At 37.6% G+C, this 57,671-nt stretch carries 57 protein-coding genes (2 of these 57 cut by a window edge); 1 reads left to right on the forward strand and 56 read right to left on the reverse strand.

The features are described 5' to 3' along the window. The 51 genes from pnp to ILS93_RS07040 all read right to left on the reverse strand — a co-directional run. A protein-coding gene (gene pnp, locus ILS93_RS06790) for a polyribonucleotide nucleotidyltransferase (RefSeq protein ID WP_046957398.1) crosses the window boundary here: on the reverse strand, positions 1-1,746 show its 5' portion. It extends 393 nt beyond the left edge of the window; 1,746 of the gene's 2,139 nt are visible here — the first part of the coding sequence; the start codon lies at positions 1,744-1,746; its stop codon lies off the left edge, out of view. Between the two features lie 160 nt (positions 1,747-1,906). After that, complete coding sequence (gene rpsO, locus ILS93_RS06795; protein WP_001229392.1) at positions 1,907-2,176, reverse strand: 30S ribosomal protein S15; 270 nt, start codon at positions 2,174-2,176, stop codon at positions 1,907-1,909. 100 nt (positions 2,177-2,276) lie between these two features. Continuing rightward, positions 2,277-3,248, reverse strand: a complete 972-nt coding sequence (gene ribF, locus ILS93_RS06800) for a bifunctional riboflavin kinase/FAD synthetase (protein ID WP_064475019.1) — start codon at positions 3,246-3,248, stop codon at positions 2,277-2,279. A 43-nt stretch (positions 3,249-3,291) separates the two neighbouring features. Further along, complete coding sequence (gene truB / locus ILS93_RS06805) at positions 3,292-4,215, reverse strand: tRNA pseudouridine(55) synthase TruB (RefSeq protein ID WP_048545987.1); 924 nt, start codon at positions 4,213-4,215, stop codon at positions 3,292-3,294. 86 nt (positions 4,216-4,301) lie between these two features. Continuing rightward, positions 4,302-4,658, reverse strand: coding sequence for a 30S ribosome-binding factor RbfA (rbfA, locus tag ILS93_RS06810; protein ID WP_000776445.1), 357 nt, complete (start codon positions 4,656-4,658; stop codon positions 4,302-4,304). Between the two features lie 15 nt (positions 4,659-4,673). Beyond that, the gene (locus ILS93_RS06815; protein WP_000582364.1) at positions 4,674-4,955 is read right to left on the reverse strand and encodes a DUF503 domain-containing protein; all 282 of its coding nucleotides are present in this window, start codon (positions 4,953-4,955) and stop codon (positions 4,674-4,676) included. After that, the gene (gene infB / locus ILS93_RS06820) at positions 4,952-7,012 is read right to left on the reverse strand and encodes a translation initiation factor IF-2 (RefSeq protein ID WP_064475018.1); all 2,061 of its coding nucleotides are present in this window, start codon (positions 7,010-7,012) and stop codon (positions 4,952-4,954) included. The genes ILS93_RS06815 and infB overlap by 4 nt, the downstream gene beginning before the upstream one ends. Before the next feature lie 4 nt (positions 7,013-7,016). Next, the gene (locus ILS93_RS06825) at positions 7,017-7,328 is read right to left on the reverse strand and encodes a YlxQ family RNA-binding protein (RefSeq protein WP_001286521.1); all 312 of its coding nucleotides are present in this window, start codon (positions 7,326-7,328) and stop codon (positions 7,017-7,019) included. Next, positions 7,329-7,601, reverse strand: a complete 273-nt coding sequence (gene rnpM / locus ILS93_RS06830) for an RNase P modulator RnpM (RefSeq protein ID WP_000071127.1) — start codon at positions 7,599-7,601, stop codon at positions 7,329-7,331. 11 nt (positions 7,602-7,612) lie between these two features. Next, a complete protein-coding gene (nusA, locus tag ILS93_RS06835) occupies positions 7,613-8,719 on the reverse strand; it encodes a transcription termination factor NusA (RefSeq protein ID WP_000102596.1) in 1,107 nt (368 codons plus the stop codon). 17 nt (positions 8,720-8,736) lie between these two features. After that, positions 8,737-9,207: a ribosome maturation factor RimP gene (gene rimP, locus ILS93_RS06840; protein WP_000359098.1), complete on the reverse strand. Its 471-nt coding sequence runs from the start codon at positions 9,205-9,207 to the stop codon at positions 8,737-8,739. A 333-nt stretch (positions 9,208-9,540) separates the two neighbouring features. Beyond that, entirely contained in the window at positions 9,541-13,842 is a 4,302-nt protein-coding gene (locus ILS93_RS06845) for a PolC-type DNA polymerase III (RefSeq protein ID WP_064475017.1), read from the reverse strand. A gap of 124 nt (positions 13,843-13,966) precedes the next feature. Continuing rightward, on the reverse strand, positions 13,967-15,667 hold the full coding sequence (locus ILS93_RS06850; RefSeq protein WP_088047269.1) for a proline--tRNA ligase: 1,701 nt from the start codon (positions 15,665-15,667) through the stop codon (positions 13,967-13,969). Positions 15,668-15,776: 109 nt separating this feature from the next. After that, positions 15,777-17,033 carry an RIP metalloprotease RseP gene (gene rseP, locus ILS93_RS06855; RefSeq protein ID WP_142315321.1) on the reverse strand — a complete coding sequence of 419 codons (1,257 nt, stop codon included), beginning with the start codon at positions 17,031-17,033 and terminating at the stop codon, positions 15,777-15,779. A gap of 17 nt (positions 17,034-17,050) precedes the next feature. Then, positions 17,051-18,193, reverse strand: coding sequence for a 1-deoxy-D-xylulose-5-phosphate reductoisomerase (dxr, locus tag ILS93_RS06860; RefSeq protein ID WP_064475014.1), 1,143 nt, complete (start codon positions 18,191-18,193; stop codon positions 17,051-17,053). Between the two features lie 23 nt (positions 18,194-18,216). Continuing rightward, positions 18,217-19,008 (reverse strand): phosphatidate cytidylyltransferase, encoded by a 792-nt coding sequence (gene cdsA / locus ILS93_RS06865; protein ID WP_064475013.1) that lies wholly within the window; start codon positions 19,006-19,008, stop codon positions 18,217-18,219. Between the two features lie 17 nt (positions 19,009-19,025). Continuing rightward, complete coding sequence (gene uppS, locus ILS93_RS06870) at positions 19,026-19,802, reverse strand: undecaprenyl pyrophosphate synthase (protein ID WP_064475012.1); 777 nt, start codon at positions 19,800-19,802, stop codon at positions 19,026-19,028. An 85-nt stretch (positions 19,803-19,887) separates the two neighbouring features. Next, positions 19,888-20,445, reverse strand: coding sequence for a ribosome recycling factor (frr, locus tag ILS93_RS06875; RefSeq protein ID WP_000531506.1), 558 nt, complete (start codon positions 20,443-20,445; stop codon positions 19,888-19,890). 2 nt (positions 20,446-20,447) lie between these two features. Beyond that, on the reverse strand, positions 20,448-21,170 hold the full coding sequence (gene pyrH, locus ILS93_RS06880; RefSeq protein ID WP_000042666.1) for a UMP kinase: 723 nt from the start codon (positions 21,168-21,170) through the stop codon (positions 20,448-20,450). Positions 21,171-21,236: 66 nt separating this feature from the next. After that, positions 21,237-22,124 (reverse strand): translation elongation factor Ts, encoded by an 888-nt coding sequence (gene tsf, locus ILS93_RS06885; protein WP_064475011.1) that lies wholly within the window; start codon positions 22,122-22,124, stop codon positions 21,237-21,239. 103 nt (positions 22,125-22,227) lie between these two features. Next, entirely contained in the window at positions 22,228-22,929 is a 702-nt protein-coding gene (rpsB, locus tag ILS93_RS06890; protein WP_000111485.1) for a 30S ribosomal protein S2, read from the reverse strand. A gap of 350 nt (positions 22,930-23,279) precedes the next feature. Then, entirely contained in the window at positions 23,280-24,059 is a 780-nt protein-coding gene (codY, locus tag ILS93_RS06895) for a GTP-sensing pleiotropic transcriptional regulator CodY (protein WP_000421290.1), read from the reverse strand. Positions 24,060-24,136: 77 nt separating this feature from the next. Next, positions 24,137-25,528, reverse strand: coding sequence for an ATP-dependent protease ATPase subunit HslU (gene hslU / locus ILS93_RS06900; RefSeq protein ID WP_000550070.1), 1,392 nt, complete (start codon positions 25,526-25,528; stop codon positions 24,137-24,139). A 22-nt stretch (positions 25,529-25,550) separates the two neighbouring features. Further along, positions 25,551-26,093, reverse strand: a complete 543-nt coding sequence (gene hslV, locus ILS93_RS06905) for an ATP-dependent protease proteolytic subunit HslV (RefSeq protein WP_064475010.1) — start codon at positions 26,091-26,093, stop codon at positions 25,551-25,553. A 42-nt stretch (positions 26,094-26,135) separates the two neighbouring features. Beyond that, a complete protein-coding gene (gene xerC / locus ILS93_RS06910) occupies positions 26,136-27,035 on the reverse strand; it encodes a tyrosine recombinase XerC (protein ID WP_001101235.1) in 900 nt (299 codons plus the stop codon). A gap of 65 nt (positions 27,036-27,100) precedes the next feature. Next, the gene (gene trmFO, locus ILS93_RS06915; protein ID WP_064475009.1) at positions 27,101-28,405 is read right to left on the reverse strand and encodes an FADH(2)-oxidizing methylenetetrahydrofolate--tRNA-(uracil(54)-C(5))-methyltransferase TrmFO; all 1,305 of its coding nucleotides are present in this window, start codon (positions 28,403-28,405) and stop codon (positions 27,101-27,103) included. A 48-nt stretch (positions 28,406-28,453) separates the two neighbouring features. Beyond that, positions 28,454-30,532: a type I DNA topoisomerase gene (gene topA / locus ILS93_RS06920; protein WP_001286953.1), complete on the reverse strand. Its 2,079-nt coding sequence runs from the start codon at positions 30,530-30,532 to the stop codon at positions 28,454-28,456. 144 nt (positions 30,533-30,676) lie between these two features. Further along, entirely contained in the window at positions 30,677-31,546 is an 870-nt protein-coding gene (dprA, locus tag ILS93_RS06925; protein WP_222660250.1) for a DNA-processing protein DprA, read from the reverse strand. 87 nt (positions 31,547-31,633) lie between these two features. Further along, entirely contained in the window at positions 31,634-32,536 is a 903-nt protein-coding gene (gene sucD / locus ILS93_RS06930) for a succinate--CoA ligase subunit alpha (protein WP_000115178.1), read from the reverse strand. Between the two features lie 19 nt (positions 32,537-32,555). Then, positions 32,556-33,716, reverse strand: a complete 1,161-nt coding sequence (gene sucC, locus ILS93_RS06935) for an ADP-forming succinate--CoA ligase subunit beta (protein ID WP_001020778.1) — start codon at positions 33,714-33,716, stop codon at positions 32,556-32,558. A 194-nt stretch (positions 33,717-33,910) separates the two neighbouring features. Further along, positions 33,911-34,684 carry a ribonuclease HII gene (locus tag ILS93_RS06940; RefSeq protein WP_064475007.1) on the reverse strand — a complete coding sequence of 258 codons (774 nt, stop codon included), beginning with the start codon at positions 34,682-34,684 and terminating at the stop codon, positions 33,911-33,913. 52 nt (positions 34,685-34,736) lie between these two features. Next, positions 34,737-35,627: a ribosome biogenesis GTPase YlqF gene (gene ylqF, locus ILS93_RS06945; RefSeq protein WP_048546006.1), complete on the reverse strand. Its 891-nt coding sequence runs from the start codon at positions 35,625-35,627 to the stop codon at positions 34,737-34,739. A gap of 20 nt (positions 35,628-35,647) precedes the next feature. After that, positions 35,648-36,199: a signal peptidase I gene (lepB, locus tag ILS93_RS06950; protein WP_000711857.1), complete on the reverse strand. Its 552-nt coding sequence runs from the start codon at positions 36,197-36,199 to the stop codon at positions 35,648-35,650. A gap of 101 nt (positions 36,200-36,300) precedes the next feature. Then, positions 36,301-36,645, reverse strand: a complete 345-nt coding sequence (rplS, locus tag ILS93_RS06955; protein WP_001186518.1) for a 50S ribosomal protein L19 — start codon at positions 36,643-36,645, stop codon at positions 36,301-36,303. Positions 36,646-36,791: 146 nt separating this feature from the next. Beyond that, positions 36,792-37,526 (reverse strand): tRNA (guanosine(37)-N1)-methyltransferase TrmD, encoded by a 735-nt coding sequence (gene trmD / locus ILS93_RS06960; RefSeq protein ID WP_064475006.1) that lies wholly within the window; start codon positions 37,524-37,526, stop codon positions 36,792-36,794. Then, the gene (gene rimM, locus ILS93_RS06965; RefSeq protein WP_000170282.1) at positions 37,526-38,041 is read right to left on the reverse strand and encodes a ribosome maturation factor RimM; all 516 of its coding nucleotides are present in this window, start codon (positions 38,039-38,041) and stop codon (positions 37,526-37,528) included. The genes trmD and rimM overlap by 1 nt, the downstream gene beginning before the upstream one ends. Before the next feature lie 121 nt (positions 38,042-38,162). Then, complete coding sequence (locus tag ILS93_RS06970) at positions 38,163-38,390, reverse strand: KH domain-containing protein (protein WP_000737397.1); 228 nt, start codon at positions 38,388-38,390, stop codon at positions 38,163-38,165. A gap of 14 nt (positions 38,391-38,404) precedes the next feature. After that, positions 38,405-38,677, reverse strand: coding sequence for a 30S ribosomal protein S16 (rpsP, locus tag ILS93_RS06975; protein WP_000268750.1), 273 nt, complete (start codon positions 38,675-38,677; stop codon positions 38,405-38,407). Between the two features lie 100 nt (positions 38,678-38,777). Beyond that, the gene (gene ffh, locus ILS93_RS06980; protein WP_064475005.1) at positions 38,778-40,127 is read right to left on the reverse strand and encodes a signal recognition particle protein; all 1,350 of its coding nucleotides are present in this window, start codon (positions 40,125-40,127) and stop codon (positions 38,778-38,780) included. A gap of 12 nt (positions 40,128-40,139) precedes the next feature. After that, entirely contained in the window at positions 40,140-40,472 is a 333-nt protein-coding gene (locus tag ILS93_RS06985) for a putative DNA-binding protein (RefSeq protein WP_000891061.1), read from the reverse strand. A gap of 133 nt (positions 40,473-40,605) precedes the next feature. Beyond that, positions 40,606-41,595 (reverse strand): signal recognition particle-docking protein FtsY, encoded by a 990-nt coding sequence (gene ftsY / locus ILS93_RS06990; RefSeq protein ID WP_000007644.1) that lies wholly within the window; start codon positions 41,593-41,595, stop codon positions 40,606-40,608. A 15-nt stretch (positions 41,596-41,610) separates the two neighbouring features. After that, on the reverse strand, positions 41,611-45,180 hold the full coding sequence (gene smc / locus ILS93_RS06995) for a chromosome segregation protein SMC (protein ID WP_222660252.1): 3,570 nt from the start codon (positions 45,178-45,180) through the stop codon (positions 41,611-41,613). Positions 45,181-45,327: 147 nt separating this feature from the next. Beyond that, on the reverse strand, positions 45,328-46,065 hold the full coding sequence (gene rncS / locus ILS93_RS07000) for a ribonuclease III (RefSeq protein WP_001146867.1): 738 nt from the start codon (positions 46,063-46,065) through the stop codon (positions 45,328-45,330). A gap of 58 nt (positions 46,066-46,123) precedes the next feature. Beyond that, on the reverse strand, positions 46,124-46,357 hold the full coding sequence (acpP, locus tag ILS93_RS07005) for an acyl carrier protein (protein ID WP_000786062.1): 234 nt from the start codon (positions 46,355-46,357) through the stop codon (positions 46,124-46,126). 69 nt (positions 46,358-46,426) lie between these two features. Next, positions 46,427-47,167, reverse strand: coding sequence for a 3-oxoacyl-[acyl-carrier-protein] reductase (gene fabG / locus ILS93_RS07010; protein WP_064475003.1), 741 nt, complete (start codon positions 47,165-47,167; stop codon positions 46,427-46,429). Next, positions 47,167-48,111 (reverse strand): ACP S-malonyltransferase, encoded by a 945-nt coding sequence (gene fabD, locus ILS93_RS07015; protein WP_064475002.1) that lies wholly within the window; start codon positions 48,109-48,111, stop codon positions 47,167-47,169. The genes fabG and fabD overlap by 1 nt, the downstream gene beginning before the upstream one ends. 14 nt (positions 48,112-48,125) lie before the next feature. Further along, on the reverse strand, positions 48,126-49,118 hold the full coding sequence (plsX, locus tag ILS93_RS07020) for a phosphate acyltransferase PlsX (RefSeq protein WP_046956482.1): 993 nt from the start codon (positions 49,116-49,118) through the stop codon (positions 48,126-48,128). Beyond that, positions 49,115-49,708, reverse strand: a complete 594-nt coding sequence (gene fapR / locus ILS93_RS07025; RefSeq protein ID WP_000747354.1) for a transcription factor FapR — start codon at positions 49,706-49,708, stop codon at positions 49,115-49,117. Before fapR ends, plsX begins: the two co-directional genes overlap by 4 nt. 88 nt (positions 49,709-49,796) lie before the next feature. Next, positions 49,797-51,845: an ATP-dependent DNA helicase RecG gene (gene recG / locus ILS93_RS07030; RefSeq protein ID WP_222660254.1), complete on the reverse strand. Its 2,049-nt coding sequence runs from the start codon at positions 51,843-51,845 to the stop codon at positions 49,797-49,799. A gap of 283 nt (positions 51,846-52,128) precedes the next feature. Then, positions 52,129-53,805 (reverse strand): DAK2 domain-containing protein, encoded by a 1,677-nt coding sequence (locus tag ILS93_RS07035; RefSeq protein WP_088047265.1) that lies wholly within the window; start codon positions 53,803-53,805, stop codon positions 52,129-52,131. Positions 53,806-53,827: 22 nt separating this feature from the next. Further along, on the reverse strand, positions 53,828-54,190 hold the full coding sequence (locus ILS93_RS07040; protein ID WP_000021109.1) for an Asp23/Gls24 family envelope stress response protein: 363 nt from the start codon (positions 54,188-54,190) through the stop codon (positions 53,828-53,830). Between the two features lie 375 nt (positions 54,191-54,565). On the opposite strand from ILS93_RS07040, the gene rpmB reads away from it, so the two are divergent. Continuing rightward, entirely contained in the window at positions 54,566-54,754 is a 189-nt protein-coding gene (gene rpmB, locus ILS93_RS07045; protein WP_000124776.1) for a 50S ribosomal protein L28, read from the forward strand. A 73-nt stretch (positions 54,755-54,827) separates the two neighbouring features. On the opposite strand, the gene spoVM is transcribed toward rpmB, so the two are convergent. The 5 genes from spoVM to prkC all read right to left on the reverse strand — a co-directional run. Continuing rightward, complete coding sequence (gene spoVM, locus ILS93_RS07050) at positions 54,828-54,908, reverse strand: stage V sporulation protein SpoVM (protein ID WP_001213599.1); 81 nt, start codon at positions 54,906-54,908, stop codon at positions 54,828-54,830. Between the two features lie 66 nt (positions 54,909-54,974). Beyond that, positions 54,975-55,655, reverse strand: a complete 681-nt coding sequence (locus ILS93_RS07055) for a thiamine diphosphokinase (RefSeq protein WP_064474998.1) — start codon at positions 55,653-55,655, stop codon at positions 54,975-54,977. A 99-nt stretch (positions 55,656-55,754) separates the two neighbouring features. Continuing rightward, positions 55,755-56,399, reverse strand: coding sequence for a ribulose-phosphate 3-epimerase (gene rpe, locus ILS93_RS07060; protein WP_061678216.1), 645 nt, complete (start codon positions 56,397-56,399; stop codon positions 55,755-55,757). Positions 56,400-56,401: 2 nt separating this feature from the next. Continuing rightward, a complete protein-coding gene (rsgA, locus tag ILS93_RS07065; RefSeq protein ID WP_064474997.1) occupies positions 56,402-57,283 on the reverse strand; it encodes a ribosome small subunit-dependent GTPase A in 882 nt (293 codons plus the stop codon). A 268-nt stretch (positions 57,284-57,551) separates the two neighbouring features. Further along, positions 57,552-57,671, reverse strand: partial view of a serine/threonine protein kinase PrkC gene (gene prkC, locus ILS93_RS07070; RefSeq protein WP_064474996.1) — the end only. The gene runs 1,854 nt beyond the window's last position; 120 of the gene's 1,974 nt are visible here — the last part of the coding sequence; its start codon lies off the right edge, out of view — the gene reads right to left on this strand; it ends in the stop codon at positions 57,552-57,554.

A 57,671-nucleotide genomic window follows, 5' to 3' on the forward strand; every position in this document is an offset into this window, starting at 1 on the left:
TTCAATAATTTTATTGATTTGTTTACCGCTCGGCCCAATAACGTCACGGATTTTATCTGGGTTAATTGTCATTGTAATAATCTTTGGAGCGTAAGCTGATAATTCAGTACGTGGCTCTGCAATAACAGATAACATATGATTTAGAATGTGCACACGACCGACTTTCGCTTGTTGTAATGCCTCTTCTAAAATTTCACGAGATAGACCATCGATTTTAATGTCCATTTGAAGTGCAGTTACACCTTTTGCTGTACCTGCTACTTTAAAGTCCATATCACCTAAATGATCTTCCATACCTTGAATATCAGATAAAATTGTGTAATGCTCACCAGTTTTAACTAGGCCCATTGCAATACCTGCAACTGGAGCTTTAAGTGGAACACCAGCATCCATCATTGCTAAAGTACTACCACAAATACTTGCTTGTGAAGTAGAACCATTTGATTCTAAAACTTCAGATACAAGACGTACTGTATATGGGAAATCTTTTTCAGATGGAATTACAGGCTCAAGAGCACGTTCTCCTAGTGCACCGTGACCAATTTCACGACGACCTGGTCCACGCATCGGTCTTGTTTCACCAACACTAAATGATGGGAAATTGTAATGGTGCATAAAGCGTTTTGATTCCTCTACACCAAGACCATCTAAAATTTGCACATCGCCTAATGCACCTAATGTACAAATACTTAATGCTTGTGTTTGTCCACGTGTGAACAGACCAGAACCGTGTGTACGAGATAAAATGCCAACCTCTGATGCTAATGGACGGATTTCGTCACCTTTACGGCCATCTGGGCGGATTTTTTCAACTGTAATAAGACGACGTACTTCTTCTTTTACAATTTTATATAAAATCTCACTTACTTGTCCTAATGTATCAGCGTCAGCTTCCTGCGCTTCGTAATGCTCAATTACACGCTTTTTCACTTCGTTAATTGCATCTTCACGTGCATGTTTCTCATGTACTTGAATTGCAGAATGCATATCCTTCTCAGACATTTCACGTACAGCTTGATTAAGATCAGCGTCAACTTCATACAGTTTCACTTCTGATTTCTCTTTACCTACAGCTTGTACAATCTCTTCTTGGAATGCAATTAGACGTTTAATTTCGTCATGTCCAAACATAATTGCTTCTAACATTGTTTCTTCAGGCACTTGATCTGCTCCTGCTTCAACCATGTTAATTGCATCTTTCGTACCAGCCACAACAAGGTGAATATCACTTTGTTCTTGCTGTTCTACTGTTGGATTAATAACGAATTCGCCGTTAATACGACCAACTGTTGCACCCGCGATTGGGCCTTCAAATGGAATATCTGAAATCGATAACGCTAATGAAGAACCAAGCATAGCTGCCATTTCAGAAGAACAATCTTGATCAACACTCATTACTATGCTGACAACTTGTACTTCGTTACGGAAACCATCTGCGAAAAGTGGACGAATTGGGCGGTCGATTAAACGACTTGCCAAAATTGCTTTTTCACTCGGACGACCTTCACGTTTAATGAAACCGCCAGGAATTTTCCCGACTGCATATAAACGCTCTTCATAGTTTACTGTAAGTGGGAAGAAATCTACATTTTTTGGTTCTTTTGATGCAGTTGCTGTAGATAGAACCGCTGTATCGCCATATCTTACTAATACTGCTCCGTTCGCTTGCTTCGCAAGCTGACTTGTTTCAACTGTTAGCTGGCGACCAGCTAAATCTATCGAGAAGACTTGCTTTTCTTGACTCATTTAAGTACCCCTCTCAATTTAAAGTATTCAATTCTTCTATGTAAATGGATAGTATATCACAATATTCTACCTCTAGTATTACCGAAAATGAAGTAAGCTATAAAGGGTAGAAGATATATTTTTACCTAACAAAAAAGCGGGAATATTCCCGCTTCTTTGACTATCGACGTAAGCCAAGCTTTGTGATTAATTCACGGTAACGTGTGATATCGCTATTACGAAGGTAAGTTAGTAAGTTACGACGTTTACCAACCATCTTTAATAGACCACGACGTGAATGATGATCTTTCTTGTGAGTACGTAAGTGCTCGTTTAGAGTGTTAATTTGCTCCGTTAGGACAGCAATTTGAACCTCTGGAGAACCAGTATCAGTCTCATGAGTTCTAAATTGTGCAATGATTTCATTTTTACGCTCTTGTGTTAAAGCCATCCTATTTCACCTCCTATTAATTAAACCCCCAATTACCTAGCAAGCGTCGGTGAGTCGCAATGCCAAGCAATGGTTGTCATAAAGTACATAACATAGAATACTACTTTTCATTTGAAAAAGCAAGTATATTCTTTTCGTTCGCAAAATATTCTTGTGCTGTTTTCTTATCTTTTGCAATTTGTTCAACTAACTCATCGATGCCATTGAATTTCTTTTCTTCTCTTATACGCATATGCCACTCTACTGTAACATTTTGTTCATATATGTCTTTGTTAAATTCAAATAAGTGCACTTCAATAGATAATTGACGCTCATCTTCTTTAAAAGTTGGTTTATATCCAATATTACATACACCATCGTACCATTCATCGTGAACTTTTAATCTCACTGCATAAACACCTACAGGTGGTAATAGATACTCATCACTTAAACCTATATTAGCTGTAGGAAAACCAATTTGACGTCCACGCTTATCACCGTGTACAACCGTTCCCCCTACTGTATATGCTCTACCTAAAATAGATGGAATTTGTTCCATTTCGCCATTTCGAATTAACTTTCGTAATGCTGTAGAACTTACTTTCTCTTCTTGAAATTCAACTTTTTCAATCACAGTCTGTGTAAACTCCCCTCTTGCATGAAATGGTAAAGTCTCCATCTTTCCTTTTCCTAAACGTCCATATGAATAATCAAACCCTGCTACTACATGCTTTACATTCAAACCAATAATATAATCATCTACAAATTGTTGTGGCAATAAGCCTGCAAACGATTCATCAAATTTAATAACATATAATATATCGATCCCTAAGTTTTCGACTATTTTTTCTTTATCACACATTGGTGTAATATACTCCGCATGCGCTTCCTTTTTTCCTAAAACAACAGATGGGTGCGGATAAAATGTCATAACTGCACTTTTATATCCTCGTTCATCAGCTATTTGTTTCGCAGTTCGAATCACACATTGATGTCCTAAATGAATGCCATCAAAAAATCCTAATGCCATTACAGTAGGTGGTAATTCTAATTTATTTTGTTCATGTGGATGAGTTAAATGAATAAGTTTCACGCTTGAATTCACCTTTTTCTGTAATAATCCTTCCAATAATTCATTATAGCTTTAGTTCTTGATTATTCACAAGTACTTTCATCGGCTTTAGCATACCAGGGTGTTTTGGATGGTGCTCATAAATTGCAAGGCAGCGATTATTTGTATCAAACACTGTTATAAATGGCGCCGTTATTTGCAATTCATTTTTTAAGAACATACCATTCTTTATTTTCTCTGCTTGCTTTTCATCTACAACCATTTTTGGAAACTTACTTAATGCTTCATCAATTGAAATGAAGATAGACTCTACTGTTCCATTTTGCACGTTTTCTTCAATTTCTTCAAATGATATGCAATCTTCTAATAAAAATTCACCCGAAGCTGTTCTTACAAGGTGAGACATATGTGATGGGAAACCAAGTTTTTCACCAATCATTACTGCTAATGTTCTTACATATGTCCCTTTACTACACGTTACACGGAAACGAAATGAAATATTTTCCCCCTCAAACACTTCACGATCATCTAGTAATACAAATTCATGAATTGTAATTGTACGAACTGGACGTTCAACTTCTTGTCCTGCTCTTGCATATTCATATAGTTTTTTTCCGTTAACTTTTACAGCTGAAAACATCGGAGGCATTTGTTCAATCGTACCTGTTAATGCAGCAAGAGCCCCTTCTACTTCCTTACGAGTAATAACACGATCTACATTTTTCGTTTCAACAACTTCACCAGAAGCATCTTCAGTTGTCGTTGAAAATCCAAGTGTTACTTCACCTTCATATGTTTTCGTCTCACTCGTTAAAAATTGTGCAATCTTCGTTGCTCGTCCTACACAAATAGGTAATACTCCTGTTACATCTGGATCTAATGTTCCTGTATGACCAATTCGTTTCTCACGCAATATCTTTCTTAATTTAAATACACAATCATGTGATGTCATGCCTTTTGGCTTATGTAATAATACTACACCTTCCATATATGTTCACCTCATCATAATTCTTTCATAGTAATTATCCAAAATTAATTTTGCATTGAAAAAATGGATAGACAAATGTCTATCCATTATTCTTCACGTTTACCGTCTTTATTAATTTGATGTAAAAGTGTATCAATTCGATGACCATATCCGATAGACTCATCAAACTCAAAGGAAATTTCCGGTGTTTTACGAAGACGAATACGCTGGCCAATTTCTGAACGAATGAAACCTTTTGCCTTCGCTAAACCTTTTAATGTACTTTCTTTCTGTTCCTCATCACCTAAAACAGAAATATATACTGTAGCAATTTGTAAATCTCCACTCACTTGTACATCTGTTACTGTAACAAATCCAACACGTGGATCTTTAATTTTACGACTGATGATGTCGCCTAATTCTTTTTTCATTTGCTCGCCTACACGGTTTGCACGTAATTTCATAACTCTTCACCTCATTCAATACCATTCCAATTGTGTTATTGTACGTTCAATTTCAGGAAATGAATCGATGTACTCGAGTACACGATTCATTTCTTTTTCACAAATAACACGATTAGAGGATACAGAAACAATTGCAATTTCTGTACGTTGCCATACATCTTGATGCCCTACTTCTGAAACAGCTACATTATAACGCTGCTTCACACGAGTTAGCACCCGTTGCAAAATTGCTCGTTTCTCTTTTAAAGAATGCACATCGTAAATCATACACTCGAATGAGAGTGAAGCGATAATCATCGCTTCACTTCTTCCATAATGTACGCTTCAATGATGTCCCCTTCTTTAAGATCATTATATCTCTCAATTGTAATACCACACTCATAGTTTTGTGCAACTTCTTTTACGTCATCTTTGAAACGTTTTAACGTATCAAGTTGTCCTTCGAAAATTACTACGCCATCACGGATAATACGCACGCCACTATCACGTGTAATTTTACCGTCAATTACGTAACAACCTGCGATTGTTCCAACTTTTGTTACTTTGAATGTTTGGCGTACTTCCGCTTGACCGATTACTTTTTCTTCGAATTCTGGATCCAGCATACCTTGCATTGCTGATTCGATTTCTTCGATTACTTTATAGATAATACGGTGTAAACGAACATCAACATTCTCTAATTCAGCTGTACGCTTCGCATTCACATCAGGGCGTACGTTAAATCCAATTACAATTGCATTAGATGCAGAAGCTAAAATAACATCAGATTCTGTAATCGCACCTACGCCTGTATGGATAATTTTAACTTTAACACCTTCAACATCAATTTTACGAAGTGACGCTGCCATTGCTTCTACAGAACCTTGTACGTCTGCTTTCACAATTAAGTTAATTTCTTTTACATCGCCTTCTTGGATTTGTTGGAATAAATCTTCAAGGCTTAATTTAGATTTTTCACCACGTTGAGCAAGTAACGCTTCTTGTGCACGTGATTCACCGATTTGACGAGCTTTCTTCTCATCAGCGAATGCCATGAAACGATCTCCCGCTTGTGGTACTTCATTTAAACCTGTAATTTCAACAGGAGTTGATGGACCAGCAACTTTTACACGACGACCAATATCACTTACCATTGCACGAACACGTCCGAATGAAGTACCAACAACGATTGGATCTCCAACTCGAAGTGTACCGTTTTGAACAAGTAATGTCGCGATAGTTCCTTTACCTTTATCAAGCTGTGCTTCGATTACAGTACCAGTTGCATAACGGTTTGGATTTGCTTTATATTCTTCTACTTCACTTACAAGAAGAATCATTTCTAGTAAGTTGTCAATTCCTTCACCTTGAATTGCAGAAATTGGTACGAAAATTGTATCTCCGCCCCAAGCTTCTGGAACTAATTCATATTCTGTTAATTCTTGCATTACACGATCAGGATTTGCCGCTGGTTTATCCATTTTATTCACAGCTACAATAATTGGTACTCCAGCTGCTTTCGCATGGCTAATCGCTTCAACTGTTTGTGGCATAACACCGTCATCAGCTGCAACAACAAGAATTGTAATATCCGTTACTTGCGCACCACGAGCACGCATCGTTGTAAATGCCGCGTGACCAGGCGTATCTAAGAATGTAATCTTCTTGTCATTTACTTCAACTTGGTATGCACCAATATGCTGAGTAATTCCACCTGCTTCGCCTGCAGTTACTTTTGAATTACGGATAGAGTCAAGTAAAGTTGTTTTACCATGGTCAACGTGCCCCATAATTGTAACTACAGCTGGACGCTCTTTTAAGTTCTCTTCATCATCTTGCTCATCGATGAATGTTTCAAATTCAGTTTCACTTACAACTACTTCTTCTTCTACTTCAATACCATAATCAGTAGCAATTAACTCAATTGTATCTTTATCTAAGTCTTGGTTAATTGTTGCCATAATTCCAAGCATAAAGAGCTTCTTAATAATTTCAGACGGCTCTTTGCTTAATTTTTTAGCAAGCTCACCTACTGTAAGACTTCCAGAGAAAGTAAGTTTATCTGGTGTTTCTACAATTTGTGTTTGTTGTCTTCCAGCAAAGTTATCTTGACGTTTGTCTTCATTTCCTTTGCCTTTTTTCTTTTTCTTATTGCTGTTCTTTTTACTACGAACAACTTTTTCTTCTACTTCAAACTCATCTGCAACAGAAGGTTTTTCAGTTTGGTACGCATTATCTAATTTGTTTACTACTTCATCGTCTAACATTGTCATATGATTCGAAACCTCGATATTCATTTCTTTTAGTTTTGTCATAAGATCTTTACTTGAGATATTATGTTGTTTTGCATATTCATGCACTCGAATTTTACTCATACCTTCACCCCCGGTAATTTGTATCGAGCATGCTACGCAGCTTTTTCGCAAAGCCCTCATCTAACACAGCTACAACGACTCGCTCGTCTCTCCCAATCGCATGCCCTAATTGTTGTCGATTTTCGACCTTTCTCATTGGTACGTTGTAATACGTCGCTTTATCCGTGATGCGTTTTGTAGTATTTGCTGACGCATCTTCAGATAGCAATACAAGTTTTGCTTTGCCACTTCGTACTTCTTTTAAAACAAGTTCTTCACCCGAAATAATTTTCCGAGCCCGGTTTGCTAGTCCTAAAAACGATTTCCAATCGGACACTTATTTCGACTCCTTCTCAACAAGCTCAAGAAGCTCTTCGTATAGAGAACCGTCGATTTTCGCTTTTAGATGATGTTCCAAAACATTTTTCTTTTGGGCTTGAAGAATACTTTCTTTATCTTTTGATAAATAAGCACCTCGTCCTGATTTCTTTCCAGTTAAATCAATGGACACTTCTCCCTCTTTGGAACGAACAATGCGAACGAGCTCTCGTTTTGATTTCATTTCTTGCGTTGCAACACATTTTCGTAACGGAACTTTTCGATTGCTCATACTCATCACCTCTATTCGATTTCGTCTTCAACTGAATCGAATCCGAATGCGATTACGCTATCTTCTTCTGTTACAATACCAAGTTGTTTCGCATCAGACTCACTCTTAATATCAATTTTCCAACCTGTTAATTTAGCTGCAAGACGTGCATTTTGTCCACGCTTACCAATAGCTAATGACAGTTGGTGGTCTGGAACAACAACAGTTGTTGCTTTTTCTTCTTCATCTACAAGCACTTTAACAACTTGTGATGGGCTTAAAGCATTTGCAACATATTCTACTGGATCATTTGACCAGCGAACGATGTCAATCTTTTCGCCTTTTAATTCGTCTACAATGCGTTGTACACGTTGTCCTTTCGGTCCTACACAAGAACCTACTGGATCAACATCAATGTTCTCTGCATGTACAGAAATTTTAGAACGATCGCCAGCTTCACGTGCTACAGAACGAATTTCAACAGTTCCATCATAAATTTCAGGAACTTCCATTTCGAATAAACGTTTTAAAAGACCAGGATGTGTACGTGATACGTAAATTTGTGGTCCTTTTGTTGTTTTTTCTACTTTCGTAATGAATACGCGAATACGATCATGTGGTTTGTACTGTTCGTTTGGCATTTGCTCACTTACAGGTAATAAAGCTTCTACTTTCCCTAAGCTTACATAGATAAAACGAGCATCTTGACGTTGTACGATACCCACCATGATATCTTCTTCACGGTCACTAAACTCAGAGTAAATAACACCACGCTCTGCTTCGCGCACTCGTTGTGTTACAACCTGTTTTGCAGTTTGTGCTGCAATACGACCGAAATCTTTTGGTGTTACTTCAATCTCTAGTACGTCACCATCTTGATAGTTTGGATTAATTTGTCTTGCTTCTTCAACAGAAATTTCAAGACGTGGATCAAACACATTATCTACAACGTCTTTACGTGCTAAAACTTGAATTGTTCCCACTTCTGGGTTAAAGCTCACACGAACGTTTTGTGCTTGATTAAAATTGCGTTTATAAGCAGAGATTAACGCTGCTTCAATCGCATCAATAATAATATCTTTGCTGATTCCTTTTTCTGACTCTAATACGAGCAAGGCATCTAACAACTCAGTGCTCATGAAGATCCCCCTTCTAACTAAAACGTAACAGCAAGTCGCGCATTTGCAACTTTATCCATTGGAATTTGGATTTCTTTTTTACGTGTTTTAATTGTTAATAATAATGTAATTGTAGTACCATCGTAGGAAAGTAGCTTTCCTTCAAACATTTTTTCACCATCAATCGGCTCATATGTTTTAATTGCCACTTGTTTTCCTACCGCTTGCTGGAAGTCTTTCTCTTTCTTTAATGGGCGTTCCGCTCCAGGAGATGATACATCCAAAAAGTAAAGATGAGGAATTGGATCCTCTTTATCTAAAGCTTCGCTTAAACGTTCACTTACCGCACCGCATTCTTCAATGTCGACTCCCTTTTCAGAATCGATGAATACGCGTAAGAACCAGTCTTGTCCTTCTTGCACATACTCTACATCTACAAGTTCAAGATTTAACTCTTCAACGATTGGCTGCGCAAATGCTTCTACAACTTCTGTGACTTTCTTATCCATAAACAGCCTCCTTCCTGCCGCCATGTACCATTTACAAGAAAAGACCCCGTCCATAAAAACGGTCCATCTTATTCTTTCTCGTTAGCTAACAAAAGCCCCTGCCGTTAAGCAGGGAATATCTGTCTTAGTATTACCAAATTTAAGAAGTAAAACTTGTAACAAAATATGTATATACGACAGAAATTTCTTACCTCTCCACATCAATAAAACGTAGATAGTAACACGAAAGAGTGGGTTTCCCCACTCTTTTTTTTACACAATATACATGACATGGTTATCTCGGTTAATAGTATACCATAGCAAATGTTGATTTGCAAAGACTTTTCCTACCTATTAGAACAGTGATAACTGGTTTTGATCAGGTAGATCGCCTAAGCAACCTTGACTATCTAAATACTCAATAATTGTTTTCGAAACCTTACTGCGCTGCTGTAAATCTTCTTTTGATAAGAAATCTCCATTTTTGCGTGCTTCTACAATACTTAAAGCTGCGTTTGTACCAAGTCCAGGCACTGCATTAAATGGAGGAATTAAAGTATCCCCATCAATAATAAATTCTGTTGCATGCGAACGGTATAAATCAACCTTTTGGAATGAGTATCCACGCTCACACATTTCAAGTGTCATTTCTAGTACTGTTAATAAACTTTTCTCTTTCGGCGCTGCATCCAAACCTTTTTGCGCAATTTCATCAATTCTTACACGTATAGATGCTGAACCCTTCGCCATCGCCTCTATATCAAAGTCATCTGCACGAACTGTAAAGTATGCCGCATAGAATAGAAGCGCGAAATGTACTTTAAAGTATGCAATACGTACAGCCATAAGTACGTAAGCAGCCGCATGGGCTTTAGGGAACATGTACTTTATTTTCTTACATGAATCAATATACCATCCTGGTACATTATTACTTTTCATGTCATCTTCCCATTCTTCCGGTACACCTTTACCTTTACGAACTGACTCCATGATTTTGAAGGCTAATGATGGGTCTAAACCTTGATAGATTAAATATACCATAATGTCATCACGACAACCGATAACTTCACTCAGCGTACATGTACCGTTATAAATTAACTCGTTTGCATTACCAAGCCATACGTCTGTACCATGTGATAGTCCAGAGATTTGGACTAACTCAGAGAATGTCGTAGGTTTCGTCTCTTCTAACATCTGCCTTACGAATTTCGTACCAAACTCTGGTATACCAAGTGTACCTGTTTTACAGTTAATTTGTTCTTCCGTTACCCCTAATGATTCCGGGCCTGAGAAAATTTTCATTACTTCTGGATCGTCTGTCGGGATTGTTTTCGGATCAATACCACTTAAATCTTGTAACATACGAATAACAGTCGGATCATCGTGTCCTAGTATATCAAGTTTCAATAAATTATCATGAATGGAGTGGAAATCAAAGTGTGTCGTTCTCCACTCAGCCCCTATTGAATCCGCCGGAAACTGAATTGGTGAGAAATCAAAGATATCCATGTAATCTGGTACAACGATAATACCACCTGGATGCTGTCCGGTTGTACGTTTTACGCCCGTACATCCTGCTACTAAGCGGTCAATCTCTGCATTTCGAATCGTTAAATTATGATCATTTGCATAACCTTTTACATATCCATAAGCCGTTTTTTCCGCGACTGTACCTATTGTACCCGCACGGTATACATAATCTTCACCGAACAGTACTTTCGTATAGTTATGAGCACGTGGTTGGTATTCCCCGGAGAAGTTCAGATCGATATCGGGTACCTTATCTCCTTTAAATCCAAGGAACGTTTCGAACGGAATATCATGTCCATCTTTCACGTATGGAACATTACATGCAGGACATTCTTTATCCGGCAAGTCAAAACCAGAACCTACAGAACCATCATTAAAGAATTCTGATTGCTTACACTTCGGACATACATAGTGTGGTGGTAATGGGTTTACTTCTGTAATTTCCATCATCGTTGCAACGAACGATGAACCTACCGATCCACGCGAACCTACTAAATATCCGTCTACTAACGATTTCTTCACAAGCTTATGTGAAATTAAATAAATTACGGCGAATCCATGCCCAATAATACTTTTTAATTCTTTTTCTAAACGCGCTTCTACAATTTCAGGTAACTCTTCACCATAAATGCTACGCGCCATTTTATAACTCATGTCACGCGTCTCATCATCTGCACCTTCAATTTTCGGTGTATATAGATCATCTTTCACCGGATGAACATCACCAATCAATGATGCAACCTTTTGTGTATTCGTTACAACAATTTCTTTCGCTACGTCTTCACCTAAGAATGAAAAACACTCTAACATTTCATCCGTTGTACGGAAATGTACAGGTGGTAATGAATGTCGGTTTAACGGATTGGCTCCGCCCTGCGAACTGACTAAAATTTTGCGATACATTGCATCCTCTGGATCTATATAATGCACGTTTCCTGTAGCAACAACTGGTTTATCTAACGTCTCACCTAGTTTTACTAAGTTAGAAATAATTGTTTTTAATTGTCCCTCATCTCGAACCAGTTCACGTTCTACTAAATGACGTAACACCTCTGGAGGCATTACTTCAATGTAATCATAGAACTGCGCAATTTCTTCTACCTCTTCAGGAGCTTTTTGCATCATCGCCTCAAACACTTCACCTTTATCACAAGCCGTTCCTACTAAAATTCCTTCACGATATTTTTTTAATAGTGACCTTGGTACTCGTGGTACACGATAAAAGTAATTTAGGTGAGAATAGGAAACAAGTTTATATAAATTTTTCAACCCTACATCTGATGTGGCAAGTAACGTCATATGACTTGGACGTCCACGCTTATACGCATCCCCTTGCCCCATGCTATCATTTAATTGATCGTGATATTCAAATCCCTTTTCAATCACATCTTTTAACATTTTCACAAGTAAGTATCCCGTTGCTTCTGTATCATAAATCGCACGGTGATGTTGCGTTAATTCAATATCAAGCTTTTTACACATCGTATTTAATCGGTGGTTTTTCATTTCTGGGAATAAGAATCTTGCAAGTTCTAACGTATCAATAACAGGATTATTCGTTTTTTCTAGCCCAGCCTTTTTAAAACCTACGTTAATAAAGCCCATATCAAAACTTGCGTTATGAGCAACAAGTGTATGGTCGCCCATCCATTCTTCAAACTTTTTAAACACTTCGTCCACTTCTGGTGCATCCGTTAACATATCATCTGTAATACCTGTTAATTCAATAATCGTCGCAGATAATGGCTGATGTGGATTTGCGAAAGATTCAAAGCGGTCAATAATTTCGCCACCTTTTACTTTTACAGCCGCTAACTCGATAACAGTATCATATACAGCTGATAAACCTGTCGTCTCAACGTCGAAAACAACATATGTTTCCTCTGCAAGTAAACGATGCGCTTCGTTATATGCAATTGGTACACCATCATTAACTAGATTCGCTTCTACACCATATATAACTTTAACCCCAGCCTTTTTACCCGCAGAATATGCCTCTGGGAAAGACTGCGCAACAGCATGGTCTGTAACAGCGATTGCCTCATGTCCCCATTTACCTGCTTGGGCAACAAGTCTAGAAACAGGAGTAACAGCGTCCATTTGGCTCATCGGTGTGTGAAGATGCAGCTCTACACGTTTTTCACCTTCTGGCGCTTTATCTTTACGAGACGGTCCTGTTATTTCATTTATATCATTTGCAATCATTACTAAATCTCGAACGAATGTATCATTTTGAACAGAACCACGCGCTTTCACCCACATTCCTTTTTTCAAGGATTGCAGCATTGGAATATCTTCTTTGTCACGCGAGAACATTTTGATCATAATTGAATCCGTATAGTCTGTTATTTTTAAAGTTAATAACGTACGGCCACTACGCAGCTCTTTCGTTTCTACATGGAAGACGTATCCTTGAACTGTTTTTCTTCTTTCTTCATCTTGAATTTCTCGCATCGGTGTAATCTCTTCATCCGGCTTAATGAGATATCCGAGTACAACCGGTCCTTCATGCACAACGCTACTTTCTTCAGCTTGCTTCTTCGCCATTTCTTCCATAGCTTGTATAACACGTTCACGATCTTCTTGCTGCGTTTGCTCACGAAACTTTTGCATTTCTTCTGTATTTTGCTGTATATGTGTGTCTAACTGAAAACGCGGGAATCCAAAAGTTTCGTATTGATCCCCTACTGGTTTCGCAACGTTTTTCTTTAAAGCAGTAGATTCCAGCTCATTATTCACATTTATTAGCAACTTCACTCCATTCACCTGCGGAAGCTGCTTCTTTAAGTAAGCAAACATAGGTGAAAATGTAATTCGTTCCGTACAAAGCGGCCAATACGCCCTCACTTCTTCTTCTGTAAATTGTTTATTCTCTGTTTCTAATGCAAATGTTGTTCTTGCAATATGAGAAAATGATTGCTTAAGCTTTGTTTCTAGCAATTCATATAATTCTGTAGGCAAAATACGTGGCACTTGTAAATCAAAATGCCAACTTTTATTCGCTTTATCAATAACGAGCCTTTCAATACCACCACCTTGTAAATATTGATTTATAAGGTCGTCTGGTATTTGCAACTGCTGGAGCAAAATTTGAAATCGCTCTTGTTGTTCATTTGTTAAAGACATAAGCACTCTCCTTCCATTTGCTATTATAAATTGAAACGTACTACAAAGAAAGATTTCTCCCTTCTTCTTTTACAAAATACGTTTACAAAGAAAGAGAAGGTACCTCATTACGAGGTACCTCTTCTTATTTTAAAATATTTGTAATATATGTTTGAAGTTCTTCTACTTTCACTTCTTCAGACTCGCCTGTAGCACGTACTTTCACTTCTACAATACCTTCGTCTGCTTTTTTACCAACTGTCACGCGAACTGGAAGGCCGAATAAATCTGCATCTGCAAATTTAACACCCGCACGTTCTGCACGATCATCTAGTAATACTTCGTACCCTTGTTCTTGTAATGAGTTGTAGATATTTTCACCCATTTCACGTTGTGCATCAGATTTCATATTTACTGGAATTACATGCACATGGAACGGTGCAACAGCTTTTGGCCAAACTAAACCGTTCTCATCATTAAACTGCTCTGCGATTGCTGCCACTGTACGAGATACACCGATACCGTAACAACCCATAATAAGTGGTTGTGTTTTTCCGTTTTCATCTAGGAATGTTGCGTTCATTGCTTCACTATAACGAGTTCCTAATTTGAATACATGACCAACTTCAATTCCGCGTGCGAAAAGAATTGTTCCGTTTCCATCTGGAGACTGGTCTCCTTCTTGAATGAAGCGTAAATCTGTATATTGACTTACTTTAAAGTCACGTTCTGGATTTACATTTACATAATGGAATCCTTCTTCGTTCGCTCCTGAACAACCGTTAACAATTGATGCTACAGCATGGTCTGCGATAATTTCGATATCACCTGTTACACCAATCGGTCCTAAAGAACCAACTTCACAGTTTAATAATTCTTTCACTTCTTCATGAGAAGCAAGCTCAACAACTGAAGCGCCGTATACATTTTTCACTTTTACATCGTTTACTTCATGATCACCACGTACAAGTACAACTACTAATTTCTCATCTACTTTAAATACCATAGACTTAATGCACTTGTCAGCTTCAATGTTTAAGAATGCAGATACTTCTTCAATTGCTTTTTGATCTGGTGTTGCTACTTTTTCAAGTGCCTTTTCTGCTTCATCACTCTTCGTATACGTAGCTACAACAGGAGCCATTTCGATGTTTGCTGCATAATTAGATGTATCAGAGTATGCAATTGTATCTTCACCAACTTCAGATAATACCATAAATTCATGCGTATCTTTTCCGCCCATTGCTCCAGAGTCAGCAATAACTGCACGGAAATTCAAGCCACAACGAGCAAAAATGTTAGAGTATGCTTTGTATAAACGATCGTATACTTCATCTAAACTCTCTTGTGTAGCATGGAAAGAGTATGCATCTTTCATTAGAAACTCTCTTCCACGTAATAAACCGAAACGAGGTCTTTGTTCATCACGGAATTTTGTTTGAATTTGGTACAATGTTAACGGTAATTTTTTATATGATTTCACTTCATCACGTACAAGATCCGTAATTACTTCTTCATGTGTCGCTCCTAATGCGAATTCACGAGCGTTACGATCTTTCATACGCATTAATTCAGATCCGTAAGAATACCAACGGCCTGATTCTTGCCATAATTCTGCCGCTTGCATCGCTGGCATTAATAATTCTACAGCTCCTGCGCGCTCCATTTCTTCTCGAACGATACGTTCTACTTTGTGTAGTACTTTTAATCCAAATGGTAGAAAACTATAAATACCAGAAGCATTTTGACGCATAAAACCTGCGCGAAGTAATAACTGATGACTCTTAATCTCCGCATCAGCTGGAACTTCACGTAATGTAGGACTGAATACCATACTTTGTTTCATTTATTCGCACCTCTTCATTTTACTCTTTCACGCAGTAAAACCCCTCACCTCGAGTTAGGTGAGGGATTTTATTCTACGAGCTCTATTTCATTATAAGTTTCACTTTATTTTACAAGAAAAACTTACGAATGTCATTCCAAGTTACAACTAACATAAGTAACATTAATAATGCAAAACCAATAAAGTGAACCATTCCTTCTTTTTGGCGGTCAATTGGTTTCCCTCGTAACGCTTCAATTAAGAAGAAGAACAAACGTCCACCGTCTAAAGCAGGGACTGGTAGTAAATTAAATAAACCAAGGTTAATACTTAAAACTGCTGCTAAACTTAATACACGCGTAAATCCATAATCTACAACTTGATCTGTTAGATTATAAATTCCTACTGGACCTGACAACTCATTAATAGAGAATTGACCAGTTACTAATTTCACAAGTGAATCAAAAATTAGTTTTGTCCATTGGTATGTTTGTTCAAATCCTGATTTAATAGAACCCATTACTGTTTTCTCTACTGGAGAGTAAACACCAATTCTACCCACTTCGTCTTTTCCTTCTTTATCGAGTGTTGGCGTTACTTTTACATTAAACTGTTCATTATCACGCTTTACTTGTAACGTAATTTCTTTATTTGGGTTTTCACGTACAACGGTAACAACATCTTTCCATGTACTTGTGTTTTTCCCATCGATTGCTTGAATTGTATCATTTTCTTTTAATCCAGCTTGCTCGGCTGCACTATTCTCCATTACTTTTCCGACCATTGGCTTGTCAACAGGAACACCTTGTACAAATCCAAGAATCACAAAAATAACAAATGCTAAAATGAAGTTCATTGCAGGACCTGCAAAGATTGTTAAGGCACGTTGACCCAATTTCTTGGAGCCGAACTGCCTATTGTACGGAGCAATTTGTATTTCTTCACCAGCAGTAATAATACGAGCCTTTTCATTCACTCGGAATGTTTGAAGCTCTTCCTCGTACTCTTCATAGCCCGAAATTGTTAAATTATGCTCTAAATCAGCTTGTTCGACTTCAATGACACGAACATTTGGATACTTTTCATATCCATCAAAAACTAATTTCGCAACTTCGTCTTTTTCATTTAATACAAGGCCAACCTTTTTTCCAGGCTTTAACTCAACTGTGTCTGCATCTTCGCCAGCCATTCTTACATAGCCACCAAGGGGCAGTAATCGAATCGTATACACCGTTTCATTCTTTTCAAATGAGAATATTTTCGGACCAAAACCAATCGCAAACTCACGGCATAAAATACCTGCTCTTTTTGCGAAATATAGATGCCCTAGCTCATGGAAAAATACGAGTGCACCGAAAATTAATATAAAGGCAATCGCTGTATTCAATTCCATAACCACCTTTGCTAAATTTGTTCCATCACAAACCGTCTTGTGGCTGCATCAATTTCCAAAATTTCCTCTAAGCTCGGACGTGCAATGACATTGTGATGGTTCATTGCTTTTTCAATGAGGTCTTCCACTGTTAAGAAACCAATTCTCTTTTGTAAAAAAGCTTCAACAGCTACTTCATTCGCTGCGTTCATTACAGCTGGCATACTTCCACCTGCTTTTCCAGCTTCATACGCAAAACGTAGGCAACGGAATCGTTCTTGATTCATTTTTTCAAAATGCAACGTCCCTATTTCCCATAAGTTTAACTGTTTTGTGTCTGTTAGAGGCAATCGATCAGGATATGTAAGCGCGTATTGAATTGGTACTCGCATATCAGGTGAGCCAAGCTGTGCCATTACACTACGATCTTCAAATTCAACCATAGAATGGATAATACTTTCTTTATGTAAAACAACATCGATTTGCTCATAAGGGATACCAAAAAGCCAATGTGCTTCAATTACTTCTAGCCCCTTATTCATCATTGTAGCAGAATCAATTGTAATTTTCGAACCCATTGACCAGTTTGGATGTCGAAGTGCATCTTCTACGGTCACATGATGCAATTCATCTCTCGTTTTATCACGGAAACTTCCACCGGAAGCCGTTATAATTAGTCGAGAAATTCTTTTTTCATTTTCACCATTCAAACATTGAAAAATAGCTGAATGTTCACTATCTACCGGAAGTAACGAAACATTATGTTTTCGTGCCGCTTCCATTACAAGATGCCCTGCAGTTACTAATGTTTCTTTATTTGCAATTCCAATTGTTTTTTTCGCCTCAATTGCACGAAGTGTTGGTAACAACCCTACGCTACCTACAACAGCATTTACTACAATCTCCGCATCTGGATGTAATGCTACTTCTAAAAGCCCTTCACTACCATATACAACTTTTGTATTACCAGAGACAGCTTGTAATTTTAAAACATCTTCCTCTCTTTGCACAGAGACGATTTGCGGAGAAAATTCTTGAATTACATTTACTGCGTAGTCAATATTTTTCCCTACAGAAAAAGCAACGAGACGGAATTGGTCTGGGTGCGAGCGTAATACATCTAAAGTTTGTGTACCAATTGATCCGCTTGCACCTAATAAACTAATGTTTTTCATGACTCCAACCCCTCGTTCATTTATTAATTGTATTGTAATAAGAAGTAGAGAATTGGTAAAACAAATAACCAACTATCTGTTCGATCTAATATACCACCATGTCCAGGTAAAATCGTACCTGAATCCTTTACGCCATAATGACGTTTAAATGCAGACTGTACTAAATCACCAATTTGTCCAAAAATAGAAATGATAATTGTCAACACAATTAAAATCCCTACATTAGCCTCAACAGGGAAGAACATATTGTAAACGAGTGCCACAACAATTCCACAAACGATGCCACCTATTGAACCTTCAATCGTTTTATTTGGACTAATTTCTGGCCACAATTTCCTCTTTCCTAATGCCTTTCCTACGAAATATGCGCCTGAATCAGTAGCCCATATAACAAATAATGCACAAAACACATATTTAATTCCTAATATTCTCGTTTCATTCAAATATAGGAATCCCATTCCAACATATGTTGTTGCCATTAGCAAAAATGAAGCATTGTCAAAAGTAAATGTATTCTTAGAAAGGACTGTATATGATAAAAGTAATAAAACAATCACAAATGTGATTTCTAATTTACCTAATCCAATCTGCGTAAACAGTTCTGATGCACTACTTGGAATTAAAATGATCCATAATAATACTGCAGCTAAAACTGTTGGTATTGAAATAAGCGTAAGCTTATTCATACGAATTAATTCATATAAACCTATAGAAGCAAGTGCATACACTAAAACCGTAAAAGGCACGCCACCGTAAATTACGATGGGAATGAATAGCGCGGCAGCAACCACTCCAGTAATAATTCTCTGTTTCACTACCAAACCCTCTCTTTCTACACGCCTCCGAATCTGCGCCCTCTATGCTGAAAGTCTGTAATCGCATTTAGCAAATGTTCCTCGGTAAAATCTGGCCAATACACATCTGTAAACCAAAATTCCGAATATGCAATTTGCCATAACATGAAATTACTAATACGTAGCTCTCCGCTCGTACGGATTAACAACTCTGGGTCAGGTAAAGAACTCGTCATTAAATAAGAAGAAAGCATTTCTTCACTTACATCTTCAACACGAATTTTTCCTTCCTCACTATCTTTCACCATATGTTGCACAGCAGAAACGATCTCATCTCGACTTCCATAGTTTAACGCGAAATTAAGAATTAATCCCGTATTCTCTTTCGTATCTTCCATGGCCTTTTCCATCGCTCTGCGTGTATGCGTAGGAAGACGATCTTGTTGTCCTATTACTCGGACTTGTACGTTCTCTTTAATCAATTCTGGTAAAAATGTACCTAGAAATTCTTCTGGAAGCCTCATTAAATAGTCAACTTCCTTTTTCGGTCTTTTCCAGTTCTCAGTTGAAAAAGCATAAAGAGTTAATACTTTGACATTAAGTTTGCTTGCAAATTTTGTGATTTTCTTTACAACTTGCATGCCTTCATGATGTCCCGCAATACGAGGCATCGCTCTCCTCTTTGCCCATCTTCCATTACCATCCATAATGATGGCAATATGTTCTGGGACGTATCCTTTTTTCACTTTTTCAACGAGATGATCAAACGATGCGACCTTTTTACTTTTAAAAAAAGGAAAGTTTTTAAACATCATTCATACCCTCCAGCAAGCAGACGTATGCCTAAAAGTGTAAAAAGACCCCCTTAAGAAGAGGGTCATATTTGCGAAGGTATCGCTATTACACTTCCATGATTTCTTTTTCTTTGTTTTTTGCGATTTCGTCAACTTTTGCAATATATTTATCTGTTTCTTTTTGGATATCTTCAGTATATCCTCTTAAATCATCTTCTGTAATATCGCCAGCTTTTTCAAGCTTCTTAAGATCATCGTTACTGTCACGACGTACATTACGAACAGCAACTTTTGCTTCTTCAGCATATTTTTTTACAACTTTTACAAGATCACGACGACGCTCTTCTGTTAATGCAGGGAATGCAATACGAATTACAGTTCCATCATTAGAAGGATTTAAGCCTAAATCCGCTTTTAAGATTGCTTTTTCAATATCACCGATAGAAGTTTTATCATAAGGTTGAATTACAAGTAAACGTGCTTCTGGAACTGTAATGTTCGCTAATTGCACAACAGGTGTTGGTGCACCATAGTAATCAACTTGTACCTTATCTAATACAGACGAGCTTGCACGACCTGCGCGAACTGTTGCCAATTCACGAGAGTAAGCAGCAACTGCTTTTTCCATTTTTTCATTTGAAGACTTCAATACTTGTTGTCCCATATTTATTTCCCCCTTACAACTGTTCCGATATTTTCGCCTAAAACGGCACGTTTAATGTTACCTTTTTCCATAACCGAGAATACAATTAATGGAATATCATTGTCCATACATAAAGAAGAAGCTGTTGAATCCATTACACCTAAACCTTCTTTTAATACATCTAAGTAAGTAAGTGTTTCGTATTTCGTAGCTGTTGGGTCAAGAGATGGATCTGCATTATATACGCCATCTACATTATTTTTCGCCATTAAGATGACGTCTGCTTCGATTTCCGCTGCACGTAGTGCTGCCGTTGTATCTGTAGAGAAATATGGGTTACCTGTACCTGCTGCAAAAATCACAACACGTTTTTTCTCTAGATGACGAATTGCTTTACGACGAATGTAAGGCTCTGCTACTTGACGCATTTCGATTGAAGTTTGAACACGAGTTTGAATTCCAATGTTCTCTAGGCTATCTTGAAGAGCTAATGAGTTCATAACTGTTGCTAACATACCCATGTAATCTGCTCCAGCACGATCCATTCCCATTTCACTTCCGATTTTTCCACGCCAAATGTTTCCGCCACCAACAACAACAGCAACCTCTACATCAAGTTCTGCAATTTCTTTCACTTGTTCCGCAACTGATTTAATAACAGACGGGTTAATTCCAAATCCTTGTTCGCCAGCTAACGCTTCTCCGCTTAGCTTTAATACGACACGATTATATTTCGGTTTACTCATAATGAACCTCCAATTGCTTACATCTTTATTTTAAAAAAGGGAACACAATGTGTTCCCTAATCTTTATTAGTTGCTACCTTTTACTTGGTTCATTACTTCTTCAGCAAAGTTGTCTTCGCGTTTTTCGATACCTTCACCAACAGCGTAGCGAACGAATCCTTTTAATGTTCCGCCTTTAGACTCAACGAACTGACGAACTTTCATATCAGGGTTTTTAACGAATGCTTGGTCAAGTAAGCAAATTTCTTCGAAGAATTTGCCTAGACGGCCTTCAACCATTTTTGCAACGATTTTTTCAGGCTTGCCTTCGTTTAAAGCTTGTTGTGTTAATACTTGACGCTCATGCTCAACTTCTTCAGCTGTTACAGCATCGCGGTCGATGTATTTAGGGTTAACTGCTGCAATATGCATTGCTACATCTTTAGCAGCTGCTTCATCAGTAGAACCTTCAAGAACTGTTAATACACCGATGCGTCCACCCATGTGTAGGTAAGCACCGAATGCATCTGCATCAGTTTTTGTTACGATTTCGAAACGACGAAGTGTAAGTTTTTCACCAATTTTAGCGATTGCTTCGTTGATGTGCTCTTCTACTGTTTTACCGCCTTCGATTGTTTGAGCCATAGCTTCTTCAACGTTAGCTGGTTTGTTAGCTAATAAGTGAGCAGCTAATTCTTTAATTAATGCTTGGAAACCTTCGTTTTTCGCAACGAAATCAGTTTCAGAGTTTAATTCTAAGATTAAACCTTCGTTACCGTTTGTTTCGATGAAAGTTAAACCTTCAGCAGCAATGCGGTCTGCTTTTTTAGCAGCTTTCGCAATACCTTTTTCACGTAAGAAGTCAATTGCCTTCTCCATGTCGCCATTAGTTTCTGTTAAAGCTTTTTTGCAGTCCATCATACCTGCGCCTGTTTTTTCACGAAGTTCTTTTACCATTTGTGCAGTGATTGCCATATTTTTCATCCTCCTAAAATATGTATTTATACCTTTTATAAAGGTGTTTATACCTTAAAAAAGGTGATAAAAGGCCGAACCCCTTATCACCTTTCCAAATTTGTTACGCAGTAACAGTTTCTTCACCTTGTTTTGCTTCAAGGATCGCGTCTGCCATTTTAGATGTAAGAAGTTTTACAGCACGAATTGCATCATCGTTTGCTGGGATAACGTGATCGATTTCGTCTGGATCACAGTTTGTATCAACGATACCGATGATTGGAATGTGTAATTTGCGCGCTTCAGCAACTGCAATACGCTCTTTACGAGGGTCTACTACGAATAATGCACTTGGAAGACCTTTCATATCTTTAATACCGCCTAAGAATTTCTCAAGACGCTCTAACTCTTTTTTAAGTTGAACAACTTCTTTCTTAGGAAGTACTTCGAAAGTACCATCTTCTTGCATTCTTTCGATGTCTTTAAGACGCTTGATACGCTTTTGGATTGTTTGGAAGTTTGTTAAAGTTCCACCTAACCAACGTTGGTTAACGAAGTACATACCAGCACGAGTTGCTTCTTCTTTAATAGCTTCTTGTGCTTGTTTTTTAGTACCTACAAATAAAATGTCTCCACCTTCAGCAGCGATGTCACGCATCGTTCTGTAAGCTTCCTCAACTTTTTTCACAGTTTTTTGTAAGTCGATGATGTAGATACCGTTACGCTCTGTGAAAATGTAACGCTTCATTTTTGGGTTCCAACGACGAGTTTGATGTCCGAAATGAACACCAGCTTCAAGCAATTGCTTCATAGAAATTACTGACATAATATAGTTCCTCCTAAATGGTTTTTGATATCCTCCGTTTACTTCATCTCTAAGCGAAACTACAAACGTAGCACCAACACTTAAATCAGTAAACGTGTGTACTTTGTACTGACACCACTGCTTACTATATCATACTGAAATATTACAATCAAGTCGAAAATGCGAACAATGTAAAACTTTCTTTGTTTATACTCGAATTCTAGTATTACCAACCTGCATTTCTTTTAAGCAAAAAAATGAAATGCAATTCATAGCTTTTCCAAAGAACACGATTATGACGCTTTTTACAAACACCATTAATCTTTTATACACAAAAAACTCTCCTCAAAAAACGAGGAGAGTTTTATAAATTAGTTTGTTTTTAATTTAGCAAGTTCCTGTAGAAATTTGTCGTTTAGCACTTTAATGTATGTTCCTTTCATACCTAAAGAGCGAGACTCAATAACACCAGCACTTTCTAATTTACGTAGTGCATTTACGATTACAGAACGAGTAATTCCTACGCGATCAGCAATTTTACTTGCAACAAGTAAACCTTCTGTTCCATTTAATTCTTCGAAGATATGCTCGATTGCTTCTAACTCACTGTAAGATAATGAGCTAATCGCCATTTGAACAACAGCTTTACTACGTGCTTCCTCTTCGATTTCTTCTGCTTTTTCACGTAAGATTTCCATACCTACTACAGTTGAACTGTATTCAGCAAGGATTAAATCATCGTCTAAGAACTCTTGACCAAGACGAGCTAACACTAATGTGCCTAAACGCTCACCGCCACCAACGATTGGTACGATTGTAGTTAAACCTTGACCGAATAATTCTCTATTTTCTACTGGGAATGCTGTGTAAGCACTGTTTACATCTAAGTTCGAAGATGTTTCTGTAATGTTGAATAAGCTTTGCGTGTATTCTTCCGGGAATTGACGCTCTGCAAGCATTTGTTTCATACGCTCATTCTCAATTTGTTGGTGAATTGCATAACCTAGTAATTTACCACGACGACTTACTACGAATACGTTCGCTTCGATTACTTCACACATTGTGTCAGACATTTCTCTAAAGTTTACAGGCTTTCCTGCTGCGCTCTGTAATAACGCATTTAATTTTCTTGTTTTTGCTAATAATTCCATTTCAAAAGTTCCTCCTACATGTTACTTACATATTTTTTCATCACTTGGAAACTAGGGCGAGTCACCTGATGACACTATTACAAAATAAACTGGCTCACATCTTTATTTTTAGCAATCGTTGCTAATTTCTCCTCAACGTATTGAGGTGTTATCGTTATTTTCTCTAACGTAATTTCAGATGCTTCAAACGATAAATCTTCAAGGAGTTTCTCCATAATCGTATGAAGTCTTCTTGCTCCAATATTATCTGTATCCTGATTAACTTGATAAGCAATCTCAGCAATCTTACGAATAGCTTCGTCTGAAAATTCAATTTCTATACCTTCAGTCGCTAATAAAGCCATATATTGTTTAATTAACGCATTGTCAGGCTCGATTAATATTTTAACAAAATCATCTGTCGATAATTTTGTTAACTCTACTCGAATCGGAAATCTCCCTTGCAGTTCCGGAATTAAATCCGACGGTTTAGACATATGAAACGCTCCAGCTGCAACGAATAAAATATAATCCGTTTTTACTGATCCGTATTTTGTCGCAACATTCGACCCTTCTACAATTGGCAAAATGTCACGTTGCACACCTTCACGTGATACATCTACGCTATTCGACTGCTTACCAGCAATTTTGTCAATTTCATCGATAAAAATAATCCCGAGCTGTTCAGCACGATAAACAGCCTCTTGTGTAACTTCATCCATATCAATTAAGCGCTGTGCTTCCTCATTTGTCAAGAGTTTTCTTGCTTCTTTTACAGAAAGTTTACGTTTTTTTGTTTTTTTCGGCATAAAACTTCCTAATGCATCTTGGAAATTCATTCCCATTTGTTCCATGCCAGTTCCTTGTAACATATCGAACATGGAAGACTGTTGCTCAGTCACTTCAATCGATACAATTTCATCTTCAAGAAGTCCTGCGGCAAGCTTTCTTTCCACATCTTGACGTTTCTTTTCAATTTCAACATCTTCCTGTGCATCAGATGTTTGATTCGAATTTTGAGCACCGCCAAATAGCATTTCTAATGGGTTTTTAAATCCAGATTGTTTCTCCGGACTCGGCACTAAAATTTCAACAAGACGTTGGTTCGCTTGTTCTTCTGCTTTATCTTGTACTTTAATTACCATTTCTTCTTTCACGATACGAACTGACGTTTCCACAAGGTCACGTACCATCGATTCTACATCTCTACCTACATATCCAACTTCTGTAAATTTGGTAGCTTCAACCTTAATAAAAGGTGCTCCAACGAGTTTCGCCATTCGTCGTGCTACCTCTGTTTTACCAACACCTGTCGGTCCAATCATTAAAATATTTTTAGGCGCAATTTCATCACGTAGATTTTCAGCTAATTTACTTCGACGATATCGATTTCTTAAAGCTACAGCAACCGCTTTCTTCGCATCTTTTTGACCGATAATGTATTGATCTAATTTTTCCACAATTTGACGCGGAGTAAAATGTAAATGCATATAAAATGCCTCCCTTACGATTCTACAATTCTTCCACAATTATATTGTGGTTTGTATAAACACAAATATCGCCAGCAACGTCTAAACTCGCTTTTGCAATTTGCTTCGCTGTTAAATGTTCACTTGCATATTGCTTTAAAGCACGACCTGCAGAAAGCGCATAATTCCCACCAGATCCAATCGCTAAAATACCATCATCCGGTTCAATCACTTCTCCTGTACCTGAAACAAGAAGCATAGTTGTTTTATCCATGACAATGAGCATCGCTTCTAGCTGACGTAACATTTTGTCGCCACGCCATTGTTTTGCCATCTCAACTGCAGCACGCTGCAAGTTCCCATTGTACTCTTCTAATTTCCCTTCAAACATTTCAAAAAGAGTAAATGCGTCAGCGACGGAACCTGCAAAGCCAGCTAAAACTTTTCCTTGGAAAAGTTTACGGACTTTACGAGCTGTATGTTTCATTACAACTGCATTTCCCATTGTCACCTGACCATCTCCAGCCATTGCACATTCTCCATTATGATGAACTGCAAATATCGTTGTAGCGTGGAAATTTCCCATAGAAAAAACTCCTTTATATGTTTTTATAGCTTTAAAAGCAATTTATGCCCGTGGGTGATGCTTCATGTAGACCGAACGCAATCTTTCTTTAGAGACATGCGTATAAATTTGTGTCGTCGACAAATTCTCATGACCGAGTAGCTCCTGTACAGTACGTAAATCTGCCCCTTCATCTAACATGTGTGTAGCAAATGTATGCCTTAACATATGGGGACTTATCCGCATTGTCAGTGAAGCCTTCTTAATGAGTTCGTTTAATACATAGCGTACCCCTCGACTTGTTAGCGGCGTGCCTTTCGCATTTAAAAATACCATATGAGAGTGTTCTTCAGTTTTGTGAGCTAACTGTTTTCTCCCGTTCTCTATATAAGTAATTAAAGCATCTTGCGCATAGCTTCCGAACGGAATATACCTTTGTTTTTTTCCTTTTCCCATTACTAAAATTGTTCCCACCGCGAAGTCAATATCGGTAAGTTGTAAATTGACACATTCACTCACACGGATTCCAGTCGCATACATCAACTCTAATAAAGCTTGATTCCTTTGACCTAGCGGTGTTTCCGTATCAGCAACTTCAAATAATTCCTCTAATTCTTCAGCATATAAAAACTTTGGGATTGACAATTCTTTTTTGGGGAGTGACGCAAGTGCAAACGGATTATCTTTCCGATAACCTTCACGCATCAAAAAACGATATAAACTTCGTAAGCTTGATACTTTTCTTGCGACAGATTTACGGGCTAACTTTTCATCGTGCAACGTCGTTAAGTACAAACGAACATCCGCGTATGTAACATCTAAAAAAGAGGATATGCCTTCTCGCTCCATAAATTGCACAAAATGTTCTAAATCATTTTGATAACTTGCAATTGTATATTTTGAATAATTTCTTTCAATTTGTAAATATCCAACGAATAATTGTAACAATTTCTTCACATTCACACAATTCACCTCAATAAAGGCTACTAAATCGTATCACAACTTAGTAGCCTTTGCAAGAAATTTAACTAAATATTTACAAAATTTTGAATTGTTTCTAAAGCGCGTGTTGCATATGCTTCATTTCGTTCTGCTTTTCTCTTAATTTTCTTCTCTAACGGTGCAAACAAACCGAAGTTTGCATTCATTGGTTGGAAGTTTTTCGCGTTTGTCGCAGTAATATAATTCGCCATACTTCCCATTGCAGTTACAGGCGGTAATACAACTGGCTCTTCACCTTTCGCAAGTCGAGCAGCGTTAATACCTGCTAGTAATCCTGATGCCGCCGATTCAACATATCCCTCTACTCCGGTCATTTGGCCAGCGAAGAATAAATCATCACGTTGTTTATATTGATATGTTGGACGAAGCAAGTTAGGTGAATTAATAAACGTATTACGATGCATTACACCATAACGTACAATCTCTGCATTTTCCAGTCCCGGAATCAACTGTAACACTTCTTTTTGTGGCCCCCACTTTAAATGCGTTTGGAAACCTACGATATTGTATAATGTTCCTGCTGCATCATCTTGACGTAACTGAACAACAGCATATGGCGTTTTCCCTGTTTTCGGATCTTCTAATCCAACAGGTTTCATCGGTCCAAATACTAGCGTCTGTCTTCCTCTACTTGCCATAACTTCTACCGGCATACAACCTTCAAAGAAAATTTCTTTTTCAAATTCTTTTAAAGGTACTGTTTCAGCAGCAATTAAAGCCTCGTAAAAACGGTCAAATTCCTCTTCCGTCATTGGGCAGTTTAAATATGCAGCTTCACCTTTATCGTAACGAGACTTTAAATATACTTTATTCATATCAATGCTGTCTTTCTCAACAATCGGTGCTGCAGCATCATAGAAATAAAAATAATCTTCACCTGTTAATTCTTTTAATTGTGCAGCAAGATCAGGAGACGTAAGTGGACCTGTCGCGATAACAGTAGGCCCTTCTGGAATTTCAGTAATTTCTTCATTCATCACAGTTACGTTCGGATGGTTTTTCACATACTCCGTTACCTTTGCCGCAAATTCATGACGATCTACAGCTAAAGCTCCTCCTGCTGGTACAGAGCACTCATCAGCTGCACGAATAATAACAGAGTCCATTAGACGCATTTCTTCTTTAATAACACCAACAGCGTTTGTTAATGTGTTTGCTCGAAGCGAGTTACTGCATACTAACTCTGCAAATTTATCTGTGTGATGAGCTGGCGTTTGCCTTACTGGTCTCATTTCATATAATTTCACTTGGACACCACGTTTTGCAATTTGGTAAGCTGCTTCACTTCCTGCAAGACCTGCGCCAATGACGTTTACTACTTGTGTTGTCATATTTATCACCTTTCCTTTTCTTCCCGAAAAAAATGTGAGCAGTTACGCTCACATTTGTTGTTCTTCTTCATAATCACACGAAATACATTGTACTTGCACGCCTTTTTTCAACTTCTTCTCTACAAGCATACCTTCGCACTTCGGACATTTACGACCAATTGGTTTATCCCAAGATACAAAGTCACACTCTGGATACGTACCGCATCCATAGAAAAGACGTTTCTTTTTATTACTACGGCGTTCAATAATTTGACCTTTATCACACTTCGGACAAGTAACACCGATTTCTTTCACAATCGGTTTTGTATTACGACAATCTGGGAAATTCGAACAAGCCATAAATTTCCCGTATTTACCCATTTTAAAGACCATTGGGTGATCACACAATTCACAGTCTTCCCCAGCTGGTTCATCTTTAATTTCCACTTCACGCATTTCTTTTTCCGCTTTTTCTAAACGCGGTTCAAAGCCTACGTAGAAATCATCAACAATTTTTACCCAATTCGCATTTCCTTCTTCTACTTCATCAAGACTTTGCTCCATGTTAGCAGTAAATTCAATGTTAATAATTTCTGGGAAAAACTCTAAAATAAGTTCAATTACTATTTCACCAAGTTCAGTTGGAACGAAGCGTTTATTATCCAAACCTACGTATCCACGTTTTTGAATCGTTTCAAGTGTCGGTACGTAAGTCGACGGTCTTCCAATTCCAAGCTCTTCAAGTGTTCTTACTAGACGAGCCTCTGTATAGCGCGGCGGAGGTTGTGTAAAGTGTTGCTTCGGTTCTAAATCCTTTGAAAATACCGTTTCCCCTACTTCTAAAGGTGGCAACATTTTATCCTTTTCTTCAGCCCCATCATCTTTCGACTCTACATACACTTTCATAAATCCTGGAAACTTTACAACCGATCCACTTGCACGGAACTGAACATTGTTATTAATGAGTCTAGCTGTCACAGTATCCATTATAGCAGACGCCATTTGACTTGCAACAAATCGCTCCCAAATCAGTTTATACAACCGAAGTTGATCACGACTTAAGAAACTCTTTAGTTCCTCTGGCCTTCTCATTACCGAAGTAGGACGAATTGCCTCATGCGCATCTTGCGCGTTCGACTTTTTCGTTTCTTTCTTCTTTTCTGTCCCTATGTATTCCGCACCAAACGCCTCAGTAATGTAAGTACGCGCCTCTGTTTGAGCTGTTTCTGAGATACGTGTTGAGTCAGTTCTCATATACGTAATAAGACCTACCGTCCCTTGCTTTCCAAGATCTATACCTTCATACAATTGCTGCGCGAGCATCATTGTTTTCTTTGCTCGCATGTTTAACTTACGCGCTGCCTCTTGTTGCAAGGAAGATGTTGTAAACGGTAATGCAGGATTACGTTTTCGCTCTTTTCGCGTTACATTTTCAACTGAAAACGCATTATCTTTCATCTGTTCAATTATTTCATTCACTTGCGTTTCATTCGTTAATTGAACTTTTTCACCATCTACACCGTAAAAGCTTGCTTCAAATGTGTCTTTCCCCTTTACAAATTCCGTCTTAATTGTCCAGAATTCTTCAGGCTCAAAGATTTGAATTTCTTTTTCACGTTCGATAATTAAACGAACTGCTACAGATTGTACGCGTCCTGCACTTAATCCTTTTTTTACTTTCTTCCATAATAAAGGACTAATATTGTAACCAACAAGACGATCTAGTATACGCCTTGCTTGTTGTGCATCTACTAAATCCATATTAATCGCACGAGGGTGTTTAAATGATTCTTTTATTGCATCTTTTGTAATCTCATTAAACACAACTCGACAATCTGATTCAACGTCCACATTTAACGTATTGGCTAAATGCCAAGCAATTGCTTCCCCTTCGCGGTCTGGATCGGCCGCGAGATAGACTTTCTTTGCTTTTTTGGCCGCTGATTTTAAATCTTTTAAGACGGGACCTTTACCACGAATGGTAATATACTTCGGGGTGAAGTTGTTCTTTACTTCTATCCCCATTTGGCTTTTAGGTAAATCGCGAACGTGTCCCATAGACGCGACAACTTTGTATTTTTTCCCTAAATATTTCTCAATGGTCTTCGCCTTAGAAGGCGACTCCACGATTACGAGGTAATCTGACATGCTAGTGCCTCCTTAAGAGGTGGATTCAAGTCTTCATCAATCTTATTGATTTCTCTTGTTTTTGTCAATCAAGAATGAATATACCATACAGCGCCTATCTACCATTTGTCAATAATTGTTTAATAAAAACATAAAAATATAAGGTTAATTTAAAACCTCTTCCAAGATATCTTCTGCATTTCTTACTAGTTTTGCTCCTTGTTGAATCAAATGATTCGTTCCTGATGCACTATCTATAAATATAGGTCCAGGAAGTGCAAATACCTCTCTATTTTGCTCTAAAGCAAGGTCCGCAGTAATAAGTGTTCCACTTCTTGATTTCGCTTCTACAACTAAAACACCCTTACTTATACCACTAATAATCCGGTTCCTTTTTGGAAAATACCATTTTTTAGGTGCATAGTGCGGCGGATACTCTGTTAATAACAATATATATTCATTCCACGTTTCATATAAATGTCTATTTTCTTTTGGATACATATACGATAATCCATGTCCTAGTATTGCAATAGTCGGGCAATGCCGTCTTACTGTAATTTCATGAGACATTGTATCTATCCCTCTTGCAAACCCACTGACAATAAGCCATTCCCTTTCTAATAATGGGTGTAAAATAAATTTTAAACTCTCATGTCCATATAAAGTCGGTTCTCTCGTTCCAATAACCGCTAATTTATTCGCTTTATTGAGAAAACACTTATCTCCTTTTCCATATAACACAAAGGGGGGATCTTGTATTTCACGTAATAATTGTGGATAATATTCATCCCATATAGTCATATAAAAGATTCGATTTTTTTCTAAATAAGATATATATTGCGGGAGATTTGAACTTTGAAGAAAATTTACTAATTCTGAAGATTTTTTCGAGGATATTCCAGTGTAGTATTCCATTTGTTTTGTATTAAACGTGTATATTCCCTTCAATTCAGGATCGACATATAGTAGTCTTTCCATCGCCTTCCAATGATCTGCTAAAAAATAATGAAGATGTAACAATCGTTCTCTTTTCATCTTAATTCTCCTTACCCATAATTTTTATTATGTAAACAAGAATTACGTAAAAAGACACCTTCAAGCAAGAAGGTGTCTTTCAACAGATTAGTAGTTTTTACAAGTTTCAAATAGACCTTTTTCTTTTAAGACAGAGATTAGCGTTTCGCCCATAACCGCTGGAGTTTCCGCTACTTTAATACCACAAGCTTCCATCGTTTTAATCTTTTCTGCAGCAGTTCCTTTACCGCCAGAAATGATTGCACCAGCATGGCCCATACGTTTGCCAGCAGGCGCTGTTTGGCCACCAATGAAGCCTACAACAGGTTTTGTCATATTAGCTTTCACCCATTCAGCTGCCTCTTCTTCTGCTGTACCACCGATTTCACCAATCATAATTACAGCATGCGTTTCTTCATCTTCATTAAATGCTTTTAACGCATCTATAAAGTCCGTACCGTTAACTGGGTCCCCACCGATACCTACAGCAGTAGATTGACCAATACCTTCTTGTGTTAACTGATGTACAGCCTCATACGTTAATGTACCAGAACGAGATACGATACCTACATGGCCTTTTTTATGAATGTACCCTGGCATAATACCAATTTTACATTCATCAGGCGTAATAACACCAGGACAGTTCGGTCCAAGTAAACGTGTATGTTTACCCGCCATATATCTCTTTACGTTTACCATATCTAATACAGGAATTCCTTCGGTAATACATACTACTAAATCGATTTCTGCATCAACTGCTTCCATAATTGCATCAGCCGCAAAAGCGGGTGGAACGTATACAACTGAAGCGTTTGCGCCTGTTGCTTTCACTGCATCTTCTACAGTATCAAATACTGGTACACCTTCAATATCAGTGCCACCTTTACCTGGCGTTACACCACCGACAATTTTCGTACCGTATTCAATCATTTGTTTTGTGTGGAATAAACCTTGAGAACCTGTAATACCTTGAACAATAACTTTTGTATCTTTATTAACTAATACGCTCATTTTTCTCCCCCGCTTTCTATTAGCCCACTAGTGAAACAATTTTTTGTGCACCGTCTGCCATAGATTCTGCTGCAACAATATTTAAGCCAGACTCATTTAAAATTTTCTTACCTAACTCTACGTTTGTACCTTCAAGACGTACAACTAAAGGTAATTCAAGACCTACTTGTTTCGTCGCTTCAATAACACCTTCTGCGATAACATCACACTTCATAATGCCACCAAAAATGTTAACGAAGATACCTTTTACATTTTTGTCAGAAAGGATAATTTTGAATGCTTCTGTAACTTTTTCAGCTGTTGCACCGCCACCAACATCTAAGAAGTTAGCTGGATCGCCATGGTAATGTTTAATGATATCCATTGTAGCCATCGCTAAACCTGCACCATTAACCATACAACCGATATTTCCATCTAAAGGAATGTAGTTTAAGTCATATTTAGAAGCTTCAATTTCTTTTGAATCTTCTTCATCAAGATCACGAAGTTCTAAAATGTCTTTATTGCGATATAAAGCATTAGAATCAAAGTTTAATTTCGCATCTAATGCCATAACTTTACCGTCACCTGTTGTAACAAGTGGATTGATCTCCGCGATAGAGCAATCTTTTTCGATAAACGCACGGTATAAGCCCATCATAAACTTCACAGCTTGTCCTACAAGCTCTTTTGGAATATTGATGTTAAACGCGATTCGGCGCGCTTGGAATCCTTGTAAGCCTACTGCTGGATCAATATATTCTTTAAAGATCTTTTCAGGTGTTTGCTCTGCTACTTCTTCAATTTCTGTTCCACCTTCTTCAGATGCCATTAAAACAACTTGAGAAGTTGCACGATCTAAAACTAGACCAACATAATATTCTTTTTTAATATCGCAACCTTCTTCGATAAGTAAGCGTTTTACTTCCTTACCTTCAGGACCTGTTTGATGTGTCACAAGTGTAGTTCCTAAAATGCTCTCTGCATATGTACGAACTTCATCTAAATTTTTTGCAACTTTTACTCCGCCAGCTTTGCCGCGTCCACCAGCGTGAATTTGTGCTTTTACTACACATACATCCGTTCCTAATTCTTTCGCTGCTTCTACAGCTTCTTCTACTGTAAATGCAACCTTCCCGTTCGGAACGCTAACCCCATAGCTTTTAAGGACTGCCTTACCTTGGTACTCATGGATATTCATGGTCCCATCCTCCCCTGTTTTCCTGTTTTACTCGAAAAGTTTTTTAATGTTTAAAAAACATTACATTGCCATTGTATAAGATGATTGGCACGCTGTCTACAATAAAGTGTCAGAAAACTGAAATCGCTTTATTCTTTTTTGGAAATAATAATGTTCATATACCAAAATAAAAAAATAAGCTGCATATTCGCAGCTTATTTTTGAATCGTATCTTTAATTGGTGCAAACGATTTGCGATGTTCTTCTAATACTCCATGCGCTTCAATCGCTTCTAAATGTTTTTTTGTGCCATATCCCATATGTTGTTCAAATCCATATGCAGGATACTTTTCTCCAAGCTCTTTCATCATACGATCTCTCGTTACTTTCGCAATAATGGATGCAGCTGAAATAGAAATACTTTTCGCATCACCTTTAATAATGGATGTTTGCGGAATTGGTGTAGGAAGTTTCATCGCATCAATTAATAAATGTTCTGGTGCACAAGATAAATTCGCAACAGCATCTAACATCGCTTGTTTCGTCGCTTGATAAATATTTATCTCATCAATAACTTGTGGTGATACAATTCCAACTCCAATTGCAATTGCTTGTGTTTTAATTTCATCATAAAAACGCTCTCGCTTCGCCTCACTCAGCTTTTTCGAGTCATTCAACCCTGGAATATAAAAATCTTCCGGAAGGACAACAGCTGCCGTCACGACAGGCCCAGCTAGCGGCCCACGCCCTACTTCATCTATACCTGCAATAAATGTGAGCCCTTTTTCACGTAATGCAATCTCATACTTAGACATTTCGAAAAACTTTTCTTTTTCTTTCTGCGCTAACTCTTTTTGTTTATGCCACTTCAAAATGAGCTTTTGTACCCCTTTTCGCTCATCTTTCATTAATATTTGAAAGCGGTCGTCTTCTTCACTTATAATTTCTTGCAGTAGATGTTCCGCTTCTTGAATAGTCACTTTTTGCATTCACGCACACTCCCTTTATATACAAAAAAGAAAAGACGTACAAACGCACGTCTTATACTTCTTCTACTTTTTCAACACCTTCTACTTGCTCCGCGAACTCTTCTGGTGTTTCAAACGTCATTTTCCCAAGTTTTCCACCACGAAGCTCACGAAGTATAAGCTCAGATGTTTTATCATAATCAATCATTCCGCCGCCCATTAAACAGCCTCTATTTTTTCCAATTGCATCGAATAACTCCACAATATCTTCTGGAATTTCATTTAAATTATATCGATCTTTCAATCGTTCTGGATAATGTTTTTCCATAAAACGTAAAGCATAAACAGCAACATCTTGTAAATTTAAAATTGAATCTTTAATTGCGCCCGTTGTCGCTAAACGAAGACCCACTAATTGATCTTCAAATTTAGGCCATAAAATACCCGGTGTATCTAACAGTTCCATTTCCTTCCCAACTTTAATCCATTGTTGAGCTGTTGTCACACCAGGACGATCTCCTGTTTTAGCGATATTTTTCTTCGCCAACTTATTAATTAACGTAGATTTACCAACATTCGGTATACCTACAATTAATGCACGAATTGCTCTTGGTCTAATACCTTTTGCAACCATTTTATCAAATTTTTCTTTCACCAACACTTTACAAGCCGCTGCAATTTCCTTCATACCTTGTCCAGCTTGTGCGTTAATTGAAATTGCCATCTGGCCTTTTTCTTTAAAATATGCGATCCATTGCTTTGTTAAACGATCATCTGCCATATCCGCTTTATTTAAAACAACAAGCCTCGGCTTATGTGTAATAATCTCATCGATCATTGGATTTCGAGAAGATAAAGGTAATCGAGCATCTACAAGCTCAATTACAACATCAATTAACTTTAATTTTTCTGTTACTTGGCGTCTAGCCTTTGCCATATGTCCCGGGAACCATTGAATTACCATGTTGCCACCTTCTTTTTCTTTTATTTCACAATACGAGCATCTTTTAACGGCCAATATAGTATATTTGCTTTTCCAATCACTTGGTCCATTGAAATTGTACCAATCGAACGGCTATCTTTACTAAAACGACGATTATCGCCTAAAACAAATAATTGACCTTCTGGAACAGTTTTCTTCCCTGTCATTTCTTCAAGAGTAAAATCATATGTAAGCGGTCCGTCAGCAATTTGTTTTTTTTGCTTGTCTAAATACGGCTCCTCATAAGCCTTTCCGTTAACATATAGTTTATCATTACGATACTCTATTTCATCGCCTGGCAGGCCGATAATGCGCTTAATATAATCTTTATCTTCCGTCGCTCGGAATACGATAATATCAAATCTTTTCGGATCTCCTATGTGATAACCAATTTTATTGACAATCATTCGATCGCGATCATGTAAAGTAGACGCCATCGATACTCCATCTACGAGAATTGGCGCAAAGAAAAACTGTCTAATAACACCTGCTAATACAACAGCAATCAAAATTGCTTTGATCCATTCCCAAAGTGAACTCTTTTCTTTCTTCATGCATTTCCCCTCCACGATTATGTAAGCTGCTCGTATTATATCAAAATTTTATATAGATTGGAAAAAGGGAGCTTGTGTATTTACAAGCTCCCATACATGTCTTATCGAATTTCTTTAATACGTGCTTTTTTACCGCGAAGGTTACGTAAGTAGTATAACTTAGCACGACGTACTTTACCACGGCGAAGTACTTCAAGTTTCGCGATTCTTGGCGTGTGAACTGGGAATGTACGCTCAACACCTACACCGTAAGAAATCTTACGAACTGTGAATGTTTCACTGATTCCGCCACCACGACGTTTAATTACAACACCTTCGAAAAGCTGAATTCTTTCACGAGTTCCCTCAACTACTTTTACGTGTACACGTAAAGTGTCTCCAGGACGGAATGAAGGAAGGTCAGTTTTTAATTGGCCTTGAGTAATTTCTGCGATTAATTGTTGCATATTAAATTCTCTCCTTTAAACAGATGCTCTTATAAAGTCTTAATAAATTACAGCGGAACATCGTTAATACGGCCACTGTTTTCAGTAGCACAAGTGTTATAATAGCATATTGCTAGGACTGTTGCAATAGAAAATATATCAAGCCCTTACTTGTCTTCTTTAATCTGTTCTAGCCATTTCGCTTCTTGCTTAGATAATTCTCGTTCTTCCAGTAAATCCGGTCTACGCGTGTACGTACGACGTAGTGATTCTTTGTGTCGCCATTCATCAATATTTTTATGATTTCCTGACATCAGTACATTCGGTACCTTCATACCACGAAAATCAGCTGGACGTGTATAATGAGGATGTTCTAATAAACCTGTACTAAACGAATCCTCGACTTGTGAAGCATGATTTCCTAGCACTCCCGGGAGGAGACGCACGACACTATCCGTAATAACCATAGAGGCTAACTCTCCGCCGGTTAATACGTAGTCACCGATAGAAATCTCATCCGTTACGAGATGCTCACGAATTCGTTCATCGTACCCTTCATAATGACCACACACAAAAATAACATGCTCTTCTTCAGCAAGTTCTTCTGCCTTCTTCTGCGTAAAACGCTCTCCTTGTGGACACATTAGGACAACTCTCGGTTTACGGTCTGTTTCCTTCGTTAACTCTTCCACTGCATCAAAGATAGGCTGGGGGGTTAATACCATCCCAGCGCCACCACCATACGGATAATCATCTACGCTATTATGCTTACTCGTTGTATAATCGCGAAAATTGACAACACGAAGCTCTACTGCTTCTTTTTCTTGTGCTTTCTTTAAAATTGAAGATCCAAACACACCCGTAAACATATCTGGAAACAATGTTAAAATGTCAATTTTCATTATAATAGCCCTTCCATTACATGAATGGTTACTAATTTATTCTCAATGTTAACTTGAAGTACAACATCATCAATATAAGGAATTAATAGATCTTGACCTTTTGGACGTTTAATTACCCAAACATCATTTGCACCAGGAGATAAAATTTCTTTTATTGTTCCTAACGCTTCTCCTTCTTCCGTTACAACACTGCAACCAATAATTTCATGGTAGTAGTATTCACCTTCAGCTAATTCACCTAACTGCTCTTCTGGTACTTTTATTAAAGAACCTTTAAACTTCTCTGCTTCATCAACATTGTTGTATCCTTCAAATGTTAATAGATCAAATGTCTTATGTTGACGATGAGAAGTTACTTTCACTGGAAGGTAGTCTGTACTTTTCTCATTACTTATGTATAACGTGTTTCCTACTTTATATCGCTCTTCTGGAAAATCAGTACGAGAAATAACACGAATTTCTCCTCTTACGCCATGAGTATTTACAATTTTCCCTACGTTAAACCATTTTGTCATAAATAGTATGTCACCCCTGGTTTCTATATAAATTAAGCATCTCCATTTCACATATGGAACATGCAACTTCTCTTTAAATGTTAAAAAAGGGAGAGGAAATAACTCCTCGCCCTTTTTACGTTTATTGAATTTCCAGTGTTACTTTTTCATCATTATGATGTCCCACTGAATACAAGAGCATTCGAATTGCTTTCGCAACTTTCCCTTGCTTTCCAATGACTTTTCCAACATCCTCAGGATGTACAGTTAATCGATACTTTATCTCTCCGTTGTAAAGTTCCTGTGTAACTTTTACATCTTCAGGATGATCGACAAGAGGCTTGACAATCGTCTCGACTAACTTCTTCATAGTCATTGCCTCAATTACTTACCTTGTTTAGATAAGTGGAATTTCTCCATGATACCTTGGTTAGAGAATAAGTTACGAACTGTATCAGATGGTTTAGCACCATTTCCTAACCATTTTAATGCTGCTTCTTCGTTGATCTTAACTTCAGCTGGTTGAGCAACCGGATTGTAAGTACCGATTTCCTCAATGAAACGTCCGTCACGAGGAGAACGAGAATCTGCAACAACTACACGATAGAAAGGAGTTTTTTTAGCTCCCATACGTTTTAAACGAATTTTAACTGCCATTTATAAAGCACCTCCGAATTTATTTCACACAGATAATTATATTAGCAAAAAGACTATTGCTTTGTAAAGTATTTTTTCTTAACAGAGCCATCTTTTTTCCTTACATGAATGGAAACTTCAATCCACCTAGTCCTTTTTTCTTACCTTTTTGCATTCCCGTCATCGTTTTCATCATCTTTTTCATATCATCAAATTGCTTGATTAAACGATTGATCTCTTGTACTGTTGTACCGCTACCTTTGGCAATGCGCTTTTTGCGACTAGCATTGATTATTTCCGGTTGTTCTCGCTCTAATTTAGTCATAGAACGAATAATTGCCTCAATATGCCCAATTTGTTTTTCATCAACTTGCGCATTTTTCAGCCCTTTAATTTTATTTGCACCAGGAAGCATTCCTAACAATTCATCAAGCGGTCCAAGTTGACGCACTTGTCCAAGTTGTTCTAGGAAATCGTCAAGCGTAAACGAAAGCGTACGCATTTTTTGCTCAAGTTCTTTTGCTTTCTCTTCATCAACTGTAGCTTGCGCTTTTTCAATTAATGTTAAGACGTCTCCCATCCCTAAAATACGGGATGCCATACGCTCTGGATAGAACGCTTCAATCGCATCTAGTTTTTCACCCATACCAACAAATTTAATCGGTGTATTTGTTACCGCCTTAATAGATAATGCTGCACCACCGCGCGTATCACCATCTAATTTCGTTAATACAACACCTGTTAAACCTAACTGTTCATGGAAACTTTGTGCAACATTTACCGCGTCTTGTCCCGTCATCGCATCGACAACAAGGAAAATTTCATCCGGTTTCGCAACTTCTTTCACTTTCGCTAATTCATCCATTAGTTCTTCATCAATATGCAGGCGACCTGCTGTATCAATTAAAACATAATCGTGATGATCTTCTTTTGCTTTTGCAATCGCTTGTTTCGCAATTTCAACAGGACTTACTTGATCTCCTAAAGAGAATACAGGCATGTCCAATTGCTTCCCTAATGTTTCAAGCTGTTTAATCGCTGCTGGACGGTAAATATCCGCTGCAACAAGCATTGGTTTACGATTATGCTTTTTACGAAGCAAATTCGCAAGCTTACCTGTCGTCGTTGTTTTACCCGCACCTTGCAGACCAACCATCATTATAACAGTCGGTGGCCTATTAGCAACAGCAATTTTGCTTTGCTCTCCGCCCATAAGTTCTGTAAGTTCTTCCTGTACGACTTTAATTACTTGTTGTCCAGGTGTCAAACTTGTCATTACATCTTGTCCGACAGCACGTTCAGACACACGCTTTACAAAATCTTTTACTACTTTAAAGTTAACGTCCGCTTCTAAAAGAGCTAGACGAACTTCTCTCATCATTTCTTTCACATCGGCTTCAGAAACTTTTCCTTTGCCGCGGATTTTTTGCATTGTCTGTTGAAGTCGGTCGGCTAATCCTTCAAATGCCATATTGCCGCCCTCCTAATCTAATTTTTCGATAGCTTCAACAACTTGTTTCATTTCTTCATTCACATGCTCTTCTTCGCTGATTAGCTGTTTTAGCTTTGCAACAAGTCGCTGTCGCTCTTGAAACTTTTGAAGTAATACTAATTTATCTTCATATTCTTCAAGCATCGCTTCAGTCCGTTTAATGTTATCATACACGGCTTGGCGACTTACATCAAATTCTTCCGCAATTTCACCAAGAGATAAATCATCTAGATAATAAAGCGACATATAACTTCTTTGTTTTTGCGTTAACAACGATTGATAAAAATCAAATAAATAGTTCATTCTCGTTGTTTTCTCGAGCATGTTGGATCATCCTTTGTTAAGTGATTTCCCTTTACATCAATTAGTTTACATGGAGTACAAAAGAGTGTCAAGTTTTTTTCTTAACATCACATATTTTTATAGAAAAAGAAGCGGAAAATACCGCTTCTTTCACTTACACTTCTTCAGTTTCTACTAAGTTCGCAAATAAACCATACACATATTGTTCTGGATCAAACTGCTGTAAGTCATCCATTTGCTCTCCTAATCCAACGAATTTCACCGGTACATCCATTTCGTTACGAATCGCTAATACAATACCACCTTTAGCAGTTCCATCTAACTTCGTTAAAACAATACCAGTAACATTCGTTGCTTCACGGAATGTTTTCGCTTGACTTAAACCGTTTTGTCCTGTTGTTGCATCAATAACAAGTAATACTTCGTGAGGAGCCCCCGGTACTTCACGCTCAATTACACGCTTCACTTTCTCTAACTCTTTCATTAAGTTTACTTTATTTTGTAAGCGTCCTGCTGTGTCACATAGTAATACGTCTACTTTACGTGCTTTCGCGGCTTGTACAGCGTCATACATAACCGCCGCTGGATCAGATCCTGACCCTTGTTTAATCACTTCTACACCAACGCGATCGCCCCATACTTCTAATTGTTCAATCGCTCCCGCGCGGAATGTATCTCCTGCCGCCAATAGGACAGACTTACCTTCTGATTTGAATTTATGTGCTAGTTTACCAATCGTCGTCGTTTTCCCTACGCCGTTAACACCGACAAATAAAACAACTGTTAATTGATCCTCTTGCATATTAATTTCATTACTAAACTCACTGTCGCCTTTGTAAATTCCTACTAACTTTTCTGAAATAACAGCTTGTACTTCTTTTGGATCTTGGATGTTACGACGTTGCACTTCTTCTTTCAATTGATCAATTAATTCCATTACCGTCGAAACTCCGACATCTGCACCAATTAAAATTTCTTCTAATTCCTCAAAGAAATCTTCATCTACTTTACGATAACGATAAACTAAATCATTTACTTTATCTGCAAACGAATTTCTCGTTTTTTCTAATCCATGTTTAAATTTCTCTGTTACCGTATCTGTTTGTTTTGAAATTTTTTCTTTTAATTTTTTAAAAAAACTCATACTGTCCCATCCTTCCTAATTACTTGCAACTAGTTCTTCTCCATCATCTAAACGAACCGAAACAAGTTTAGATACCCCTGACTCTTGCATTGTTACACCGTACAATACGTCAGACTCTTCCATTGTACCTTTTCTATGTGTAATGACAATAAACTGTGTCTCATCACTAAATCTCTTTAAATACTGCGCAAAACGGGCAACATTCGCCTCATCAAGAGCCGCCTCTACCTCATCTAGTACACAGAATGGGACTGGGCGCACTTTTAAAATACCGAATAACAGCGCAATTGCTGTTAAAGCACGCTCCCCACCAGAAAGTAAACCTAAGTTTTGCAGTTTCTTCCCTGGCGGTTGCGCTACAATATCAATACCAGTATTTAATAAGTCCTCTGGATTCGTCATGACTAAATCCGCTCTACCGCCTCCAAATAATTCAGAGAATACCGATTGAAACTCCATTCGAATTCCTTCAAACGTAGTAGAAAAACGTTTTTTCATTTCTTCATCCATCTCAGTAATAAGTTGGTGCAATGTCGCTTTCGCTTCTTCTAGGTCATCTTTTTGCTCTAGTAAGAATGTATGACGCTCTGCTACACGCTCATACTCTTCAATTGCACCTAAGTTCACTGTGCCTAGCTCTTCGATGGATAATTTAATTAGTTTCACCTTTTTACGTGCATCCTCTGCAGGCATCATCATTGTATACTTCAGTTTTGCTGCTTCAAATGAAATCGTATATGTTTCACGTAAATGTTGTAATCTATTTTCTAACTCTACATCAAGTCGGTTTATTTTTACTTCTTGATTTTTCAGCATCTCAAGAATGTACTTATGTTTACCTGTTGTTTCTTTCAGATTACGCTCTAAATGTTCTACTCTCTCTTGTAACGATACGCGTTGTTCACGACGAGAGCGAATTAACTCTGAAGTTTGATTACGATCATATGCTTTCTTCTCAATCATATTCGTAATTTGCTCTTCACCACTTGAATTCGATGTCATTTCTTGTTTTAAGAATGCTAAATCCTCTTTCGTTTTGACAAGCGTTGCATCCGTTTCTTCTTTTTCCTTCGTCAATCGTTCAACTTTTTCTTTTTGATTAGATAAGCGTTGTTGCTTTTCAGCCGCCAACACTTTTAACTCAGTCATTTCTTTTTGCACTTTTTCTTTCGAAGAATGCTGCTCACTTTTTTGTTTTGTTAAAGCGACAATTTTGCTATCTAATCCCGTAATCTCTGCTTGAAGAGTCGCTAAAATCTGTTCTAGCTCTTCTTTACGCCCTTGTATCTTCACTTGATCTTGTAAGAATCCTTCAATCTCTAAATCGTAAATAGATAAACGATCATTAATACGATGTTCTTCTAATTCTAAGCGATTAATTTCTTCTCTTAATTTCTGTTCATCTACACGCTCTGCTTCTACACTTTGCCTTAGTTCCCGTATTTGCACTTCTCTTTCTTGAATCTCTTGCTTTACTGCTTTAACAAAGTTTTCTAACTTCGTTGTTTTTTCTTCCATATCAGTTAACTTGCCCGTCCACTCTTCTAGTTCACGTTGACGTCCTAATAAAGAAGATTTCGCCTGTTTTACCGCTCCACCGGTCATAGAACCGCCAGGGTTCACTACGTCACCTTCGATTGTTACAATACGATAACGGTATTGCAGTTGTTTCGCTAACTCATTTGCCCCGCGTAAATCTTTCGCAACAATAACAGTACCTAATAAATTCGAAACTACATTTTCATACTTATTGTTATACTGCACAAGTTCTGCCGCCACACCTACAAATGATGGGTGTTGATTTACAATACGTAATTGTTCAAATGATAACGATCTACTTTTAATAACAGCTTGCGGTAAAAACGTTGCTCGTCCATGTTTATTTTGTTTTAAAAACGTAATTGCATTACGAGCATGTTCTTCTTTTTGTACAACAATATGCTGCATCGCTGCACCTAGAGCAATTTCCATTGCAATTTCATATTCTTTCGGTACCGTTAGCAATTCTGCAACAGCACCCTCGATACCTTGCAACCTATCTTCTCTAGCTTTTAATACTTCACGTACCCCTTGATAGAAACCAGAGTAATCCTCTTGCATCTCTTCTAGCATTTCTTTTCGAGAACGTGCCTGTTGTACAAATTGATACGCTTGATACAGTTTTGTTTCATTTTCACTATACTGCGTCTTGCATTTCCCAAGTACCGCTTCTGTCTTTTGTATATTCGAAAGGATACCAGCTACTTTTTCTTTCACTTGTTCATAACTTTCCACAAGTTTCGTCTTTTTCGCTGTAATTTCCATGCGTATTTCTACATATTTCGCATTTTCTTCATCGAGGCGTTCATTTTTTGAGTTTTGTTGTTTAGATTGTTCTTCAATCATAGATAACTCATTACGATGACTAGCTTGTTGATTTAAAAGTTCAATATAGTCACCTTTTAAATTCTCAATTTGTTCCTCTAAATTGTCAGCAAAAGTTGCCAGCAGTAGCTCATTATCATGCAATTTTGTCTCCAACTCTTTTACTTGATTTACAAATTGCATCAACACTTCAGTACTGGATTCAATTTCACCATCATAACTTGTAGCTTTCTCTGTTAATTCAACAATTAACTGTTCGAGTTGTGCACAATGCGTCGTTGCATTTTGTTTTCTCTCTTTTAATAACTCACGCTGTCCGTCTAACTTTTCTAGCTCTTTACTAGAAAGAAGAAGTACTTCTTGTAAGGAATCTACAGACTCGTCTACTGCTTGTAATTGTCCTCGTAATTCCTCAAGCTCTTCTTCACCTTTTTGTAAATGCGTTGACATTTTAGCTTCTTCGTTTTTATTATGCCCAAACTGATTTCGAAGCGCTTCCCATTTCTCATGCAATTCTTCAATTTCATGTACAATAAGCGCCGCTTCTACTTTCTCTAATTCTTCTTTTTTCTCAAGATAATCTTTCGCAATAGAAGCTTGTCTTTCTAAAGGTTCTACTTGACTACTTAATTCGTGAATGATATCTTGTACACGATTTAAGTTTTCTTGTGTGTCTGCTAATTTTACTTCAGCTTTCTTTTTACGAAGTTTGTATTTCAGTACTCCCGCAGCTTCTTCAAATACACCACGACGTTCTTCTGATTTACTACTTAATATCTCTTCAACTTTCCCCTGGCTAATAATCGAAAAAGCTTCTCTTCCCATACCAGAGTCCATAAATAAATCGATAATATCTTTCAATCTACATGATTGTTTATTAATATAAAAATCACTATCACCAGAACGAGATACACGACGCGTTACACACACCTCATTATATTCAATCGGTAAACGTTGATCTTCATTATTTAAAGTTAATGTTACTTCAGCAACATTAACTGCTCTTCTCGTATCACTGCCTGCAAAAATAATATCCTCCATCTTTGCACCACGTAATGATTTTGCAGATTGTTCACCAAGTACCCAGCGAATCGCATCAGTAATATTACTTTTCCCACTTCCATTAGGTCCTACTACAGAAGTTACACCTGGGACAAAATCAACAGATACACGCTCAGCAAAAGACTTAAACCCTGCTATTTCTAATCTTTTTAAAAACACGAAAGGCCTTCCTCCTATTCTCCGTTGTTATAACTGTTGTCTATACAAAAACAAGCTATTATACGGATTTCCCTTCCCTTTATTCACAAACAAAAAGAAAGTTTCATTCTATGCATAAGGAATCCCCCTCATTCAAAGGGGGATTCCTTATAGTTGTTCTTTTAATTTTTTTAATGCCTCTGCAGCAGCTTGTTGCTCTGCTTCTTTTTTCGACTTGCCACTACCAAGACCTAAAGCCACGTTATTTAACGTAACACGTGACACAAATTCTCGATTGTGGGCCGGTCCTTTTTCCTGCAAAATTTGATACTCAATATTGCCACTACCATCACGCTGAATCAACTCTTGTAATTGACTCTTATAATCCATCACATGAGAAAAAGCACCTTCATTAATTTTAGGGTATACAATTTCTTTTAAGAATCCCCATACTGTTTCTAACCCTTGATCAAGATAAAGGGCACCAATAAACGCTTCAAAGACATCCGCTAATAAAGCTGGTCGTTCACGTCCACCTGTCATTTCTTCACCTTTTCCTAATAAAACAAGGCTACCAAATGACAACTCGTTTGCAAAACGAACAAGAGATGGTTCACATACAATAGCTGCACGTAGTTTTGTTAACTCTCCTTCGCTCATTGTCGGATATTTTTGAAACAGATACTGCGACACAGTAAGTTCCAATACTGCATCTCCAAGGAATTCGAGACGCTCATTGTCTTCATGCGGTTTTTTTCGATGCTCATTCACATACGATGAATGCGTAAATGCTTGAATCAATAATTTTTCATCTGAAAACGTAATACCTATCTCTTCTTGAAATACTTTAAACGCTTCACGATATTTTGTTTCGTATTTTTTTTCTCTATGTTTTCGGTACGGCATAAGTCCCTCCAGATATAAGCCGAGAAGCCCCGCTAAAAAACGGGACTTCACTTAAGCATTATAGATGACTCTCTATGTAAGTCACAGCATCGCCAACAGTAGCAATCTTTTCAGCATCTTCATCAGAAATTTCCATTTCGAATTCATCTTCCAATTGCATTACAAGTTCTACTACATCTAGGGAGTCTGCGCCTAAATCTTCTTTAAAGCTCGCAGCTGGTACTACTTCAGTTTCTTCTACACCTAAACGATCAACGATGATTTTTGTTACACGCTCTAAAACATCTGCCATTCCATTCACCTCCCCTCAAATATTATATTAAATATTGGACAAAAAAACTAGTTGAAATCGATTCTTTTATTACATTACCATTCCGCCATCAACATTTAACGTTTGCCCTGTAATATATTTGCTTTGATCAGAAGCAAAAAACGTTACAGTATTTGCGATATCTTCCGCTTCACCAAACTGAGCTGCAGGAATTAACTTTAACATTTCGGCTTTTATATTTTCATCTAATACATCCGTCATATCAGTCGCAATAAACCCAGGAGCAATTGCATTTACAGTAATATTACGGCTCGCTAACTCTTTTGCTGATGTTTTTGTTAATCCAATTACACCCGCTTTAGCAGCAACATAGTTTGCTTGTCCTGGATTACCTGTCACTCCAACAACAGAAGCGATATTAATAATACGTCCATGACGCTGGCGCATCATGTATCGAGATACTGCCTTCGTACATAAGAATACACCTTTTAGGTTTGTATTAATAACTGTATCCCATTCTTCTTCTTTCATACGCATTAATAAATTATCTTTTGTTACACCTGCATTATTTACAAGAATATCAACTTGTCCAAATGTATCTACAGTTTGTTTCACCATATTTGTAACATCTTCAGCATTTGCAACATCTGCCCTTACTGCAATTGCATCCGAACCTAATTTCTTTATTTCATCAACTACTTCATTTGCCTTTTGCTCATTACCAGCATAATTTACTACAACATTTGCCCCTTGTTTCGCTAAATCAATCGCAATCGCACGACCAATTCCACGTGAAGCGCCAGTTACTAATGCCACTTTCCCTTTTAACATCAGTTTTCTCCTCTCAAATTTGAAATGGTATCTTTTAATGTCTCTTCATCATATATCGCATATGCTTTTACTGATGGATCAATTGACTTCATAAGTCCAGCAAGTACTTTCCCAGGTCCAATCTCAATAAATGTATCTACCCCTTGACTCACCATGTTTTCAATGGACGGGTACCATAAGACAGGCGAATAGAGCTGTTCAATTAGCTTTTCTTGAATATGTGCACCACTTGTAATAACGTCTGCTGTTACATTTGCGATAACAGGAATATTCGTATCTTGAATTGTAATTTCATTTAAGACACTTTGGAACTTCTCCGCTGCTGGCTTCATAAGCGAAGAGTGGAACGGTCCACTTACCTTAAGCGGAATTGCTCTCTTTGCACCATTTTCTTTCGCTCTTTGAGAAGCAATCTCGACTCCTTGCTTTGTTCCAGAAATCACAATTTGCTTCGTACTATTCATATTAGCGATTTGCACTGCATATCCTTCACTTGTTACTTCTTCTGTAACTTGTTTCAGCATATGTGGATCAGCACCTAAAATAGCCGCCATTGCACCTTCTCCGCCAGGAACAGCTTCTTCCATATATTCCCCACGTTTTCTTACAGCATATACAGCGTCTTCAAAAGTTATTGCACCCGCTGCTACAAGAGCGCTATATTCACCTAAACTATGTCCTGCAACAAAGTCTGGTGTAATATCATACTCTTTCAAAGCTGTCAAAATAGCAAAACTCGTTGTTAATAAGGCAGGCTGTGCATTTGTCGTTAACGTAAGCTTTTCTTGCGGCCCTTCAAAAATCACTTCTGAAAGTGAATCTTGCAACACCTCATCTGCTTTTGCAAACACATTTGCAACCTCTTTATTATTCTCCGCTAACTGTTTACCCATTCCAACTGCCTGTGAACCTTGGCCCGGAAAAAGAAATGCTAGTTTTCCCATTTCAAATCCTCCTCTTATTGGAGTGGCTCTTTCTCCATTACGCTTGAAATAGTAGGAATAACTTCTTTCGCTACCATTTCTCTCGTTTGACGAATCGCACTAAATATTGATTGGTCATTAGAAGAACCGTGAGCCTTAATGACAGGAGCTTTCAATCCAAATAATGCCGCTCCTCCATACTCCGAATAATCCATTTTATCTTTTAATACCATAAGTTTTGGCTTTAATACCGCTGCTGCTAATTTGCTCGTAAATGAACTCATTAACTGCTCTTTTAACATAGAAAATAACGCAAGTGCTGTTCCTTCTAATGATTTCAGCGCTACATTCCCTGTAAAACCATCACACACAACAACATCTGCTACACCTTGCAATAAATCTCTTGATTCAACGTTCCCAACGAAATGAATTGGGGCATCCTTAAGCATTGCAAAGACTTGTTTTGAAAGTTCGTTCCCTTTGCCATCCTCTGTTCCAACATTCAAAAGTCCAACGCGAGGATTTTTAATTCCTCTTACTTTCTCAGCATATACAGATCCCATTACTGCATATTGATATAAATGAATTGGTTTTGCATCAACGTTCGCTCCAACATCTAACATAACAAAACCTTCTCCATCAACAGTTGGCATTGTAGGGGATAAAGCTGGTCGCTCAATTCCTTCCATACGACCTACAACAAACAATCCAGCCGCCATTAAAGCTCCTGTACTACCAGCTGATATACAAGCATCGGCTACGCCGTCTTTCACTTGCTGCGCTGCTAGTACCATTGAAGCTTGTTTTTTTCGACGAACCGCTCTTACTGGTTCATCTGTCGATTCGATTTTTTCATCTGTATGAAGTATAGTAATTCGCTCTTCACTCGTTAAGTATTGACGAATTTCCTCTTCTTTCCCTACTAACGTAATATGTAAATCAGAATATTCTTTAATAGCTTTCATTGCTCCTAATACGACAGCCTTTGGAGCATGATCGCCGCCCATTGCATCTATTGCGATTTTCATAAGTTGTTACCTTCCTCACTATAATTACTAGATCGATACATTTCAAAAGTGCCTGTAAAAACAAGTTCTTCTCCAACAAAGCTACGCACTTTGACAACGGTCCGTCCTTTATCATTCTCTACATCTTCAACGCGCACTTTTGCAACAACACGCTCTCCTAATTTTACAGGACGAATGTATCGAATGGTAGACTTTGCAGTTAAAGCTAATTCTTCATCAATAACTGCAACAGCTAGTGAGTTTGCTTGTGCAAACAAATGATGCCCACGGGCAATCTGATTTCTTTTAAATACGTGTTCTACCTTCACTTCAAAGATAGAAATCGCATGTCTATCTAATTCTATATCGATAATTTCTCCGACAACCTCTTCTAACGGTAAAGATTTTACATCTTCTTCATGTTGCTTTGTAGCTACATGTTTAATTCTTTCTCTTAATTCAGGAATAGATAATTCCATACGGTCAAGACGTACGGTTTGTATACTCACTTGAAATTTTTCTGCTAAATCTTCATCCGTAATAAAAGGATTCGTTTCTATTGTTTGTTGTAATAATTCTTGTCTTTCTTTTTTACTTCTTCTTTTTTTCATACCGCACCATCCATTTTTATGACTAGGTACTAACAGTAGTATATAATCATTAAAAGTAGAATGCAACAAAAACTTTCGTTGCCTCCCTTTAATCGAGCTTCTCTCCTTGGAACACACCTGTCCCGTCAAGATAAGTACGCAGCGAAGCATACTGATCATTATGCCAAAACGCTTCTGACTCTACTAGTAACGCCGCATCTTGTCTAGCTGTTTCTAACGCTCGATAATCATGTACCATATCAGCAACCTTGAATTCTGGTAAACCACTTTGCTTACTTCCAAAGAAATCTCCAGGACCTCTTAACTCTAAATCTTTTTCTGACAATACAAATCCATCATTCGTTTCGGTCATAATACGCATTCGCTCTTTTCCCGTTTCCGATTTTGGATCCGCGATTAATAAACAATATGATTGTTCACTACCACGCCCAACACGTCCCCTGAGCTGATGGAGCTGCGATAAACCGAAACGCTCTGCATCATAAATAACCATTACAGTCGCATTCGGTACGTTCACACCTACTTCAACAACTGTTGTCGACACAAGAATTTGCACTTTATTTTCACTAAATCGTCCCATTATCTCTTCTTTTTCTTGAGATGAGAGTCTGCCATGCATTAATCCGACTTGACATTTCCCATGATAATGATGAGTCAGCATACTATGTAAGTCAATCGCATTTTGCACATCAAGTTTCTCAGATTCTTCAATAAGGGGACAAATAACATATGCTTGTCTTCCTTTTTTTATCTCCTTCTCCACAAAACCGAGAACTCGATCTAACATATCATGTTTTGCCCAGTATGTTTCAATTACCTTTCTACCAGCTGGCATCTCATCGATTATAGAAACATCCATCTCTCCAAATGCAGTAATTGCTAACGTACGCGGAATTGGCGTCGCCGTCATAAATAAAACATCCGGACTTTCACCTTTCTCCCTTAAAACTCGTCGCTGCGCTACACCAAATCGATGTTGTTCATCAGTAATAACAAGACCTAACCTATGAAAGATAACTTCATCTTGAATTAAAGTATGTGTTCCAACAAGGATATCTATTTCTCCTTGTTCTAATTTTGCCAAAATCTCTCGACGCCTTACACCTTTAACAGAACTGGTTAACAATTCAACATTCATACCAAAGTGCGAGAACGTCTCTGCGAGCGATTGATAATGTTGCTCTGCTAAAATTTCTGTAGGAACCATTAAAGCACCTTGATAATGTGCTAACTTCGCTGCATAAAGGCCAATTGCTGCAACGACTGTTTTCCCAGAACCTACATCACCTTGCAACAGACGATTCATCCGATAAGGAGATGTCATATCTTTCATAATTTCATCTACTACCCGACGCTGTGCACCAGTTAATGGAAACGGAAGTGCATCGATAAACTCTTGCAATTCTGCTGAAGGAATTTCTTTTTTCGTCCCTTTCGAATTTTCCCTCTCCATTTTCCGTAATGTTTGCATTTTCAGCTGAAATAAGAAAAACTCCTCATATACAAAACGGCGACGTGCTTGTTTTAAATCTTCCTGTCCTGCTGGAAAATGCAACGCCCGAATCGCTTCATAACGCGGCAATAATTTATATCGACTTAGCAATCCATCAGGTAACACTTCAACTATAGATTCTCCATACTCCTTGAACGCTTGGGCGATAAAACGGCGCATCTGTTTTACTGTAAGTTTCCCTTTCACTGAGTATACAGGCTCTACTTCTTGTTGACGTACAACTGGTCCAAAATGAAGCTCTGATACCGCAATCGTTTGACGGTGCTGATCCCATTTACCAGTAATCGTTACTGTTTCATTTAAATTTAACTTCTGCTTATAGTACGGCCTATTAAAGCATACAGCTGTAATTAAATAACGACCGACGAGGACACGAACCGTAAGACGCGACTTCTTCTTCCCATAATATTGCAGTAAAGGAGCACTATGAACCTTTCCCTCAACTGTTACACGTTCATCATGCTTTACTTCAGCAAGATCTTTCATCGCATAATCTTCATAACGGTACGGAAAATGTTCTAATAGATGAGAAACTGTATAAATTCCCATCTCGTGTAGTAATTCAGATGTTTCTCCTCCGATTCCCTTTACATCCGTAACAGGAACTTGTACAACTTCATTCAAGATTCTCACGCTCCGTCACATTATTTTCTTTGATTCATTCATACTATTGACATCTGTAATCGCTCTCTTTCACCCTATATATTCTATCATAGGCATTCTTAGAGAAACTACTCAAATCCCTCATAAGCAATACGAAAGAAAAGAGCCTCACTATTAGCAGCAAGGCTCTTTTTTATCTTCAATATGCTAGCCTTTTGAATAAGAACTAGTAATGAACTTCATATTACTACTTCTTATCCATTAGCAAGTAAGTAATCCATTTATTTTCAAAACGAATTTTTTCTTATTCTACAGAGAAGATAAACGAATACACCGGTTGGTTTCCAGCATGTACTTCTACTTCTGCATCTTCAAAATTCTCTTCTACAAATGCAACTAACTCAGCTACTTCTTCGTCAGTTGCATCTTCACCTTGTAGAATCGTTACAATTTCAGAATCTTCATCAATAAGTGCTTCTAGTAATTGCTTTGCAGCTCCTACTTTTGCAGCATTTGTTGATACGATTTTCCCATCTGCAATACACATGAAATCATCTTTTTGAATTGCTACACCATCAATTTCCGTATCACGTACAGCATACGTAATTTGACCGGTTTTCACATGAGATAAAGCTTCTTTCATGTTTTCTTCGTTCTCTTCTAACGTTCCAACTGGATTAAATGCTAACATTGCAGCCATACCTTGAGGAACTGTTTTTGAACGAATTACAATCACTTCTTGATCCACAACTGACGCTGCTTGTTCTGCTGCCATCACGATATTTCCGTTGTTCGGTAAAATAATGATTTTTTCAGCATTCGCTTCTTCAATCGCCTTCACAATATCCTCCGTACTTGGATTCATCGTTTGGCCACCTTCGATAACTTTCGTCGCGCCAATGCTCTCAAATAAAGTTTTGATACCAGATCCCATAGCAACAGTTACGATACCGTACTGTTGTTTCTCTTTAGACTGGCTAGTTGGCTCAGGCATCATAGTAGGCTCATCTAATAAAGCCGTATGCTGTTCACGCATATTTTCTACTTTAATCTTAATTAAACTACCATAGCGTTGTCCATAATTCATAGGATCTCCAGGATGTTCCGCATGAATATGAACCTTAACAACCTCATCATCTGATACAACAAGTAGTGAATCTCCGTACACACTAATATCTTCACGGAACTTTTGTTCAGAGAAATTATGTTCTTTCATTTTTTCAGGCTCTAATTTCACCATGAATTCCGTACAATATCCATACTTAATATCTTCTGTACTCAATTGGCTTTGTACACTACGGTGATGTTCTGCGCGTACCATGTCATTCATAGATGGTTGGGCAGACACATTAGAAGAAATCGTTTCTCCTTTTAAGTCAGCTAAAAATCCTTCGTATACAACAACAAGACCTTTACCACCGCTATCTACAACGCCAACTTGTTTTAATACAGGTAATAAATCTGGCGTACGATTTAACGATGCATTCGCTTCTTTCACAACGTCTTCCATAAACAAAACAAAGTCGCGCTGTTTTTTCGCAACTGTCACTGCATATTTACCCGTTTCTCTTGCAACCGTTAAAATCGTTCCTTCAATCGGTTTCATAACCGCTTTGTAAGCCGCTTCTACCCCAGCATCTAAAGCTGCAGCAAAATCAACTGTTGTTAATTCTTCTTTTTGTTCAATGGATTTAGAGAAACCACGGAATAACTGAGATAAAATAACTCCAGAGTTACCACGAGCTCCCATTAATAATCCTTTGGCTAAACTTACGCCGACTTTACCAGCATGCTGTGAAGGATTTGCTTTCACTTCACGTGCGCCTGAAGTCATTGATAAGTTCATGTTTGTACCGGTATCGCCATCTGGAACTGGAAATACGTTTAATGCATCAACAAGCTGAACATTATTTGTTAAATTATTCGCTCCTTGCATGATCATTTGTGATAAACGTTTCCCATCAATTTTTTGAATTGACACAGATTTTCCTCCTTAATGCACATTACAAGTTTATTACTTTAACTCCTTGTACGTAGATGTTTACAGAATCTACTGCTAGTCCTACAGTTTGATCTAATGTATATTTCACTTTCGTCTGCACGTTATGTGCTACTTCTGAAATTTTCGTACCATAGCTCACAATAATATACATATCAATATGTACTTCATCTTCATCTTTACGAACAATAACACCTCTAGTGAAGTTTTCTTTTCGTAAAATGTCTGTTAAACCATCTTTTAACTGATTTTTTGATGCCATACCTACGATACCGTAGCAATCTACTGCGGCACCTCCAGCAATTGTTGCAATTACATCTGTACTAATATCAATTTGACCATACTTCGTTTTAATTTCAATTGACATCTCGTTTCCCCCTTCATAAATGGTGAAAGTGAGCTAGACTACTTTAGTTACTATCATATAATCTTTTTAAAGAAAATTCCATCGTTCTTTCTTTTCACTCTCATATTTTATGTTTTAAATCACATTTTTTATGATGAGCAAAATAGTCCATTGTTATTATACAACATGTACCACTATAATATGTCAAGCAATTTTTCTTGATTTCAACTTTTCATCATCGACATATGGTGTCAAGTAATTTTTCTTGATTTCTTTTTTCTACGGTGTTGCATTCTCTTTTTAGTTGTGTTAAATTATAGTAGTGTTTTTAGCATCGCAAAAAAGACTAACATTGAAAAATTACGTATGGTAAGGTATCAAGGGAGGGAAATATAAATGGCTCGTGTTTGTGCTATCACTGGAAGAAAAGCTCGTTCTGGTAACTCTCGTTCTCACGCAATGAACGCTACAAAACGTAAATGGGGCGCTAACCTTCAAAAAGTTCGCGTACGCATCGACGGAAAAGTTCAACGTGTTTACGTTTCTGCTAGAGCATTAAAATCTGGCAAAATCGAACGTGTTTAATAATAAAAAAAAGAGCCGCTAGGCTCTTTTTTTACTATGACAATGGAAAAAGCACCGGTAATAGGTGCTTTTTTTAATCTTTTTTGAAGGTATTTAGCATGGCACGAACAATTCCACCAAGAAATTTAGGTAACTTAATTGTATAAAATCTCATGGTTTCCCTCCTAATCCCCATTACTCCACTTGTTCACTATATGATGTAAGGAGCAAAATTGTTTCTTTAATCAGTGCTTCTTATCACCATTAATATGCCAGAAGTAAATGAAAAAGTACCTTTTTCCTCAACGAGTTCATTACTAATACAAAGTGTTGATCCCCATTCTATTGTTTTATTAGTTAGAGGATACTTAAAACCAAGTAATGTAATCCCTTCTACTATTTCAGTAACCGGTACAAAAGATACATAAGGGAAATTTTTATTGTCTTCAATTATATGTGTACCCACTTTTTTCACGCTTATTTCATTTTTATTATCTACAATACACATTTCTACCCCTACTTCTAACCCTCTTAAAAGCATCTGTATATTTGCTAAACCGTGATCCAGCCTTCCACCAGTGGCACCAAAAATACGAATCAATGTGGGATTTTGTTCTAACGCCCAGTTAATCGCAATTTCTAAATCTGTTTGATCTTTTTCACGAGGAACAATATGTAAGTCATTTGTTTGCTGGCCCATCCATACTAATTCCTCTTCAGTAACTGAATCGTAATCTCCAAACGCAACAGTTGGAGTAATTCCTCCCTTTAATAGACGATATACTCCTCTATCAACTGCTGCCCATACTACTTTCTCATTTTCATATCGAGAAAAATCTGCACAATATTCCGCAGGTCCACCCGCTAAAATATGAATAATCATGTTTCCTTCCCCTTCTATTGTAAAAAGGCAATCTGCCATTCGGTAGATTGCCTTTTTACATGTTTTTTCTCTATCCTTTATAAATAGTGAACACTTACTACACTAGAAGTTTCACTGGGATAAAGACTCGTTCATTCATTATCCACGAATGACACGAATTGCTTCACCGCGGTCTTTTTGATTGTATACTGCTGATCCAGCTACAAGTACATTTGCTCCTGCTTCAACACAAAGTCGTGCTGTTTCAGCGTTTACACCACCATCAACTTCAATTTCTACTTCTAGATTGCGCTCTTTAACCATTTCTGCCACTTGTTTAATTTTCGGTAATACAGAATGGATAAATTTCTGTCCACCAAATCCAGGGTTTACTGTCATAAGTAATACCATATCGATATCTTCTAATACATGCTCAATCGTCGAAACTGGCGTATGCGGATTTAATACAACTCCCGCTTTAATGCCATGAGATTTAATTAGCTGAATTGTACGATGCAAATGAGGGCACGCCTCTACATGAACAGTAATAATATCCGCTCCCGCTTTTGCGAAAGTCGGGATATAGTTATCAGGATTTTCAATCATTAAATGTACATCTAATGGTAAAGATGTAATTGGGCGGATAGCTTCTACAATTAATGGTCCAATCGTAATATTTGGTACGAAATGTCCATCCATTACATCGACGTGAATGTAATCCGCTCCGCCTTTTTCTACATCTTTAATCTCTTCCCCTAATTTTGAAAAATCTGCTGATAAGATCGATGGTGCAATTTTAATCATAACTAATACCTCGGCTTTCTCTCTCTAATTTCTTCTACGAATTGTTTGTAATTTTTATAACGATATTCTGTAATCTTCCCTTCTTCAACCGCTGTCTTCACAGCACATTTCGGTTCAGCAAGATGTGTACACCCTCTAAATTTACAGTATTGGCTCGCTTCTTTCAACTCTGGAAAACAATATGTAAGATCTTCTACCTCTATATCTATGAAATCAAGTGAACTAAAACCAGGTGTATCTGCAACTAGTCCGCTTCCAACCGCAATTAATTCCACGTGTCTTGTCGTATGTTTCCCGCGTCCTAAATGCGAGGAAATATCATTCGTTTTCAGTTCTAACTCTGGACGTAAAACGTTAAGCATAGAAGATTTTCCAACACCAGATTGCCCTGCAACAACAGAAATGCAACCTTCTAAGAATGGTTTTAAAATATCAATACTTTCCGATGTGTTTATAGAAGTAAATAACACATCATATCCCATCTCACGATAGTCATTTGCATAAGATTCAACAGTCTCTCTCATTTTTTCATCCACTAAATCCATCTTACTAATGCAAATAATCGGCTTAATGTTATGATATTCAATCAGCACTAAAAATCGATCTAATAGTCCCGGGTTAAAATCTGGTTCTACTGCAGAGAAAACGAGAATTGCTTGATCAACATTAGCAATAGGAGGCCTAACAAGTTCATTTTTTCGATCAAATACTTCAAGTACATATCCTTCAGTTGGATTATCTGCTTGAAAAACAACTTGGTCTCCTACCAGTGGTGTAATTTTATTTTTTCTGAACACACCACGCCCGCGACATTGTGTAATCCCTTCTTCATGCTGCACATAATAAAATCCACTTAGAGCTTTTACAATTTTTCCTTCTGGCATATAATTCTCCTTTATTTTGTATAAAGTGAAGCTGTCATTAATATTGAATGGTTTAAAATTCTTTAAATACTTATTTCAAAACCCGTCATATATACAAGTTAATATATTTAATCTACCATCAAATTTAAAATATTATTTATAACAGTATCACTTTTATAGCTTTTTGAATCATATATTTTTGCCTGTTATACAGTCCACTATATGTAGACAGCATAACAGGCAAGAGTAATACATTCCATCCCCTCTAGAAAGAAAATGGAAGTCATTATTATTGAGTTGGGTATGGTACTTCTTTGTCGATAATCGTTACACCATCTCGTACAATTTTATAGTGTCCTTTTGTACCTTCTTGAATTACAAATTCTAAAGAAATAGTTGCCGACTCTGA

The sequence above is a fragment of the Bacillus sp. 16GRE42 genome (genome assembly GCF_019837435.1).
GTDB classification, from domain to species: Bacteria; Bacillota; Bacilli; order Bacillales; family Bacillaceae_G; genus Bacillus_A; species Bacillus_A wiedmannii.

Coding starts and splice junctions, on each gene's coding strand:
- rpsO (WP_001229392.1), bottom strand. CDS start 2,176: ATGGCTTTAACACAAGAGCGTAAAAATGAAATCATTGCACAATTTAGA.
- truB (WP_048545987.1), bottom strand. CDS start 4,215: ATGGAAGGTGTAGTATTATTACATAAGCCAAAAGGCATGACATCACAT.
- rbfA (WP_000776445.1), bottom strand. CDS start 4,658: ATGAAATTACGTGCAAACCGTGTAGGCGAGCAAATGAAAAAAGAATTA.
- ILS93_RS06815 (WP_000582364.1), bottom strand. CDS start 4,955: ATGATTATCGCTTCACTCTCATTCGAGTGTATGATTTACGATGTGCAT.
- infB (WP_064475018.1), bottom strand. CDS start 7,012: ATGAGTAAAATTCGAGTGCATGAATATGCAAAACAACATAATATCTCA.
- rnpM (WP_000071127.1), bottom strand. CDS start 7,601: ATGAGCAATCGAAAAGTTCCGTTACGAAAATGTGTTGCAACGCAAGAA.
- nusA (WP_000102596.1), bottom strand. CDS start 8,719: ATGAGCACTGAGTTGTTAGATGCCTTGCTCGTATTAGAGTCAGAAAAA.
- rimP (WP_000359098.1), bottom strand. CDS start 9,207: ATGGATAAGAAAGTCACAGAAGTTGTAGAAGCATTTGCGCAGCCAATC.
- ILS93_RS06845 (WP_064475017.1), bottom strand. CDS start 13,842: ATGTCTTTAACAAATGAACAACAAGAGCGATTTCAAATTTTGCTCCAG.
- ILS93_RS06850 (WP_088047269.1), bottom strand. CDS start 15,667: ATGAAACAAAGTATGGTATTCAGTCCTACATTACGTGAAGTTCCAGCT.
- dxr (WP_064475014.1), bottom strand. CDS start 18,193: ATGAAAAACATTAGTTTATTAGGTGCAAGCGGATCAATTGGTACACAA.
- uppS (WP_064475012.1), bottom strand. CDS start 19,802: ATGATGTTTAAAAACTTTCCTTTTTTTAAAAGTAAAAAGGTCGCATCG.
- frr (WP_000531506.1), bottom strand. CDS start 20,445: ATGGGACAACAAGTATTGAAGTCTTCAAATGAAAAAATGGAAAAAGCA.
- pyrH (WP_000042666.1), bottom strand. CDS start 21,170: ATGAGTAAACCGAAATATAATCGTGTCGTATTAAAGCTAAGCGGAGAA.
- tsf (WP_064475011.1), bottom strand. CDS start 22,124: ATGGCAATCACTGCACAAATGGTAAAAGAACTTCGTGAAAAAACAGGC.
- rpsB (WP_000111485.1), bottom strand. CDS start 22,929: ATGTCAGTAATTTCTATGAAGCAATTGCTTGAAGCTGGTGTTCATTTC.
- codY (WP_000421290.1), bottom strand. CDS start 24,059: ATGGAATTATTAGCAAAAACAAGAAAATTAAATGCGTTATTACAGAGC.
- hslU (WP_000550070.1), bottom strand. CDS start 25,528: ATGCATTTACATTTTACTCCGCGTCAAATTGTGGAAAAATTAGATCAA.
- hslV (WP_064475010.1), bottom strand. CDS start 26,093: ATGGGAAATTTCCACGCTACAACGATATTTGCAGTTCATCATAATGGA.
- trmFO (WP_064475009.1), bottom strand. CDS start 28,405: ATGACAACACAAGTAGTAAACGTCATTGGCGCAGGTCTTGCAGGAAGT.
- topA (WP_001286953.1), bottom strand. CDS start 30,532: ATGTCAGATTACCTCGTAATCGTGGAGTCGCCTTCTAAGGCGAAGACC.
- dprA (WP_222660250.1), bottom strand. CDS start 31,546: ATGAAAAGAGAACGATTGTTACATCTTCATTATTTTTTAGCAGATCAT.
- sucD (WP_000115178.1), bottom strand. CDS start 32,536: ATGAGCGTATTAGTTAATAAAGATACAAAAGTTATTGTTCAAGGTATT.
- sucC (WP_001020778.1), bottom strand. CDS start 33,716: ATGAATATCCATGAGTACCAAGGTAAGGCAGTCCTTAAAAGCTATGGG.
- ILS93_RS06940 (WP_064475007.1), bottom strand. CDS start 34,684: ATGCAAAAAGTGACTATTCAAGAAGCGGAACATCTACTGCAAGAAATT.
- ylqF (WP_048546006.1), bottom strand. CDS start 35,627: ATGGTAATTCAATGGTTCCCGGGACATATGGCAAAGGCTAGACGCCAA.
- lepB (WP_000711857.1), bottom strand. CDS start 36,199: ATGAAGAAAGAAAAGAGTTCACTTTGGGAATGGATCAAAGCAATTTTG.
- rplS (WP_001186518.1), bottom strand. CDS start 36,645: ATGCAACAATTAATCGCAGAAATTACTCAAGGCCAATTAAAAACTGAC.
- trmD (WP_064475006.1), bottom strand. CDS start 37,526: ATGAAAATTGACATTTTAACATTGTTTCCAGATATGTTTACGGGTGTG.
- rimM (WP_000170282.1), bottom strand. CDS start 38,041: ATGACAAAATGGTTTAACGTAGGGAAAATTGTAAATACTCATGGCGTA.
- ILS93_RS06970 (WP_000737397.1), bottom strand. CDS start 38,390: ATGAAGAAGTTAGTCGAGACGATTGTCAAGCCTCTTGTCGATCATCCT.
- rpsP (WP_000268750.1), bottom strand. CDS start 38,677: ATGGCAGTTAAAATTCGTTTAAAACGTATGGGAGCTAAAAAAACTCCT.
- ffh (WP_064475005.1), bottom strand. CDS start 40,127: ATGGCATTTGAAGGATTAGCCGACCGACTTCAACAGACAATGCAAAAA.
- ILS93_RS06985 (WP_000891061.1), bottom strand. CDS start 40,472: ATGCTCGAGAAAACAACGAGAATGAACTATTTATTTGATTTTTATCAA.
- ftsY (WP_000007644.1), bottom strand. CDS start 41,595: ATGAGTTTTTTTAAAAAATTAAAAGAAAAAATTTCAAAACAAACAGAT.
- rncS (WP_001146867.1), bottom strand. CDS start 46,065: ATGCCGTACCGAAAACATAGAGAAAAAAAATACGAAACAAAATATCGT.
- acpP (WP_000786062.1), bottom strand. CDS start 46,357: ATGGCAGATGTTTTAGAGCGTGTAACAAAAATCATCGTTGATCGTTTA.
- fabG (WP_064475003.1), bottom strand. CDS start 47,167: ATGTTAAAAGGGAAAGTGGCATTAGTAACTGGCGCTTCACGTGGAATT.
- fabD (WP_064475002.1), bottom strand. CDS start 48,111: ATGGGAAAACTAGCATTTCTTTTTCCGGGCCAAGGTTCACAGGCAGTT.
- plsX (WP_046956482.1), bottom strand. CDS start 49,118: ATGAAAATCGCAATAGATGCAATGGGCGGCGATCATGCTCCAAAGGCT.
- fapR (WP_000747354.1), bottom strand. CDS start 49,708: ATGAAAAAAAGAAGAAGTAAAAAAGAAAGACAAGAATTATTACAACAA.
- ILS93_RS07040 (WP_000021109.1), bottom strand. CDS start 54,190: ATGTCAATTGAAATTAAAACGAAGTATGGTCAAATTGATATTAGTACA.
- rpmB (WP_000124776.1), top strand. CDS start 54,566: ATGGCTCGTGTTTGTGCTATCACTGGAAGAAAAGCTCGTTCTGGTAAC.
- spoVM (WP_001213599.1), bottom strand. CDS start 54,908: ATGAGATTTTATACAATTAAGTTACCTAAATTTCTTGGTGGAATTGTT.
- ILS93_RS07055 (WP_064474998.1), bottom strand. CDS start 55,655: ATGGCAGATTGCCTTTTTACAATAGAAGGGGAAGGAAACATGATTATT.
- rpe (WP_061678216.1), bottom strand. CDS start 56,399: ATGATTAAAATTGCACCATCGATCTTATCAGCAGATTTTTCAAAATTA.
- rsgA (WP_064474997.1), bottom strand. CDS start 57,283: ATGCCAGAAGGAAAAATTGTAAAAGCTCTAAGTGGATTTTATTATGTG.